The sequence below is a fragment of the Clostridium sp. genome, from assembly GCF_051650885.1.
GTDB lineage: Bacteria > Bacillota > Clostridia > Clostridiales > Clostridiaceae > Clostridium.
In genome coordinates, this window is the sequence record NZ_JBOFRG010000359.1 from 1 (window position 1) to 57671 (window position 57671).

Below are 57671 nucleotides of genomic sequence, written 5' to 3' on the forward strand. Positions count from 1 at the left end.
GTAATTGCACTTGGAGGAATAACTGAAAAGAATAAAGAAGAGGTTATAAAAGCAGGTGCAGATGGAATTGCTAGAATGAGCTTTTATAAATAAAATAATATATCTTATGTAAAAGAAACCTATATGATTGCATAAAAGCTATCATATAGGTTTTTTAATTAAGCTTGAGGGTTTAAAGGTACATAAACTCTCTTAGCTAATTCATCATCAATCATATACATTCCTGTTGGATTACCTTCAAGTCTTCTAACTTTTTTAAGTAAAGTTTGGAAGTTGTTTTCTTCTTCTACTTGTTCATCAATAAACCATTTTAAAAGACTTATAGTAGCATGCTCTCTTTCAGCAGTAGCAATGTCTGTTAAATTATAAATTTTACTTGTAACTAATTGCTCATGTTTGAATCCTTCTTCAAAGACTTCAATAATACTATTATAATCCTTTCTAGGCATGTCAATTTGTTCTAAAGTAACAGTACCACCTTTTTGGAAAATATAATCATAGAATTTCATAGCGTGATCTAACTCTTCCTTTGCTTGAACTCTAAAAAAGTTAGCAACCCCAGGTAAATCTGAAGCTTCTGCGAAAGCAGACATAGCTAAATAAGTGTATGAAGAGTAAAATTCAAAATTAACTTGCTCGTTTAAAGCATCTAATAAAGTTTGACTTAACATTTAATATTCCTCCTTTGTAAGTAAATTCTAATTAGATTGTAATACTTATATAAGAAAAGTTCAAATTTATTAGGTTCAAAAAGGGAGAGAGATTAATAAAATATTAAAAGAATGTTATAAAATAAATGAAAGAAGAAGAAAATATAAATGATATAATTTATATTTAATATAAATTAATAGGGAGGTAAGGTATGGGATACATATCAATAATATTAATAGGAGTTGCTTTAGCTATGGATGCTTTTGCAGTATCTTTATCAAGAGGAATTGGTTTTAAAAAGTTTGATGGCAATGCAACTTTAAAGATGGGAATAACCTTTGGATTATTTCAAGCCATAATGATAGTGATAGGATGGTTTGTGGGAGGATATTTTTCAGAGTACATAGAAAAATATAATAAAGTGATTGTATTTATTGTATTTGTAGGACTTGGAGTGAAGCTTTTAATAGATACGATAAAAGGTGGAGATGAAGAAGAAGAAAAGAAAACTTTAAATTTAAAAGCATTAATAGCGTTAGGATTTGCAACAAGTTTAGATGCATTAGCTGTTGGAGTTACTTTTGTTACATATAAGGGAGAATTTTTTACTCCACCAATATTAATAGGAGTTGTTACATTTATAATAACTGTTTTAGGTGCAGTTTTAGGTTATGGAGTAGGGAAAAAAGTTGATAGTAAGGTTGGAGAAATTATAGGAGCTATAATTCTTATAGGCTTAGGGCTTAGAGTATTATTTTAAGGATTTAAATTTGGCATTGCAAAGCAGTGCCTTTTTTTTATCGAAAAAAGAGATTCAGCATATGTATATAGTATAAGGATAATTAAAGGAGGGCTAAATATGAAAATTGCAATAAGAGCAGGGCATACCTTTAGTGTGCCAGGAGCTAGAGCATTATTAGATGAAACAACAGAAAATAGAAAGGTGAAGGATGCAGTATTAAAATATTTAAAGAAAACAAATCATACTGTTTTAGATGTAACACCAAATGATAGTTATAATACTGTAGGAAAAGAAATATCTTATGGAATAGATAAGGCAAATAATTTTGGTGCAGATGTATTCTTAAGTATTCATTTTAACAAAGCCTATGATAGTTATGATGGTGTTATAGGAACAGAGGTTTTAGTGTATGAATTAGATAAGGCGAATAAAGAAGCAAAAGCAGTTTTAAATAATATTGTAAGCTTAGGATTTAAGAATCGTGGACTAAAGGAAAGAAAAGACTTAAGTGATCTTAGACGAACAAACATGCCTTCTATGATAGTTGAGGTTTGTTTTGTGGAGGCAACGAAAGATGTGGAACTATATAAAAAGGTTGGCTATGATAAGGTTGGGTTAGCAATAGCAGAAGCATTAGTTGGAATAATAGAAGATAAGCCAGAAGAACCAGTAAAGCCTGAACCAGAAAAACCAAAACCAGAAAAGCCACAAGGTAACTGGATTATAGATTTACAAAAAGAGTTAAATAAAAGTTATGGTGCAAATTTAGCAGTAGATGGAATAGGAGGACCGAAAACATTAGCTGCTTGCCCTATATTAAAAAAAGGAAGTAGAGGCGAAATTGTAAAAATCCTTCAAAAAAGATTATATGATTTGGATTGTCCTTGTGGGGCAACTGGAGCAGATGGAGTTTTTGGAAATGGAACTGAAATTGGAGTATTGAAATTCCAAAATGAAAAAAAATTAGTTTCAGATGGAATTGTAGGAGAGAAAACTTGGGCTAAACTGATGGAAATAGAGGAAGTTGTTAAACCACAGGGGAATTGGATTACAGATTTACAAAAAGAATTAAATAGAAGCTATGGTGCAAATTTAGTAGTAGATGGAATAGGTGGTCCAAAAACATTAGCTGCTTGTCCACTGTTAAGGGAAAATAATAAAGGTGAAATAGTTAAGATATTACAAAAAAGACTTATTGCATTAGGATTTCCATGTGGCTCATATGGAGCAGATGGAGCTTTTGGAAATAGAACAAAAAATGCAGTGATAAATTATCAAAAAACTAAGAAAATTTCAGCAGATGGTATTGTTGGAAATAATACTTGGAGTAAATTATTAGGAATTTAAAAAAAAGCAGTTAGATTAAGAAGATTAGTCTAACTGCTTTTTAATGTATATTAAATTAATCAACACTCTTTCCAAGAGACGCTTCTAAAATTAAATACCAATCTTCATGTGAAAGATTAATATCTAAAGCTTTAATTGCAGCTTTAACACGAGAAATTTTTGAGCTTCCAACTATAGGCATTATTTTAGCAGGATGCTTTAAAAGCCATGCATAAGCTATTTGATCAATAGATTCAGCCTTATATTTTTCCTTTAATTCATTTAAGCAAGCGCGTACACGTAAGGCTTGTTCACAGTCATCTTTAAAGATTCGCCCGCCTGCTAAAGGAGACCATGCCATTACAGAAATTCTTTTTTCTAAAGCTTTGTCTAATGAACCATCAGTAAGTGGTGATGGTTTAAGTGTAGAAATTTCTATTTGATTAGTTACTAGATGTCCATCATAGTATGAAGAAAGCATATCAATTTGAGATGGAGTAAAGTTAGATACACCAAACTCTAAAACTTTACCTGAATTTTTTATTTCAGTAAAAGCTTCAGCCACTTCTTTTGGGTCCATTAAAAAGTCAGGTCTATGAATTAACATAGTATCTATATAGTCTATATTTAATCTTTTAAGTGAATTATCAACAGATTCTATAATATGATTTTTTGTTGAATTATAATGTGGGGTTTGTACATCTTTGAACAAGGTTTCTATAGGTGGCTTTATTCCACATTTAGTTACAATTTGAATTTTATTTCTAAAAGATTTATCTAACTTCATAGCCTCTCCTTGAAGAGCTTCTGCTAGATAAATATCTGCATTGTCAAAGGTTGTAATACCTAAATCTACACATTCTTTCATAAAGTCTAAAGTTTCTTTAGCACTTTGGTTCCAATGAGATAGTCTCCAAAAGCCTTGAATTATTCTAGAGTAAGACAGGTTATCAGTTAATTTGATTTTTTCCATAAAAACACCTCTTTCCTAAAAATTACCTAAAATCATTGTATCATTTATCTGTAGATGTTTTCAAATGAATTTAAAAATATAGTTTTATCTCTTATTTTAATATAAAATAAGAATATCTTTAAAGTTAAATAGTGAGGAGAATATGAATAAAGAAATAGTTCTACTAAAAAAAGCAGAAACAAAAGATGTTATGAAGATGTGGTATGATGAAGTGGTAAAGAGTCATAACTTTATAGAAAAAAGATATTGGAATGAGGTATATGAAGTTGTAGTAAAAGAGCATATTGATTTTGCAGAAACTTATGTATACAAAATAGAGGAAGAAATAGTAGGCTTTATAAGCATTAAGGAAAGAGAGTTTATAGGAGCTTTATTTATAAAAGAAAATTTTAAAAGAAGGGGAATAGGTACAGAATTATTAGAGTTTATAAAATGTAAAAGTGAAAAATTATTACTTAGAGTTTATGAAAAAAACAATAGAGCAATTTCTTTTTATGAGAAAAATGATTTTCTAAAAATTAATGTTAGAGAAAAAATGGAACTAAAAGAAAAAGAATGGATTATGCTCTGGAGAAGGAGATAAAATGAAAGAGAAATACTTATATATATTTAACTATCCAAAGTTTGAAATGGAGCTTTGTATGATGGAAGCTAGAAGAATATTTAAAGAGGAGCCGGTGAATAAAACACTTTTATCTGAAATAAAATTCAATCCATCAAATAGCCCATTTATAAAAAATAGAATAGATGTAATATATGAAGAAGACACCTTAGAGAAAATACTTCAAAATATAGAGGATGAAAAATTATCTTTTGATGATTTTAAGGTTGAGTATTTAAAGCTTGAAGAAGGAAATATTCCTTATGAAGAAAGGCTTAAAAGTGTTCGTGAGGTTGGGTTTAGAATAATTGGAGAACCGGATATTCATTCACCTAAAATATCAATTGGTGTTACAAAGTATAATGAGAAATGGTTTTTAGGTGTAAATAAGAGAAATGATTATAAATGGCATATACATGATAATAAACCATGTACCTATTCAAATTCTCTTAGTATAAGAGTAGCAAAAGCTTTAGTTAACATAGCAAATGAAAATAAAGAAAATTTAAAGATAATTGATCCATGCTGTGGAGTTGGAACAACACTTATAGAAGGATTATCAATTGGGCTTGATATTTGTGGTTGCGAAATAAATCCTCAAATTGCCTCTAATGCAAAAAGAAATTTAGAGTTTTTTGGTTTAGAAAAAAGAGTTACAAAAGGAAGCATGCATGATATAAAAGAAAAATACGATGTATCAATAATAGATATTCCATATGGACTATTTACTAAAACTACAGAAAAGGAACAAAGAGATATTATAGAAACGGCTAGAAGAATAAGCGATTCTATGATAATAGTAACCTTTGAAGATATGGACGAGATGATAGAAAAAGCAGGCTTTGAAATTATAGATAGATGTAAGGTTTGTAAGGGGAAGTTTATAAGATACATTAGTATTTGTAAGTAAAACTAAAAGGCACGCTAGATAGGGTAATCTAGTGTGCCTTTTACTTTTTAATTTGTACTCATTCCAGTAAATGCTCTTTTTAATGGTTTCAGTAAGAAGAGACATCCAAAAAGTGTACATAAAGTTGATCCAATATCAGTTTCAAAACCTAAGATAAGACGAACCCATAGCATATGACCCCACATATGAGACTGTATTATAAAAGGAAGATCTATAAGAGTTCCGCAAATGAAGGTTAAAAAAGCACCAACAAAAGCAAAAACATATTCAGATTGTGTTTTTTTATAAAGCCAATTATATATAAGAATATATTGAGGGAATAAGACAAAGTACATTACAACCCACAAACCAAATCCATATAAAAATATTACAAGAAAACACCAAACAACTATAGTGATATATGCAACTTTTCTTTCTACGTAAACACCGTAAAGCAATATTAAAAAATTAGTAATACTAACATAAATTAAAGAAGATCCAATATAATAGGATACAAAAATAATGGCTGAAAGTACTGCAATTCTAGTAATCTGTTTAGCAGTCAATTTTATGAACCCATATTAGCTGTATAAACAAAATCTACAGAATCCCCATTTGCTAAATTAATTTTATCAGAAGCAGGAGCTGCCCCAACTTTAAAGTTTAATTTTTGAGATGGTGAGTCATATCCGTACATCCACCAAGGTCCTTTATCCATACTAGGACTGTTTAATCCCATCATTCCTGTAATAAAAGGTCCCCATTTAGTTTGTTCAAAGTTAACTTTAAGTTCTTTTTGATTTTCTTTAAGGAAATCAGCAAGTGTTTTAGCATCTGTATGGAATTCTTTATCTTTAACTAAGTAATGATGATTTAAAGAATCCTCAACAGTAATATGTATAGTTTTTTCTCCTTTTTCACCTTTGATTAAATTATGTCCGGCAAAAATAATTCCGATAACAACAATAATTGCAATTATTGCTATTATTATTTTAGGTAAAATTGATTTTTTCATTTGTAAAACTCCTTTTTAATAAGATTTTGATATAAATACTTTTTCTTCAACGTTATTTTGTCTATTAACTTCTAAAGAAAAAACAAATAATAAATTAGTTATTAGATTAGAAAAATCTATTAATATAGGAGGAACATTAATATTAGCATTTTTTAGAACATAAAGTTGTCTGCAAATTTGTTTAGAAATTCCCCTTGCAACATGATATTCACAAGCAACTGGGTGTCCTGTTGGATAAACAAAGCTAGATATTCTATCTTTATTTAACTCTTTAAATTTTTTCATTAAAGCTAAGCCATAGTCAATATCTTCTGAAGTAATGGCTAATTTTCCACGAATTGAACCATTTAAATGAAGGACTTTATCCATCAACCAAAAAGTTTCATCATATAGTGGGGTTTCTAATGAAAGGATTCTTCCAAGGATTGATGAAAGATAATCAGTCATTACTTCATGGTCAACAGAACCAAAATTCTCATTTAAAAATGGATATGATATTAAATCTATATTTTTCATAAAACCTCCTAAATTTTCTAATTGATATAAATTATCTTTAAATAACTACTTTTATAATTATAAGGAAATATATGAAAAAGTAAAATAAAAAAATATTAACATTATAATAATAAGAGGTTAAGTTATAATATTAGTATAGATAATTTAAGGAGGTACGAAGAGATGAAAAATTTTCATTACTCAATAAAAACAGATATTCATTTTGGAAAAGGAGCAATTGAGCACTTACCAGAAGAAATAAAAAAATATGGTGAAAAGGTATTACTTGTTTATGGTGGTGGAAGTATAAGAAGAAATGGTTTATATGATAGAGTTTTAGATTTGTTAAATGCAAACAATATAAAATGTATAGAAATTTCTGGTGTTGAACCAAATCCAAGAATAGAAACGGTAAGACGTGGAATTAGATTTGTAAAAGCAGATAAGATAGATGTTATATTACCAGTTGGTGGAGGAAGTACAATAGATTGTGCAAAAGCTATAGCAGCAGGAGCGCTTTATGATGGAGATCCATGGGATTTATTATTAGATTCATCAAAGGTAAAGGATTCAATTCCAATAGTATCAGTGTTAACACTTGCAGCAACAGGTTCAGAAATGGATCCAAGTGCAGTTATAAGTAACTTAGAAACAAAAGAAAAATTAAGTTTTGGACATCCAAGCTTAAGACCAAAGGCATCTATTTTAGATCCGGAGTATACATATTCTGTGCCTAAAAATCAAACAGCAGCAGGGACAGCAGATATTATGAGCCATATATTTGAAGTATATTTCAGTAATGATAAGGGAGCATACCTTCAAGATAGAATGTGTGAGGCACTTTTAAAGACTTGTATTAAGTATGGAGAAATTGCATATAATGATGGTGAAAATTATGAAGCGAGAGCAAATTTAATGTGGGCATCAAGTCTTGGAATTAATGGATTGTTATCTTGTGGAAAATCTATAAGATGGTCAGTTCATCCTATGGAACATGAGTTAAGTGCATATTATGATATAACTCATGGAGTTGGACTTGCAATATTAACACCACATTGGATGGAGCATGTTTTAGATGAAGATTCTTTAGAGAAGTTTGTAGAGTTTGGAACTAATGTTTGGGAAATTGATAGAAATTTAGAAAAAAGAGAAATAGCAAAGCTTGCTATTGAAAAAACAAAAGAATTCTTTTTCAAAACATTAGAAATAAAAAATACATTAACTAGCTTAGGAATAAATGAAGAGCATTTTGAAGAAATGGCAGAACATTGTACAAGAACAGGGAATTTAATGGGATATAGAGAGTTAACTAAAGAAGATATAGTTAAAGTTTACAAAAAATCACTGTAATTTTTTTGAGATAAAAAGAATAAATTAGAAAAGCTACCTTAATTTAGAGTAGTTTTTCTAATATTAAAGAGAAAAAGTAACGGAAATAGAAAAGTAAACGTTGCACAATTTAGAAATAAAATAAGTATGAGAATTAATAAATTACTTAAAAAAAAGTACTATAAAATGTGCTATTACTGCATATAAATGTCTAAAATATTAAAAATGAAAATAAAAAGAGTCTAAAATATGAATTAAATATGTTTAAAAATAATGTAAAAATAGATAAAATATTAATAATAAGTACAAAAAATAAACAAAAGATATACTGGTGTAAAAAAAAGGTGGGGAATTGTTTGACAAAAAATTTTAAAAGCATATTATGGTATATGTAAGGTGCGTCAAACGAGATGCACAAAGCCAAATTATTTAATTTGTATCTACGGGCTATAGATAGTAATCAAATAATTAGGTGGAAGTGAAAAATTTTATTGATGAGTTAAAGCTTATACATAAGCTAGATAGACTAAGAAGAGTCTTAGCTATTAATTTATTAGGTATTATTTTTAAAAAGATTTGATTTGAATCTTTAATGTTCTTATTGAATAAATAGGGACAAGTAACATTATTCAGTGTTAATACAAGCTATGTTATAGACCTAGTTTGTATTAATACAAGATGTTATGTAAAACAATTTGATAAGATTTAGTTTAATAAGAAGACAAGCTTCTTAGTGAATTAATTTTATATATACAATAAATAAAGAGACATATGGTAATTTAAAATGGAGTTTTAAAGTTTTTGTAGGCTTAGGAAAAAATATTTTAAATGGTCATATTGTCTAAAATTTGAGGAGATGTTAATAATGAGTGAGAAAGATTTAAACTTAAAAGCCTTATTTTTAGGACCAAAATCAGAAAATAAAGATGTTTATACTAAACACCTTAACAGATTATTTGATGATCATAGTGAGTGGAGAAAAAACTACCACCCAGAAGATCAACCAATAATTAAAAGAGAAGATTTAAACGCTGCTGATTTCGCAATGACTGCTGAAAAAGTAGAGGACGTTTTAACTCAATTATCAATAAAATTAAGATCACAATCATTACCTTGGCATTCACCAAGATTCTTAGGGCACATGAACTCAGAAACTTTAATGCCAGCAATATTAGGATATTTTGCAGCTATGTTATATAACGGAAATAACGTTGCTTACGAATCATCACCAGGAACTTCAGAAATGGAAGAAGAAGTAGGAGCTGATTTTGCAAAATTAATGAGCTACGAAAAAGGATGGGGACATATTTGTGCTGACGGATCAATAGCTAACTTAGAAGCTATTTGGTATGCTAGAAACATAAAATCATTACCACTTGCAATGAAAGAAGTTGCTCCTGAATTAGTTGAAGGAAAAACTGAGTGGGAATTATTAAACATGTCAACAGAAGAAATCTTAGACTTAGCTGATAAAGCTAAAGACTTTGATAACATAAAAACAAACTCAGCTAGAGGAGACGGGCAAAAAATTGCTAAATTAGGTAAATGGTTTGTACCAAGAACTAAGCACTACTCATGGTTAAAAGCTGCTGATATAATCGGACTTGGAACTGAAGCTGTACAAGAAATAGATGTTAATGAAAAATTCAGAATGAAAATTGATGAATTAGAAACTGCAATCAGAGAAAACGCTGCTAACGGAATTCCTACTTTAGGAGTTGTTGGAGTTGTTGGATCAACTGAAGAAGGTGCAGTTGATGATATACACAAAATTATAGCTTTAAGAAACAAATTAGCTAAAGAAGGAATCTACTTCTATGTACACATAGATGCTGCATACGGTGGATATGCTAGATCAATCTTCTTAGATGAAAACTATGATTTCATACCTGAAAATGAATTAAAAGCTAAATACATGGAGCATGGAGTATTCTTAAATGAACAAACTCAATGGCCATCAAATGATACTTATGAAGCATTCAAAGCTATAAGTGAAGCTGAAACTGTAACTATTGACCCTCATAAAATGGGATATATTCCTTATTCAGCAGGTGGAATAGTTATAAAAGATACAAGAATGAGAGAAGTTATTTCTTACTTCGCAACTTACGTATTTGAAAAAGGAATGGATATTCCTGCATTACTTGGAGCATTCATGCTTGAAGGTTCAAAAGCTGGAGCAACTGCTGCATCAGTATGGACTGCACACAGAGTTATGCCATTAAACATCACTGGATACGGAAAATTAATGGGAGCTGGTATCGAAGGTGCTTGGAACTTACACAAACACTTCGAAAACAAAGAGTTCATGGTTAACGGTAAGAAGATAATACTTCATACATTAGTTCAACCAGACTTCAACATGTTAGACTTCTCATTCAATGAAGAAGGAAACACTGATTTAGCTAAAATGAACGCTTTAAACCATGACTTCTATGAAGAAGCTTCATATGTAAATGGTGGATTATACGATAATGATTTCATAACTTCACACACTGATTTCGCAGTTGAAGAGTATGGAAACAGCCCATTCCCATATGTTGAAAGATTAGGATTCTCAAGACCTGAGTGGGATAGAGTAGAAAAAGTTACTGTATTAAGAGCTTGTGTTCTTTCACCATTCATAAATGATTTAGGTACTTTTGAAGAATATATGGAAAAAGTAGATACAGCTATACAAAAGAAATTAGAAAGAATTTACAACAGAATGAAATAATTCTTTTAAAGATAAAAGAAAAGTCATTAGCATTTGCTAGTGACTTTTTTTGCGTATAAAAATGGGAAATTAAGGCTTGTATAAATTTTCTTTTTATTAGAATACTAAAAAGGAATAGAAATATTTAAATAAATATAATGAAAGGAAGTAATTTTATGGGAGCTGAAAAGAAACTAACATTAGTTCAATTAGTTGGTATTACAATGGCTTTTTTTGGAACAGTTAGAAGTGTTCCTACATTAGCAGCAACTGGTTGGACACAAATATCATACCTTATTGCAGCCGTTGTTTTATTTGCAATTCCAATTGCACTTATAGCAGCAGAACTTGCAACAGCATATCCAAAAGAGGGAGGTCCACAAGTTTGGGTAAAGGAAGCTTTTGGGGATAGATTTGGATTTGTAACCTCATGGCTTTTATGGGTTCAAATGTTTTTTGGAATGGTTATGATAGCTTCAACTATAGGAGTTATGATTGGATATGGATTAGGAAATGTGAAGCTTGCTCAAAATAATGTATTTATATTTATTTGCATTATTGTAGGATACTGGCTTGTTACATTACTTAATTTAAGAACTGATATGGTTAAAGTTGTTGGAAATTGGGGTGCAGTTATAGGAGTATATATTCCATTTGCATTACTAATTATTTTAGGCCTTATTTATGTTGCGAAATTTGGAATAAATCCAAAAGGATATTTAGCAGGTGGAGTTTCTGTAAGTAAGATATTTCCGAACTTTAGTAACAGTGGAACATTAACATTATTCTCAGCAATTGTGTTTATATTTGCAGGAATTGAAATTTCATCAGTTCATGCAAATAATATTGATAATCCAAAGAAAAATTATCCTGTGGCTATAATTTTTACATTAATAGTTATTATTATATTAAATTTAATTACAGGTTTAACTATGGCAAATGTAGTGCCAAATGGGACTATGGAGTTTTCAAATATATTACAACCATTTTCACTATATTTTGAAGCTTTAGGAATTCCAATGATTTTCACAAATATTATTGGATGGATGATTGCAGTTGGAATACTTGCACAATTATCAGCATGGGTTTTAGGACCATCAAAAGCCATGATAAAAGTTGCAGAAGAAGGATTATTACCACCAGTATTTCAAAAAAGAAATGATAAAGGTGTACCAGTTACATTTGTAATAATTCAAGCAATTGTAATTTCATTATTAGCATTTGTATATGTAGTAGTTCCAAATGTAAATACAGCATTTGTAATGATTACAATTACAACTACAATAATATATTGTTTAGCTTATATTTTAATGATTCTTGCAATTATTAAATTAAGATATTCTAAGCCAGAACTTGAAAGACCATTTAGGTTAGGTGGAATGGGAACTATGTGGTTTGTAGCAATACTTGCATTAATAGGAGTAATTTTAACAATTATTGCAAGTTTAATACCACTTTCAGGTATAAGTCCAGTTGCATATGTTTCGTTCCAAGTAATAGCATCGGTTGCAATGTTTATAATTCCATTAATTATCTATGCAGTTAAGAAACCTAGTTGGAAAAAACCAGGTGGACCAAATACTGAAAAAATGGAAGAATATATACCAAAATAAGATAGGAAAAGGAGCTAGAATTAGATGAAAGATTTAAAGAAAGATGACTTAGATTTAAAAGCAATGTTTTTAGGTCCTAAATCAGAAAATAAAGATATGTTTTCTAAATATCTTCGTATGATGTTTGAAGATCATAGTGAATGGAGAAGAAATTATCATCCAGAAGATAAAGAAATAATAAATGGAAGAGAGCAAAGAACAGAAGAATTTATTGAATCAGTAGATAAGATGGAAGATGTTTTAAAAGAACTTTCACGTAGATTAAGATCTCAATCTTTACCATGGCATTCACCAAGATTTTTAGGTCATATGAATTCAGAGACTTTAATGCCAGCTATCTTAGGGTATTTTGGAGCAATGCTTTATAACGGAAATAATGTAGCTTATGAATCATCACCTGGAACTTCACAAATGGAAGAAGAAGTAGGAGAAGATTTTGCAAAACTTATGGGTTATAAAGACGGTATTGGTTGGGGACATATTTGTGCTGATGGATCAATTGCAAATTTAGAAGCTATATGGTATGCAAGAAACCTTAAATCTTTACCACTTGCAATGAAGGAAGTAGCACCAGAACTTGTTGAAGGAAAAGATGAATGGGGACTTTTAAATATTTCAGTTAGTGAAATATTAGATTTAGTAGAAAAAGTACCAGATAAATTAGACGAACTTAAGGAACATTCAGCAAGAGAAGGAACAGAAAAAATAGAAAAGTTAGGAAAATGGATTATTCCACAAACCAAACATTATTCATGGCTTAAAGCAGCAGATATTATAGGGATTGGATTAGAAAGTGCTGTAGCAGTAGAAGTAACAGAAAAATTTAGAATGGATATAAATAAACTAGAAATAAAAATTAGAGAGCTTACAGAACAAAAAATCCCGATAATTGGTGTGGTTGGAGTAGTAGGTTCAACTGAAGAAGGGGCAGTTGATGATATCCACAAAATAATAGAACTTAGAGATAAGTTTGCTAAAGAAGGAATACATTTTTATGTTCATGTTGATGCAGCATATGGTGGATATGCAAGGTCAATATTCTTAGATGAAGAATATAACTTTATACCTAAAGAAAAAATAAAAGAAACATATTTAGCTCATGAAGTTTTATTAGATGAAAATACAAAGTGGCCTGAAGATGATACTTATGAAGCATTTAAAGCAATAAGTGAAGCAGATAGTGTTACTATAGACCCACATAAAATGGGATATATTCCATATTCAGCAGGTGGAATAGTAATAAAGGATAAAAGAATGAGAGACTCAATCTCATACTTTGCAACTTATGTATTTGAAAAAGGAATGGATATTCCGGCATTACTTGGAGCATTTATGCTTGAAGGGTCAAAAGCTGGTGCAACGGCAGCAGGAGTTTGGGCTGCACATAGAACTTTACCACTTAATATTACAGGATATGGAAAGCTTATGGGTGCATCAATTGAAGGTGCAATGAATCTATATGATTATTTAAGTGATAAAAAGTTTAATATAAATGGAAAAGAGGTTGTATTACATACATTAATAAAGCCAGATTTTAATATGGTAGACTTTGCATTTAATGAAGTAGGAAATACTGATTTAGAAAAAATGAATAAATTAAACCATGATTTTTATGAAGAAGCATCATATGTTAAAGGTGGATTATATAGTAATGATTTTATAACTTCACATACAGATTTTGCTATACCTGACTATGGAAACAGTCCACTTGGATTTGTTAAAGGAGTAGGATTTACAGAAGAAGAGTGGGATAAGGTTCAAAAAGTTACAGTTCTTAGAGCTTGCGTATTATCACCATTTATGAATGATAAAAAAGTTTTTGATGAATATATGATAAAAGTATCAGAGGCTATACAAGAGAAGCTTGAAAAAATCTACAACTATACAAAATAGAGAGATTAAAATAAGCATGGTAGAAAAATTATCTACCATGCTTATTTATATAAGTTTTCAAAAATTATTTAATTATAACTTTGAAGAATCCTTTTTTACCTTTTTGAACCATTGCAAATCCTTCTTCGAAGTGATTTTTTTCAATAGTTTGAGCGATATCAGTAACTTTATCATTGTTTAATGATAATCCGTTTTGAGTTACTAATCTTCTAGCTTCAGATTTTGAAGGAATAATCTTTTCAGCTACTAAAATTTCAATTAAGTTAGTTCCTAATTGTTCTTCAGTAATTTCTATAGTAGGAACATGCTCTAATGAAGCCCCACCTTTGAATAAAGCTTCAGCAGCTTTTAAAGCTTTTTCTGCTTCTTCTTCACCGTGAACTAATTTAGTTACTTCAAATGCTAATCTTTCTTTAGCTTTATTTATTTCAGCACCTTCAACAGCACATAATGCTTTTATTTCATCAACTTCAACGAATGTTAAAAGCTTTAAGCATTTTTCAACATCAGCATCAGCGATGTTTCTCCAGTATTGGAAGAACTCAAATGGAGATACTCTTTCAGGGTCAAGCCATAAAGCTCCACCAACAGTTTTACCCATTTTTTCTCCTTCACTATTTGTTAAAAGGCTACAAGTCATAGCGTAAACACTGTTAGATTTTTTTCTTCTAACTAAGTCAACACCAGCTATCATGTTAGACCATTGGTCATCTCCACCTAATTCCATTTTACAATCGTATTTTTCGTTAAGAACTAAGAAATCGTAAGCTTGCATTAACATGTAGTTAAATTCTAAGAATGAAAGCCCTCTGTCAGCTTCAAATCTTCTTTTGAAACATTCAGCAGCAAGCATTTTATTTACTGAGAATTGGCTACCAACTTCTCTTAAGAAATCAATGTAGTTTAATCCTCTAAGCCAATCAGCGTTATTAACTAAAATTGCTTTATCATCTGAGAAATCTATAAATCTTGACATTTGATTCTTTATTGAATCAACGTTGTGTTGAATTTGCTCATCAGTAAGCATTTTTCTCATATCAGTTTTTCCACTTGGATCTCCGATTGTAACAGTTCCACCACCGATTAATACTATTGGTCTGTGACCTGCTTTTTGCATGTGAGACATAAACATAAGAGCTATGAAATGACCTACGTGTAAACTATCTGCAGTTGGATCAAATCCGATGTAAAATGTTATTTTCTCTTTTCCTAATAATTCATGTGTTTCATCTTCGTGTGTGAATTGCTTTATGTATCCACGTTCTTTTAAAGTATCTAATACGTTTTTCATAAATTTCCCTCCATTATTTTAGTTTCTATATAATATTTTTTTGGTTTGCTTATAAAATAGTCAATTTAGTTGACCTGTAATAAATAAAGAAATATAATAGTTATGTGTTGCAATATTTCTTTAAATAGAATTACATTTTATCTATATTAAGTTGAGTGCCTAATTTTATATACACAATATTTAAGGACTAATTTGGTATATTATATTTGAAGAAATACTATAAAAAACCAATATGAGTGAGAATGTTAACGATATAATTTCCGAGGTTATTCGTTAATTACTAGTTTTTTTAGTCTTCAAAAATAAAAGTTTTTGTAGGCTTTTTTTGTTGCACTCAACTTAGTATAGAAAAGTTAAATGAGTAGTACAAAAGTTAATCAAAGGTAGAGTTTTACTAAAAAAGGGTATAAAAAAAACCCATCCTATATAAAAGGACGAGAACATTCACGTGGTACCACCTTAATTCGTTATAAAAATATAACCTTAATAGCTTTAACGAGCTTATCCGATAACATCTACTGACTAAAAGCGTTCGATGCATGACTCCAAGACGTATTCAAAGTAAATGACTATGTGCCTCTCATCAACCGGCAACTTTCTGTAAAGCTTAGGTACTTCTACTCTTTCTTATCACTGTCTTTAATTATTATCTTTTGTATGTGCAGTTTTGTGTACTGCATGAACTTATTATATATCCCTAAAAAATAATAGTCAACAAGAAAAAACAAATAAAAGTGAAAAAAATATGAATGTAATAAAAGTGAAAAAAGCCCAAAAACTTGTAAAACAAGGTCTGAGAAGGAAAAGCTATAATAGATAAAAAAATAAATTAATTAGGTTTAAAGAATAAAAAAATCATAAAAATAGATAATAAATAATGAAATTATTAAAAAAATAGTGAGAAAATTAAAAGGAGAATAAAGAAAATATGGAAATACTAAAAATTGTATTTAGAGAAGTGTGTTCTTAGATTGTTAATAATTTTGTTGTAAGCTAAAAAAGAAAATAAATAGAGAAAGAGGGAAAATAATGAAAATATTAAGATTACTCTTGATTTTTATACCGATAAGTATAATAGCACATTTTATGGGGATTAATCCTGTAATAGTATTTTTCTTATCAGCACTTGCAATAGTTCCGTTAGCAGGACTTATGGGTGAGGCAACAGAGGGGATTGCACATTTTACAGGACCAAAACTTGGAGGATTTTTAAATGCAACATTTGGAAATGCAACTGAACTTATAATATCCTTTTTTGCACTTAAAAGTGGCTTATTTGAAGTGGTGAAATCATCTATAGCAGGTTCTGTTATAGGAAACATTCTTCTTGTACTTGGAGCAAGTATGCTTGCAGGAGGATTGAAACATAAAAATCAAAAATTTAATAAGAAGGTAATTGAAGTTAGTTCAAGTATGCTATTGTTTGCAGTAATTGGATTAACAATACCAGCAATATTTACACATACTGTAGATCAGAATCTTCTTAATACTAGATATGAAGGGTTAAGTATATTTGTTGCAGTTGTTATGTTTGTAATTTACATATTAAGTTTAGTTTTTTCATTTTTTACACATAAAGATATTTATGCAGTAGAAGCGACTGAATGTGATGAAAAGGAAGAAAATTGTGAAAAGGGCTGGAGTATGAAAAAATCAATATTGGTTTTAGCAGTAGCAACAGTCTTTATAGCAATTGAATCAGAATTATTAGTTTCAGGTGTAGAGCCTTTAACAAAATCATTAGGATTAAGTGAGTTCTTTGTGGGTATAATAATTATTCCTATAATAGGAAATGCTGCAGAACATAGCACAGCTATAGTTATGGCTATGAAAAATAAAATGGATGTTGCAGTAGAAATTGCACTTGGATCAAGTCTTCAAATAATTCTATTTGTTGCACCAGTATTAATATTCTTAAGTCTTCTATTTACGCCAATGAGTATAATATTTAGTCCATTTGAATTAGTGGCACTTATTGTTGCAGTATTAATTGGTAACAGAGTAGCAAGTGATGGAGAATCAAATTGGCTTGAAGGAGTACAGCTTTTAGCAGTATATTTAATTATAGCAGCAGCATTTTTCATTGTTTAGCTAAAGAAAAGAGTCCTTATGCAAAATTTTTGTGTAAGGACTTATTATTTTGGTATACTAAGGAAATAAAGAAGATAAGGACGTGATTTTTTGGAAAAGTTATATTATGAAGATAATTATATAAAAGAATTTATAGCAGAAGTAGAAGATGTAAAAGAAAAAGATGGAAAGTATCATATTTCCTTAGATAAAACAGCATTTTTTCCAGGTGGCGGTGGACAGCCAAAAGATAAGGGAACTATTGAAGGAATTGAAGTAGTAGACCTTTATGAAGAAAATGATGTAGTTTATCATGTAGTAGAAAAGAATATTCTAAAAAAGCATAGATTAAAATGTGAAATTGATTGGGAGCATAGGTTTGATTATATGCAACAACATTTAGCACAACATCTTTTATCAGGATGTTTTTATAAGTTGTTTAATAAAAATACAGCAGGAATTCATTTAGGAGAAGAAATTAATACTATAGATATAGTAGGAAAAGTTACAGAAGAAGAGATAAGAGAAGCAGAAGAATTTGCGAATCTAAATATATTTAAAAATTTAAAGGTAGAATTTATTTTTCCTGATAAAAGAGAATTAAAAAAGATGAGTCTTAGACGTGACTTACCAAAAACTAATGAAAAAATTAGAATAGTTAGAATTGATGACTTAGATATAAATGCATGTTGTGGGATTCATCCCTCAAGTACAATAGAGCTTATGTGTATAAAGTTAAAGAGAGCAGAAGGTCATAAAGGAAATACAAGGATAGAATACTTAGCAGGAAAAAGAGCAATAGAGGATTCACTAAAAAGAGATGTGTTTTCTAAAAAAGTATGTGGATATTTAAGTTGTAGTGAAAATGAAGTTCTAAAAGGAATAGAAAACTTAAAGGAAGAGATAAAATCTTTAAATAAAGAAAATAAGACTCTTTTAGATGAAAATAGTAAGATGAAGGTTAAAGAAATAGTTCAAAACTGTGATGAAGTTAATGGAATTAAAGTATTTAAAAAGGTTTATGATAAAGAAGATGTTAAAAAGATAAGTAAAATGATAGAAAAAATAAGTGAGTTAGAAAATACAATTTCATTAGTAGGAATAACAAATGAGGAAAAAGTAAATGTTATATTCTCCGCATCAAAAGATGTAGATGTTCATATGGGGAATCTTTTAAAAGATGCAATTACATTGTTAGATGGCCGTGGTGGAGGAAGCAAGACTCTAGCACAAGGTGGAGGAAAAAATAATAATAATGTAGAAAATATGTTGGAGTATGCAATAAGTAAAATTAAAAAATAAAAATTTTAAAAGCTTGGGTAAAATTTACTCAAGCTTTTAGTTTTGTATATAGATAAATTAGCAAAGTAAAGTCATTGTGCATAAGATGAAAAAGGAAAACTTATATGGAGAGTAAATATGAATTTAGAAGAGTTTATTTGTGATATATGTAAAAATGATTATATAAAAATGTTTACTTCAGATAATATAGTAGGAATAGGACTTGGAAATAAAGTGATGAATGGTGTAGAAACAGATCTTAGTTGTATGCATGTTTATGTTAAGGAAAAGTTACCAGAATCAGCAGTAGCACAAAGTATTATGATTCCTAAAACACACTGTGGAGTTTTTACAGATGTAATAGAATGTGGTGATATAAAGCCACTCACTTTTGACCAAACGGTAAGACCATTACAGGGAGGTTATGCAATAGGTCGTGAGTTTTGGGGGGGAATAGGTACTTATGGAGGCCCTATGGAAAAAGGAAATGCTACAAATTTAAAGAAATATGCATTAAGTAATAATCATGTGCTAGGTGGAGTAAATACTAATTTTAAATTTAATGTAGCATATCAAACAGCCTATGCATTTGACCCAAATCCTGCAAATAGAATAGGTGAGGTTGTAAAATATATACCAATACAACCTGAAACATTTCCAATGTCAGGAACACCTTCAAATAAGGTTGATTGTGGGCTAGCAGTTGGGTATGATAAGAGCATTTTTGCAAATATAATTAAAAATGTAGGTGAGATAAAAGATTTAGGAATTCCTAAATTGGGAATGAAGGTTGTGAAAAGTGGAAGAACTACAGAAACTACAAGAGGAGTGATATCAACCCTTGGAGGGACTATTAGATTAAACCTTCCAGGAAGTAGTTTTTTTGTTGACCAAATTATATGCACAATTTCATCAGCAGCAGGAGATTCGGGAAGTCTACTATTTGAAGATGGAACAAATAAGTTGTTAGGATTATTATTTGCAGGTGGTGGAAGCATTGTTATGTTTAATGACATTAGAAATGTATTAAGCCTTTTAGGAATAAGACCACCAATTAAAAATTGGAGGGTGAATTAGTTTATGGCAGTGAGAGTAATTAAAAGTGCAGATATAGATTATGCAGATATTGGAGATTTAATTATCTATACAATTGAAGTGATTAATGATGGAGCTGTTGATGTTACAGATGTAAAAGTAGTAGATAATATTCCAACTGAGGTTATGTTTATTGAAAATCTAGTATTTGTAGATGAGGTTCAGAAAACAGGTGCAAACCCAGGGACAGGTATATTAGTTGGAACTATTCCTAAAGGTGTATCATCAAAGGTGAAATTTCAAGTGGCAGTAAAAGATTTTTTTCCTTATAAAAATATAGATAATAAATGCACAGTTTCATATAAAGAGGCTGGAGTTTTACAAACAGTAGAGAGCAATATATTAACAACTACCCTTACAAAAGCTTATATAAATATAAGCAAACAAGGAGATACAGAGGTTCCTCTAAATGGTGCAATAACCTATGTAATAACAGTTAAAAATGTAGGAAACACAATAGGTACAAATCTTACAGTTAGGGATATTTTAGATAGTGGACTTAATTTAGCAGAAGGAACTGTAAAAATAAATGGTATAGTAAATGAATTAATAACACTTCCAGAAAATATTTTAGTTGGAAATATAAATAGTGGAGAAACAAAAAGTATTGAATTTAAAGCGAATGTAGGAACGTTACCTGTAAATACAGTAATTGAAAATGTTAGTGATTGCTTTTACACATATACAACGAATCCAAATGATGTAGATGGGTCATATGGAACATTTTACTCAAATTTTATAAATACAAAAGTATTAAACCTAGGAATACAAATAAATAAAGTAATGGATAGAACATCAATATATATAGGTGAAATTGGAAAGTGTATTTTAGAAGTGAAAAACATAGGACAAACTGTTATCAATAATATAAATCTAGTAGACCCACTAAATAATGCTATAAACTTTGTAGCAGGTAGCTTGAATATAGATGGTTCTCAAAATGCTAGTAATATTGAAGCAGGAGTAAATATAGGAAATCTTGCAAAGGGAGAGGTTAGAACAGTTGATTTTAATTTTAATGCTATAGGACAAGTAGGGAATTTAACTGTATCTAATATAGCAACTGCAACATATCTTTATAATACTAATAAAAGTGGAACAACCTTTAGTAATAAAGTAGACTTACTTATCAAAGAAGTTTTATATAATGTAGATGTAAATAAGATAGTAACGCCAAGTATAGTAAATTCAAAAGATAAGGTTATATATACAATAACTGTAAAGAATAATGATGCAAAAGAAATAAATAATCTTATAGTAGTAGATACAATTTCAAATTTAATAACAGTTACAAATGTTTTAATTGATAGTGTACCAAGTACAAATACAATTACTAATTTAGGAATAAGCGTAGGAAAAGTATTGGCAAATGAAGTAAAGGTTATACAGATAGAAGGAAATACAAGTGCTATAGAAAATACAACTATAGTAAACAACATAGGAGAAATACATTTTGAAGATACAGGGCTTACAGAAAGAACAGTGGTTACAAGTATAGCAGATTTAACTATTACAGGAGTAAGTATTCCAGTTAATTTAACAGTTACAGAAAGTAGTGATAAAAATACGGTTAAAAATGGTGAAGAGGTAACTTATACAACTACAATAAAGAATAATGGACCTACAGATGTGAAAAATCTTATACATCAGATTACATTAGGACAAAATCAAACTTTTGTTCCAGGAAGCTTAAAGATAAATGGAGTAACAGTACCAAATGGTGATTTGAATAATATAAATTTAGGAGATTTAAAAAATGGAGAAGGGATAAATATTGAATATAAAACAACTGTAATTGCAAATCCAGATAGTATTATATCTCAAAATAATTATAATTTAACGTATAATTATGGAGTTGAAAATAATAGCGGTAGTCAAAAAGGAAATGGAGCTTCAATAACAATAAAAGGAACGACTATGCCAGTTCATGAGGTAAATATAGTAAAAGAGTCAGATAAGGAATTTGTAGGAATTGGAGATGTTATAACGTATACGGTGGTTATAACTAATACGGGCGAGGTTGATCTTAGAAATATGATTTTTATAGATACAGTAGCAAGAAATACAACTATAGTAGATGGCAGTTTAAAAAAAGATGGAGTAGGTCTTGTTGGAAACGTTGAAGCAGGTATAAATATAGGGAATTTAGTAATAGGAAGTGCTACAACATTAGAGTTTAAAGTTCAAATATTAAAATGAAAAGTAATAAGAAAGAGAGGCTTAAGTGTAAGACCTCTCTTTAAAGCATTGGAATCATTTTACGATTTTTAAAGTATACAGGTGTAAGATTGAGTTCTTTACATAAAGCTAAAGCTATATCAAAGTTTGTAGAAATAGCATCAGAGGTATGTGCATCCGAACCAAGAGTTACAAAATTTCCGCCACATTCTTTATATAAAGAATATATTTCAACTGTAGCCCTATATACTTCAGGAATATTTAATCTTCTAGTATTTATTTCTAAAGCTTTATTTTTAGAAATAAGAATATTGAAAAGTTTTTTTAGATAATCACCATGTTCTTGAATAGTAAAATTATTATTATCGAAGTTACAATATCTGCAAGGATAATCAATATGACCTAAAGAATCAAAATTATCAAATTCAGAAATATAATTAATTGCAGATTTAAAGTAATTTTCGAAATAATCTTTTTTAGATAAACCTTTTTGTGAATAGGTATAATAAATATCTTCATCATTAACTGCATGGACAGAACCGATTATAAAATCAAATGGATATGCTTTTGAAATTCTATTATTTTCTTCAAGAATACTATCGCCAAGTCCAATCTCAATGCCTAAAAGAAGATTAGAACTTCTATATTTTTTATAAAGGTTAAAAAATTTATCTAAATCAACGCGAAATTCATCTTTGTTTGGATAATTTAAATCAAGGTGGTCTGTTAAAATAACACCAATATTTAATTTTTCTTGCATTTTAATAATATCAGAAATAGTCATTTCACTATCAGATGAAAGGGTAGTATGCATATGTGTATCAAAAATCATAGATCTTCTCCTTAAATAAAAATTGCTTTTTTACATTATAGCATAGTATTATATGAATAGATTAGGAAAAAATAACTATAATATATAGGAGGAATAGTTTATGAAAGAACTATTTAAAATTAAAGATTTAAGTTTTTTAGAGGAAGATTTTCTAGATAATATTGAAGAATATGAGGATATAATTTCATTAATTAGAGAGTTTAGCAGTGAATTAGATTATGAAAAAATTCAAACAGCAGATGACAATGAATGTTGTAATAAAAGCAGAGATAATTACATAGTACAAATACATGGTTATATTGATGAAAATGATGAATTTATTACAAAAGAGGAAGCAGATAAATATAGAAATGTTTTAACAAATAATAAGCTAGACCTTTTCGTAATAAGAGTATTCAAATGTTGTGATTGCGGAAGTTGGTTAATAGATATATTAGAGTAGGATAGATAAAATCTATCCTTTTTTTATAAGAGTCTAATTATGAAGAAAAAATTAAAATTATTGATTTTTAATGAAAAAAATGTATATTATAGTTATAAAGGGTGTGTTGTAAAATGAAGAAAAATACAGATTCTGATAAAAATATAAAAGAAAAAATAAAGGGGTTATTAAGTAAAGTTAATAAAGAAAATATATCGATTATATGGGGAAATCACAAAAAGAAAGTGGTTTGTTGCCTTATAGTTGGTTTCCTTTTTATAGGTTATTTCATTGGAACACCTACAAATAACAGAGAAGAAGTTGTTGAAAAATTAAAAAGTGGCTTAGAAACAGGAAATGTAAATAAATTAACTAATATCATAAAAGTAAATGGTGAAAAGGTTAGTAAGAAAGAACTAGAACCACTTAATCAGTATTTTTTAGAAAGAAGTGCTGATGTGAGTGATTTTGTTAATTTAGTTTCTAATGGTAAATCAAAAGTAATGGATGTAAAAAAAGAAAAAGTGTTTTTAGGTGAAAATTACTACATTGATTTAAAGACTTTTGATATAAAGATAACGTCGAATTTGAAGAATACAAATATAACATTAAATGATAGAAATATAGAAGAAGGAAAAGTTATTTCAGGAATACTTCCAGGGGAATATGATTTAGTAGCAAAAGTTGATACTAATTATGGTGTAATAAAGGAAACAGGAGAAATATCTATTTTAGATAATACTAATTTAAATTTAGAATTAAAAGGTGATAATATTACAGTAAAGTCTGAATATAAGGATGCTACTGTTTTAGTAAATGGAGTTTCATCAGGAAAAACAGTAGAAGAATTTAAAGAAATAGGACCTATGCCTATGGATGGAAGTGTGGCTATAAGCATAGAAAAAGAATTTCCGTGGGGGAAAATTGAAGGACCTAAAGTAACTGTTAAAAATAATGTTCAAGTAAAAGTAGCCTTAGATATGGAAAATGATGAATTATGGAGTAATGTTGAGACAGGGGTAGATAGTTTTTATAAAAGTGTATTTTTAGCATTAACAAATGAAAATAAGGAAGAAATAAAAGAAGCAACACCAGAGGCTAAAACAAAAATATATAATGTTTTAGAAAAAAATTATCTATTTTTAAAAAATAAGTATGAGTTAAAAGAGATAAAGATAGATAAAGAAAAAAGTGAATTTAAATATAAAGATGGAGTATATAGTGGAAGTGTAGTTTGTGACGTAAACTATACAATTAGTAAAGATATCTTTGGAATATTAGGAATTCAAACTTCAGAAGAAAATAAAAAGTTTTTCACGAAAGTTATATACAAAAAAGGAAAATGGATAGTAAGTGATATAGAGAATTTTTCTCTATAGTTACAGATATCAAGGGGGATATATGAATAAAAAGAAACTTTGTACAATGATATTAATAGCAGTGATGGCAGTACCTTTAGCAGGAGATATAGTAGCATATGCAACTACAAAATCGCAAAATCAAATAAATCAAAATAAAGATAAGATAGATGACTTAGAAGAAGAAAAAAAGAAATTAGAGAATAAAAAGAAAGATGAAATGGGAAGACTTTCAGAAATAATGAAGGAAGTCCAGGTTAAGACAGAAAGTTTAGATAAGCATCAAAAAATAGTTGATGGATATACAGAAAAAATAAATAAAATAGATAATGAAATAAGTACTTTGGAAAATAAAATCAAAGAAACTGAAAATGAAATAATAAATACAGAAAATGAAATAAAGAAAAATGAAGAAGAAAAAAAGATTAGAGAAGAAATATTAGGTGGAAGATTAAGCAGTTACTATAAAATGGATATGAATGCTCAGTTTTTACATATGATTTTTTCAAGTGAATCAATTGGGGACTTAATATCAACAATATTTAACATAAATAAAGTTATAAAAACAGACCAAGAGCTTATAACAGAAATAAAAGCTTTAACAGAAGAGCTAGATAAAGAAAAAAAGACTTTAGAAGAAAGTAAAACTAGAATTGAAGGCGATAAAAAAGTAGTTGAAGTTAGCAAGAGAGAGCAAGAAAAACTAAAAGCAGAAGCTGAAGTAGAGAGAAATAAATGGAAAGCAGAAGTAGAAGGTTTAGAAGCTATAGAAAATGAAAAAAGAAATATTATAAATAATATGGAAAATAGAGAAGAAAGAATCGAAAAAGAAATTGGAGATTTAATTGACTTTAATAAAGAATTACAAAAAGAAATAGATGGTGTGTTTGACCAAATTGGAAATCAAGGAGGAACAGCACCGTCAGCAAGTGGATTTGTAAGACCAAGCAGTTTTGGAATATCAAGTCAATATGGACCAAGAGTTCATCCCGTGACGGGAGATAAAAATGGATTCCATACAGGGACAGACTTTGCAGCACCATATGGAGCAACAACAGTTGCAGCAAATAGTGGAACTGTTGTATTTTCAGGAGTAATGAGTGGATATGGAAATACTGTAGTAATCGATCATGGAGGCGGAGTTCAAACATTATATGCTCATGCAAGTCAAAATCTTGTATCTAGTGGGCAAAAAGTAAGTAGAGGACAAGCAGTTGCAAAAGTAGGTAGTACAGGTCAAAGTACAGGACCACATTTACATTTTGAAGTAAGAGTAAATGGAAGACATACAAATCCTATGAATTATATAAGTTAACAATTATAACATATGGCTAGATTATACTTGAAATTTAATCTAGTTGTATGTTACTTTTATTTTTAGAGAATATATAATGAATATATTTAAAAAAACTTACATATATGGTAAAATAAAGTTTAACATAATAAAGGAGCAATATTATGATAAGATTAGATAAAAAAACTTACTTAAAAGATTCAGAAGAGTATGAAGCTTATACTGAAAATGAAGCTAAGCTAACAGATAAAGAAAAAGAAATGTTAGGTATAAAAACATGTGCATGTAAATGTAAAAAAGGGAAATAGAAAATAGGAGGTATGGGATTTGGCTAAACCAAGCATATTTAGTAAAAATTACGAAAAGAAAATGAAACGAAGAAGACTAAGAATTACATTAATAATTGTTGTATTAATAGCTGTTTCATTAGGTTTGTTTTATCAATTCAAACTAAAAGATATGGATTTTAACCAAATTATAAACAGTCTTCAAGCGTGGGTGAATAATGAAAATGCTCCTAGCGAAGAAAAGAAAGATGAAGTTACAAAACCACCAGTAAAAGATGAAACACCAGAAGTTGTGTCAAAAGCTATAGTGAAAGAATATAAACTTTTAGACAATGAGACTATTAAGGTAAAAGTACTTGATGAAAATGGAAATGTAACTTTTAGTAGTATAGAAGAAAAAGGATATTATAGTAGTATATCTAGCGATAAAAAAGAAATGGTTGTTTTAGATAAGAATCAAAATATGTTTCTATTAAATGTAACTGGAGATACTAAAAATATAACTAAACAAGAATATGTTTCAAGTAAAGGAACAAAATATCCTAAGGATGCTATGCTTGCAAAAGAAAAAGGACGCGGAGTAGATTACCTATGGGAAGCCACACCAAAGTTTATAGATGAAAATACCATAGCATATATTAGTAACTTACCTTACTTTGGTGCATCTGCTAAAAATAAATATATATGGATTTATGATATAGTGAATAACACTTATAAACCTATATATAAAAGTGCATCACCTGAAACAGAATTAATAGGAGATTCAGGGGTAGGTGGGAAACTGAAAGTTAAAATTGGAAATGACGAATATAATTTAGATAATAAGGGAAACCTTTCTAAAGAGTAAAATTAGGAAGTATGTAACAATAAAGGTTTGATAATAGGCATTAAACTATGTTATAATAGCCTAGTTAAATAAATGAATAAGAACTATTTTAGGAGGAATAAAAAATGGAAGCTAAAATGGAAAAAATAGAAGCTAACGTTGTAAAATTTGAAGTGAGAGTAGAGGCAGAAAAGTTTACTGCTGCTTTAAATAAAGCATTCAACAAAAATAAAAATAAATTTAATATCCCAGGATTCAGAAAAGGTAAAGTATCTATGGCGATGATCAAGAAGTTTTATGGATTAGAAGTTCTTTTTGATGATGCTGTAAATACAGTAATAAATGAAACATATCCAAAAGTATTAGATGAAAACAACATAAGACCTGTAGACTTCCCATCAATTGATGTTTTAGAAGTTGGAGAAGGTAAAGAATTAGTTTATACAGCAACAGTAACTGTATATCCTGAGATTGAATTAGGAGAATACAAAGGGTTAGATGTTAAAAAGCCTGTATATGAAGTAGCAGAAGAAGAAATTGACAATCAAATAAAAGCTATGCAAGAAAAAAATGCAAGAGTTTCAGTTAAAGAAGAAGGAACTGTTGAAAATGGAGACACAGCTGTTATAGATTTCAAAGGATTTATAGGAGATACTGCTTTTGATGGTGGAGAAGGACACGACTATCCATTAGAAATTGGTTCAGGATCATTCATAGGAAACTTTGAAGAGCAATTAGTTGGAATGAAAGCTGGAGAAAGCAAAGACGTAGTAGTAACTTTCCCTGAAAATTATGGAAAAGAAGACTTAAACGGAAAAGAAGCTAAATTCGAAGTAACTGTAAAAGAAATAAAAGTTAAAGAATTACCAGCATTAGATGACGAATTAGCAGGAGAAATATCAGAATTTGATACATTAGAAGCATTAAAGAATGATATGAGAGAAAAATTAGTTAAAGCTAATGAAGAAAAAGCTAAAAGAGAATTTGAAGATGCATTAGTAAGTGCTGTAATAGAAAATTCTAAAATGGAAATACCAGATGCAATGATAGAAAAAGAAATCGATGCTATGGTAAAAGATTTAGAAAATAGATTACAATATCAAGGATTAAGCCTTGAGCAATACATGGAGTTCACTGGAAATGATGTAGCTAAAATGAGAGCATACATGAAAGAGAACGCTGAGAAAAAAGTTAAAGGTGAGTTAGTAATTGAAGCAATTGCTAAAGCAGAAGACATGAAAATTACTGATGAAGATGTAAATGCTAAAGCATTAGAATTAGCAAAAATGTACACTTCAGAAGATAAAGCAGAAGAAATGTCAAAAATGTTAGCTGCAACTCAAAGACAAATGATTGAAAAAGAAATGATAGTTGTAAAAGTAATAGAATTATTAGAAAACAACTGTAAATAATATGTAACGATAGTGATTGCCAGAGAAGAGATTTTTCTGGCAATTATTTAAAATAAAATTAATAATAAACTATAGATTAATAAAAAGAAATTATGTTAATACTAATAAATGTTACATTTTAAGGAGGGGAAAAGTATGAGTTTAGTACCAATGGTTGTAGAACAAACAAATAGAGGCGAAAGAAGTTATGATATCTTTTCAAGATTATTAAAAGATAGAATAATAATGATAAATGGAGAAATAAATGATGTGACTTCAAATTTAGTTGTAGCACAGCTTTTATTCTTAGAAAGTGAAGATCCAGACAAGGATATATACATTTATATAAACAGTCCAGGAGGATCTATTACATCAGGAATGGCTATATATGACACTATGAATTATATTAAGCCAGATGTATGCACTATATGTATAGGAATGGCTGCTTCAATGGGAGCATTCTTATTAACATCAGGGCAAAAAGGAAAGAGATTTGCTCTTCCAAATGCAGAAATTATGATTCACCAACCTTTAGGAGGATTCCAAGGGCAAGCAACAGATATAGATATACATGCTAGAAGAATCATTAGAATAAAAGAAAAATTAAATAAAATTTTAAGTGAAAATACAGGGCAACCTTTAGAAAAAATAAATGTTGATGTTGAAAGAGATTATTTCTTAGAAGCTGATGAAGCAATGGAATATGGATTAATTGATAAAGTAATTCAGAAAAACGAAATTTAAGAATAGTCTACTTTAGTGAGGTGAGTTTATGGCGAAGTATGAAGATAAAAAGCAACTAAAGTGTTCTTTCTGTGGTAAAAGTCAAGATCAAGTAAAAAGACTTATTGCAGGGCCGGGAGTATATATATGTGATGAATGTATTGAATTATGTTCTGAAATCATAGAAGAAGAAATAGTAGAGAAAAAAGAAGACGTTGTTTTAGATAAATTACCAAAACCGGCAGAAATAAAAAACCATTTAGATGATTATGTAGTAGGTCAAGATAATGCTAAAAAATCTTTATCTGTAGCAGTATATAATCACTATAAAAGAATAAATGCTAAAGGTAAAACTACAGGTGATGTAGAATTACAAAAGAGTAACGTTTTATTATTAGGGCCTACAGGTTCAGGTAAAACATTATTAGCTCAAACATTAGCAAAAGTTCTTAATGTACCATTTGCTATGGCAGATGCAACAACATTAACTGAAGCAGGATATGTTGGAGAAGATGTTGAAAATATTCTTTTAAAGCTTATACAAAATGCTGATTATGATATTGAAAAAGCTGAAAAAGGAATAATATATATAGATGAGATTGATAAGATAACAAGAAAATCAGAAAATCCATCAATAACAAGAGATGTTTCAGGAGAAGGAGTTCAACAAGCATTACTTAAAATTCTTGAAGGAACAGTAGCTTCAGTTCCACCACAAGGTGGAAGAAAACATCCACATCAAGAGTTATTACAAATAAATACTACAAATATCTTATTTATTTGTGGTGGAGCTTTTGATGGAATTGATAAAATTATTGAAAAAAGAACTGAAAAGAGTGGAATAGGATTTGGAGCAAATATCCAATCTAAAGTAGAAAAAGACTTAGGTGTTTTATTAAAAGATATAATGCCTGGTGATTTATTAAAATTTGGATTAATTCCAGAGTTTGTTGGTAGATTACCTATAATAGTAACTTTAGAAAACTTAGATGAAAATGCATTAGTTAAAATTTTATCTGAGCCTAAGAATGCACTTGTAAAACAGTATAAAAAGTTATTTGAATTAGATAACGTTAATTTAGTTTTCAATGATGAAGCATTAGAAGCAATTGCTAAAGAAGCAATTAAGAGAAAAACTGGAGCAAGAGGACTTAGAGCTATAATAGAAGAAGTTATGATGGACATAATGTTTACAGTACCATCTGATGAAGCTGTTAAAGAAGTTATAATTAAGAAAGAATGTATAACATCTAAGGAAGATCCAGAATTAATAAGAGATGAAGATAAAAAAAATCTTTTAGAAGAAGCTAAAATAGAAGAATAATAAATTGTTATTTGATAAAAACCCATCCTTGAAATCAAGGATGGGTTTTAAATTTAGGATTTCAAATAAGAAAATAGAGATTAAAAGGGGAATTATTGAAAAATAATAGACTTATGTTATACTAAATAAGTATAATATAAAAGTTTGGAGGAAGAGTAAGATGGAGAAAAATATTGTACTTCCTTTAATTCCTCTTAGAGGGTTAACAATCTTTCCTAATATGATTATTCACTTTGAAGTAGGTAGAGAGAAGTCAAAAGGTGCTTTAGAATTAGCAATGAAAAATAATGGAGAAATATTTTTAGCACCACAAAAGGATGCAGAGGTTGAAGAACCTAAAAAAAGTGAAGTAAGTAAAGTAGGAACTATAGCTAATATAAAACAAATAGTGAAGTTACCAAATGGAACTTCAAAAGTTTTAGTAGAAGGTATAGAAAAAGGTAAGATAGTAAAGTTTAAAAATAAGAAAGAATACTTAGAAGTAGAGATAGAGAGAATTAAAGACGCAGAAGTAAAAGAAGAAGATAAGAAACTATTAGAAGCAGGTTTAAGAAGTATAAAAAAATCTTTTATTTCATATATGAAACTTATAGGAGATACTTCTCCTGAGCTTGTAAAAGGAATTGAACTAGAAGAAGATTTAAGTAGATTAATAGATGTAGTGTCAGGAATAGCTATAGCAAAAGAAGCAGAAAGAGTAAGTATGCTTGAAGAAACTGATACAAAGAAAAAAATGAAAAAGCTATTGGTTATATTAGAAGAAGAGATAAATATACTGAAGGTTCAAAGAAAGATAACTAGTGCTGTAAAAGCGAAAATTGATGCGAGTCAAAAAGAATACTTTTTAAGAGAGCAAATTAAAGCAATTCAAGAAGAACTTGGTGATGAAGAAGAATCAGAAGTTGAAAAGTTTGAAGAAGCTATAGAAAATAGAGAATTGCCAAAAGAAGTAGAAGAAAAGCTTTTATATGAAATCAATAGATTAAAATCAGCAGGTTCAAGTAGTTCAGAAGCAAATGTAATAAGAACTTATATTGAATGGATATTAGATATTCCATGGGAAAAGAATACTGATGAAGTTGTAGATTTAAAAAAAGCAGAAGAAATTATAAATAGAGACCACTTTGGTTTAGATGATGTAAAAGAAAGAATAATAGAATTTTTAGCTGTAAAGAAAATAAGTGGTGATATGAAAGGTCCAATTCTTTGTTTAGTAGGACCACCTGGAGTTGGTAAAACATCAATAGTAAAATCTATTGCAGAATCAATGAATAGAAAATATTCAAGGATTGCTTTAGGTGGAATGAGAGATGAATCAGAAATCAGGGGACATAGAAAAACTTATGTAGGGGCTATGCCAGGAAGAATAGTAAATGCACTTAAAACAGCAGATAGTATGAATCCAGTTTTATTATTAGATGAAATAGATAAAATAAGTTCTAGCTATAAGGGAGAACCATCAGATGCATTGTTAGAAGTTCTAGATTCAGAACAAAATAATACATTTAGAGATAATTATATGGAACTTCCAATTGATTTATCTAAAACTTTATTTATAGCAACAGCTAATAGTTTAGATACTATCCCAAGACCTCTTTTAGATAGAATGGAAATCTTAGAAGTATCAGGTTACACTTACGAAGAAAAATTCAATATTGCTAAAAAGTATTTATTACCTAAGCAATTAAAGGAACATAACTTAGGAAGTAAGAGTATTAAAGTTTCTGATGGAGCTTTAAAAATGATTATAGAGGGCTATACTAGAGAGTCTGGAGTTAGAGGATTAAATAGAAGTTTAGGTTCTTTAGTTAGAAAAGCATTAACAGAAATGATAAAAAAAGATAAAAAATCTATGACTGTAAATGAAAAGAAAGTTATTGAATTGCTTGGTAAAAAGATTTATTCAATTGATGAAATGGATATAGAAGATAAAATAGGTGTAGTTACAGGAATGGCGTGGACAGCTTATGGTGGAGATACATTACCTGTTGAAGCAGTAGTGATGGATGGGACAGGTAAGCTAGAGCTAACAGGAAAGCTTGGAGAAGTTATGCAGGAGTCTGCAAAAGCAGCATTTACTTTTGTTCGTGCAAACGCAGAGAAGTATGGAATAGAAAAAGATTTTTATAAGAAAAAAGATATTCATATCCATGCACCAGAGGGGGCAGTGCCAAAAGATGGACCATCAGCAGGTGTTACCATGGTTACGGCAATGGTATCAGCACTTACAGGAAAACAAGTAAAGCATAATATTGCTATGACTGGAGAAGTAACTTTAACAGGAAGAGTTCTTCCTATAGGTGGGCTTAAAGAAAAAGCTTTAGCAGCTTCAAGATTTGGAATAGATACTATTATAATTCCTAAAGAAAATGAGAAAGATATAGAAAAGATACCAGAGAGTATTAAAGAAACATTAAAAATAATAACTGCAAGCCATGTTAGTACGGTAGTTGAAAATGCAGTAATTGGAGTGAAAAAATAATGAGAATAAAGCAGTCTGAATTTATAATATCAGCAGTTAGAAAACCACAATATCCAATTGATGAAAGAGTGGAAATTGCATTTGTAGGAAGATCAAATGTTGGAAAAAGTTCTATAATAAATGCACTTACAAATAGAAAAAAGTTAGCTAAAGTAAGTCAAACACCAGGGAAAACAAAATTAATCAACTTCTTCTTAATAAATAATGATTTTTATTTAGTGGATTTACCTGGATATGGATACGCAAAAGTATCAAAGGTAGAAAAGGAAAGCTGGGGTAAAACAATAGAAGATTACTTAGCTGGAAGAGAAGAACTAAAGAGAGTTGTTCTTTTAGTTGATTCAAGACATAAGCCAACTGGTGATGACATAATGATGTATGAATGGATAAAGCATTATGGATATGATGTTGTAGTTGTTGCAACTAAAAGTGATAAGCTTTCAAACAATGATTTAAGAAAAAGCGAAAAGTTAATAAGACAGACTCTAAAATTAGAAAAAGAAGAAAAGTTACACTTCTTCTCATCTCTAAATAAAAAAGGAAAAGATGAGCTTATAGATAACTTATTCTTAGAGTTTGCTACAGATTTAGATTAAAAAAGAAATTTTGATAAAAACAAGCACAGTAAAAATTACTGTGCTTATTTTGAATCACTCAAAGAAAAAAATGGATTAAATGGAAAAAAATGATATAATGTGATGGGGGGGGAATTTATATAAATTATATTGTAAAGGTTGATTAATTAAAAGTATTTAAAATAAAAGAGATATTGTTATAAAGGGTAAGAGAGACATTGGATATGGAGCAGTATCTATTTAAAAATGGGAGGGGATTATGAGTAAAAAGTATTTAATAGGAGTATTTTTAGGGATTGCTATTACTATATTCTTAGCAATAGGAAGTTTAAGCAATGCATATAATAACTTTATGTCATTAAATCCTATGTATAGAGGTGAAGTTACATCAATAGGAATAAATAGTGATTTAATAAATGGTGAAAAATGTGTAGAGTTATTTTCTAAAGATAAAAATGTTTCTGTATCGATAGAGCATATTGGGGTAGATGTGAGCTATGGACAGGCTATATATTTTAATGAGTTAAGAGGGAAAATAAAAATTAGTGAGGGAAGATTTTTAGAAAAAAAAGATTTTCAAAATGGGAATAATAAATATATTGTAATTGGAAAGGATATGAAAAAACATATTATTGATGAAAAATATATAAATGTGAATGGACAAAAATTTGAAGTGATTGGCGTGTTAGGAAAAGAGAATAAATCTAGTGTTTATGATAATACATTTTATATAAATCTGAATGGATATATGGATACTTTAGATAATGAAGAAGTTGAAATGTATGTAAATAGTAGTAGTGTAGATGTGATAAATGCAATGAAAAATGAATTTAAAGATATAAGTGTTTATGAAAATGTTGAGAGCAAAAATTTATTTTTTAAAGTTATGGGAGATTCTAAAGCCGGGATGGCTTCATTTGGTTTTATGTGTATGTTGTTTTTCTTGAATATAATAAACATAACATCATATTACGCAAAGTATAAGCTAAAGGAAATTGGAGTTAGAAGAAGCTATGGTGGGAATAGCTGGAGTATATTTAAGTGTATTTTTGAAGAATACATAAGCTTGGCTACGGTAGGCTTTTTGGCTGCATTGATTGTTTATTTTGTGTTAAGTAAAATAAGTGCATTAAGTCCTTTTATGGGAGAAAGTATAGGAATTGTTAGTATTATGTTTGCATATTTGATTATAGTGTTTTTAGGTGGAATAGTTTCTATTATATCCTTTACAAAAACTCGTAAATATAAAATATGTGAACTTTTAAAAGGGAGATAAAGGGATGAGAAATACTGCTTGGATTATTATTGATAGATTTAAAAAACATCCACTATTTAGTATAATTGCTATAATTCAATTTACTATTATATTTTTTCTTATATATGTAGGAGTTGGAAGCTTTTTAGAATATGGAAAGACCACTACGGGTTTAAAAAAAGCTTTAGGAAGTTCAGAACTTTATAAGATAAGTAGTGTAGAAGATTGGATGAATAATACATCTACTAAAGAGGATATAAAAGATTATAATGAGTTTTATCATTATTTAAAAGATAATTTTAATATGCTTGGGTTTTCTAATAATAATATGTTAGTTAAAAATATAAAGTTAGATAACAGTGTAGAAGTTGAAAATGGTGCAAATATAGAAAATATGCTAACTAGATTAATGGTTAATGAAAAGTATATGAAAGAGTTTGAGATAGAAGTAGGTGAGGGAAGAACTTTTAATACTGATGAATATGAAAAAAATTATGATAAAGAAAAGGTTCCCATAATTTTGGGCAGTGACTTTAAGAAAATAACTGAGATTGGTGCAGAGTTTGAAGTATATATAGATGAGAAATGGAGAAATGCTGAAGTTATAGGTTTTTTGAAAAAGGGACAGGAGTTTGTAGAGACACCTATAGGGAATTATTCAATGATAAGCTATGATAATGTAGCAATCGTACCAGAATTTTTAATTGAAGATAATACGTTTGATCGTCTAGGAAATATATACCTTTATAAACTTATTTCAGAATCGTATATAACAGATTTAAGTGCAGAAGATAAAATAAAAATAAAAGAAAAAGCTAGAGAACTTGATTTATTTCAAGTGCAGTTTACTAATATAACAGAGGCTGTGGAGAGCTTTAAAGAATTATTTATTGAATTACAATTTTTCAATATAGCAATATTGTTATTAACATTTTTAATTGGAGTGGGAAGCTTAGTGTTAAGTATTATTAATTCAATTAATGATAGAAAAAAAGAGTTTGGGATATACTTTGCATTAGGTGCAACTAAAGGCAGGATTATAAATATTGTAATAATAGAAGTTTTATATATAACTATTTTAGCAGGGATAATGAGTGTACCTTTAATAATTAGTAGGAGTGTTATTTCTGGGTTTAGCATTACAGGGTTTATTATGATGTGGATTATAATAGCCATTGTAAATATAGCTATTATAATAATTCCAATAAAGAAAATAAAAGAAACACCTATGAGCAGTTTAATTAGGGAGGAATAGTTAATGGATATAAAGATTAAAAATGTATATAAAACATATGGTAAAAAAAATAATTTAGTGAAAGCATTAAATGGAGTAGATTTAGAGATAAAAAAAGGTGAGATGGTAGCAATTATAGGAAAATCAGGCTCTGGAAAATCTACACTTTTGAATATTATAGGACTTATTGACAATATGGATAGTGGAGAATATATTTTAAATGAAGAAAATGTAAGTGGAATTTCTGAGAAAGCATTAGCAAGTATGAGAAATAAAAGTTTTGGATTTATTTTTCAACATTTTGGGCTTATTAATGATATATCAGTATTTAAAAATATAAAGATACCACTAGAATATGCGAAAGTTCCTAAGAAAGAGATAAAGGAAAGAGTATTAGAAAGTCTTAGAGAGGTTAAATTAGAAGAAAAGGTTAAAGAAAAACCTAAAAATTTATCAGGGGGACAGTGCCAAAGAGTAGCTATTGCAAGGGCACTTATAAACAAGCCTGATGTTATAATTGCAGATGAGCCAACGGGAGCTTTAGATAAGGCTACTGGAAAAGAAATAATGGAAATATTTAAAAGAGTTAATAAAGAAGGAAAAACTATAATTATAGTAACTCATGACTTAGAAGTAGCTAATTGCTGCAGTAGAATAATAGAAATAGAAGATGGGATGATAATTAAATAGGTATTAAAGCTAAAGGTGATGTCTTACGTTCAAAGATATCACCTTTAATTATTTTTTTTATTTTTATAGATTAATTTTAGTGTCAAAAATTAGGGTAGGTCATAGTATATAGTATAAACAAAGAAAAAAACAAAAAAATAAGGAGGTATTTGTTTATGGAAATTAATGATATCTTAAATGGATTTAATGGATCTGACTGTGATGATAAAGGATGTAATAATAACAACAATCATCACCATAACAACAATTGTAATAACAACTGTGGAAACAGCACTTGGTTAATATTATTACTTTTATTAGCTGGTGGAAATGGATTTGGTGGTGGATGTGGCCAACAAATGAATCATGGATGTGGATGCAATAGCTGCTGCTGTTGTGAAAAACCAAAATTCAAAAAAGTAAAACAAACAGTTTATTACCCAGAACACAATATAATGCCAAGAGACCCTGGATACAATAACAACATTATTTGGTTAATTCTTTTATTAGGATTATGTGGAAATAATGGATTTGGTTGTGGATCAGGAAATAGCTGTAAATGCTAATTTAAAATTAAGGAGGAAATTGATATGTCAAAAAAATGCGGATGTGGATGTAATAATACAGTAGTAATGCCTTGTAACCCATGTGCTGGTGGGCACAATGGATTTGGATCAGGATATGGATCTAATAATATTATATGGTTAATTCTTTTATTAGGATTATGTGGAAATAACGGATTTGGATTCGGAGGCGGATGTGATGATAATTGTGGAGATAACAATAGCTGGTTATTAATACTATTATTATTAGGATGCGGAGGATCAGGCGGATTCGGTGGATTCGGTGGAAACGGCTGCTGCTAAATCGTAAAATAATTAATTTATCTAAACAAATTAATCAATTGAATAAAAATTGATAGTTGTTGGAGGGCTGTATTTATATAGCCCTCCAAAAAAATATAAATATTTATTTAGGTTAGATACATATAATATAAAAAAAGAAGTAGTTAGGAGATAAAGATGGGGAGTAGAAAAAAACATAGAAATAGAGAAAATGAAGTTTATGGGAATGGGGGAATGGAAAATAATAATCCTTTAGGATTAGATTTTAATACCTTAAGTTCACTATTGGGGAATATTGATCAAAATCAATTGATGAGTATGGTACAGATGCTTGGACAAAATGGCATAAACATGGATAATATGGGTAATGCATTTAATAATATGGGGAATAATAGTGGATTTAACAACGGGAATAATAATAATTCAAATAATATGAATTATGGAAATGATAAGAATTATAATAGTAATTCAAATTATGGGAATAATGAAAATCTTAATAATGAGAAAAAAAGTGGTGAATTAGACACAAGTACCTTGATAAATAAATTAATGGGGAATAGTAATGAGAAAAGTTATGAAGCGATAGAGCAGGAAAAGAAGTTGAAGGAAGAAAAAGAAAGTATGGAAAATGATCCTAATATAGAAATGTTATTAGCTATTAGAAAAATAGTAAATAAAGATAGGGTGCGATTTATAGATAGAGTTATACAACTATATCTTAAAGGGGAATTTGGAGAATTTTAAAAAAGATGAATATAAAAGAGAAAAGGGGTAATACTAGTAGTGTAAAAGAGATATATCTTTTATACTATATTATTAAATTAATATAGTTAACCCCCCCATCCCCCTTTTAGGTCGCGAAAGCGGCCTTTTTATTTGATATAATGATAAAGCAATCGTTGAAATTTAATTTTTCAACGATTGCTTTTAAAATTTAATAGCTATTTATTATGAGAAAAAAATCTCATTTCAGAAATTCTAAGGTCATTATAGTAGCTTTTGTTTAATTTCACTTCTACATCAAATGGTGTAATAGTTCCATCTTTTTTATGCTTTTTAGAAAAAGATAAAATATATGTTGATTCTAAAATGTTTCCTTTATCATCTAAGGTAGAATCAAAGAAAAAACCACATTTAAAAGAATAAGTGTAAAATGACTTATCTAGCTTCCAAAGGTTTGATAAATCGCTAGAAGAGATAGTGTCTGTAAAAATATCAGGGTGGCTATCTATTATTGCATCTAAATTGATATAGTCAATAAGTGAAATTACATTATCAATACCTGGAAATTTAATATCTGTAGAATTTATATCTAATAATTCATTGTTAACAAGCATATTAGATTTTATATTTTCCTTTTTCTTTATGTAATTTAGAGAAACTAATTGAGGCGTTTTTACCATATTTGAATCAATTAATCCACAAATATTGTTTGAATGGGTTAAAATTAATTCAAAATTTTTATTATAAGAAAAAATAAAGTTTGTAAGTACGCCATCTTTAACACCTTGAATTAATAATTCAGGTTTATTATCTCTAGAAAGATTTATAAATCTAAGCTTAAAGATAGAGCCTTCCTCACTAGAACATAATTTATTGTCACTTGTTAAGGAACTAAGAAGGGTTGTAGAAGAGGTTGAAGTTATTTTAACATCATAAAAAGTATCGTTTTGTATAACTTCAACAGTTTCTTTTATACCATCACCAGTTAAATCTATTAGACTTTTCTTTAAAGTATTGCTACTTGAAATATTATTAAAAGAAGAAAAACATAAAAGTGATTTATTTGGGAAAGGTATAAAAAAGAAAAGAGTAAAAAGTATAAATAATACTAATAATATTAGAGAAGATTTAAAATATTTTAAATTTAAATTTTTCATAAAAAGTCCTCCTGTATAAGTTAAATTAAAAGTTATTGGAAAGGGAGATGAATAGTAGTGAAGAAAAAGAATATTTTATGGCTAATAAGTATTCTAATAATACTTATTATTTCTTTATGTGGGTGTAATTATAACTCAAATAAAGAAAAAGGTTTTAAAATTTATTATAATAAAAATACAGTAAAAGAAATTTCGGTTATAGAAAATTTGGTGAGAAAATATGAAAAGGAATCAAACAGAAAAATAGAAATAATTGGATTAGATTCCGAAGAAGATATAAAAAGCTATATTGGAGAAAATAAAGAACAAAGTATAGTTTTACTAGATGGGTATTCATTTTTAGAATTTATAAATGAAAATTATTTACGTGATATTGGGTATCTTTATAAAGAAAAAGAAATAAGAGAAAAGTTTTCAGTAATGACTAATAGCTATGGAAGGGAAAAGGGGGTGTATAATGGAATCAGTATTATGCCCTTTTCATTAGAACTTATAATAAATAAAAAAGTATTAGATGATAAAGGAGTAGAGTTTGAAAGAAACAATATTTCAGATGCAATAATAAAATTAAATAAGAATGGAATAAAAATATATTCGTATATAAAAAGTGAATATACAAAAGAATTATTAATAACATCATTAATAGCTAATGATACTATAATTTATGATATAAATGAAACTCATGCAACAAGCTCGTTGAAAAATAAAATATATTCAATAAAAAATGGTCAAGAAATTTTTGAAAAATTAAATTATTTTTATAAAGAGGGAAGTTTCAAAGAGGAAAATTTTATTGATGGGAATGAAAAGTTAATAGAATTATTTAATGAGGGAAAGATTGGAGCAATGCTAACAACGACCTTAGTGGCAGATAAATTTAATCCTAATATAGAAACAGTAATTGTAGATAAATTGCCTATATCTAATATTAGTGTTAATGCACCTATTGGGATGGATATGATAATAACTAGTGCTATAGGGAAGAAAAATAGAGATGAAACTGATAGATTTCTTAGATTTTTGCTACAACCAAATGGAATAGAAGAATTGGGAAAGGAGAATATTGTAACAGGAAATAAAAAAGGAGATAGTATGCTAAGTGGAGTGCAAGCTAAAATGGCAAAAGTGATACATAATGATAGTGAGATAAATAAATTCTTTTTTAATATAATATCAAATGAAGGGGTAGAAAATATAACAGAAGAAGCTAAAAATGTTATGAATGGAAAATATGATGGAATGGAATGGGAGAGAGTGATAAAAAAAACAACGCAATAAATGCGTTGTTTTATTTGCAATCTTTACATATTCCGTAAAAGTAAAGTTGATTTGAAAGAACTTCATAATCTGAAACTTTATTTGCATCGTTATTAATATCTTTAAAAATATCGTTAGCTAAATCATCAACTCTACCACATTTTATACATTGAATGTGAGGGTGAGTTTCACATTTACCGTCATATCTGAAATTTCCTTCACCAACATTAATTTCTTTAACTAATCCAACTTCCACTAGAGTTTTTAAAGCCTTATACACTGTTGCTAAACTCATAGTAGGATATTCAGGTTGAATTGCTTTGTAGATTACCTCAGCAGATGGATGCTCGCATGTGCTCATTAAATACTTATATACGGCAAGTCTCTGTGGAGTAAGCTTTAATTTTTTTTCCTTAAATATAGATGATATATTCTCCATAATTCTGTACTCCTTATCTAGTATGACATAATTATATAACCTAACCTAAAAAAAATCAACAATTATTTATTAATAAAGATTATTAGTAAAAATAAACAAAAAAATAAAAGTTGAAAAAAGAATATATGTATGTTAAAATAAAGACAAAGTTGTTAAAAAAATAACAAATTCCATGTTTATTTATTTTTAATTTATTTATTTTTTAGAACAGGAAACTGTTCTATTTTTTTTATAAATGTTAAAAAATAATGAAAAAACTAAATAATGGATAATGAAAGTTGAAAATGGAATTTTAAGGTGATAAAATTAAAACAATGATATAGATAAATTAGGAGGAAAAGAATATGGCTAAGTACAAAGTTGGAGATAAATTAATTATTATAAATGATCCTACAAAGGAAAAAGAAAGATTGAAAGAGCTTACAAAATTAGAAGTAGAAGATGATTTTGCACAAATCTCTTGGGGGATAAAAATTGTAAGTGTTGAATATGCTAAACCAAATGTAACATTAACTTACAGAAACATAAAGGGTGAATTAAATAAAGTTTTTGCTGAATGTAAGGATATAGAAAACTTTGATCAAGAAAGAGTTTTAGAAAAAGCATTACTAAAAGCATTCCAAAATGAAATAATAGATCTTTCAGTTGGTAAAAATACTGGATTTTTCAAATAATTTACAAAAATGTATGCCGTGTGTTATAATTTAACATACGGTATTAATTTTAATTGGGGTATTTAGGGGGAGCTAGGATGAATGTTTTCTTTGCAAAACAAGCGATATATAATTCAGATAAAGAAATAGTTGCATACGAATTATTGCATAGAAATTCATATAAAAATGAATTTGATAAGAGTATTGAGGAAAATGAAGCTACATATAAAATAATAAATACAATATCTAATTTGGGAATCAAGGAAATTGTTAAGAATAAGAGGGCATTTATTAACTTTCCGGAGAAAGCTATATTAAGTGAGATGTTTAAAGACTTACCAAAAGAAAATATAGTTCTTGAGATATTAGAAAATGTAGTGCCTACAAGTGAGATTATTAAAAAAATTTGTGAATTAAAAGATTTAGGGTATGTAATTGCACTAGATGATGTAAGTAAAAGTATGAATTATAAAAAGTTTTTAAGTTATATAGACATATATAAAATAGATTTTACATTAACAACCAAAGAGGAACGTTTAGAAATTTTAAACTATATAAGAAGTGTAGACTATAATGCAAAATTTTTAGCAGAAAAAATCGAAAATAGAGAAGAATATGAAGAGGCCTTAAAAGAAAAATATGAGTATTATCAAGGGTTTTATTTTAGTAAACCAATAATTGTAGATAAAGAAATAAAAGAATATATTATGAAATAAAAAGAAAAAACTTTATTTTTTGAAAAAAATGTTATATAATGGTACAAAATAACTGTTTTCGTTTACAAGGTGGGGAGAATTATGAAAAAATGTCCTTTTTGGTCACATGATGAGATGGATAAAGAATGCTTTAATGAGTGCATTATGAATAAAGGGTTTAATAATGATGAAGAATGTATTTTTTTAGAGTATTTAGATGATGCTAACTTAGAAAAAACAATGGATATAGATATAATGGATGAAGTAGCATTAGACATGGAATAAAAAAATTTAATATAAGAATTAAAAGTGAGGCAAAAGATGCTTCACTTTTTTTCTGTTAGTATGTAAAATTGAAAGATGGACATAATTCAAAGAAGTAGGAAGGTGATAATTTGAATTTAGATATAAATCAAAACAAAGCAGTATATGCTAAAGAAAAAAATGTACTAGTAGTAGCAGCACCAGGTTCAGGAAAAACAACAGTTATAATAAATAGAATAAATTATTTAGTTAATGAGTTGAATATAGAAAATAAAAATATAATAGTAATAACTTTTACTAAAGCAGCAGCTTTAAATATGAAGGAAAGATATAAAAATAAATTTAATAGGATGAATTCACCATTTTTTGGAACATTTCATGGATTGTTTTATAAAATCCTTTCAAGAGAAGGAATAAAAATTGATATAATAGATGATTTTAAAGGAAATAGAATAATTCAAGGTGTTTTAAAAAAATATGTAGATGAAGTAAATGATGATAAAGTTAAAGAAGTTAGAAATAATATATCGTTATTTAAAACAAGTAGATGTAGACTCTCAGATTTTACACCAACTATAACAAAAAAGATATTTGAAGAATCCTATAAAGTCTATGAAGAATTTAAGGATGAAAATAGATTGTTAGATTTTGATGACTTAGCAATAAAAGCATTAGAACTTTTAGAAAACAATGAGTATTTAAGAGAAGGCTATAAGGGATTATTTAAACATATTCTTGTTGATGAATTTCAAGATTGTGATAACTTACAAGTAGAATTTTTAAGTTTAATGAATGAAAGAAGTAATCTTTTTTGTGTGGGAGATGAGGATCAGTGTATCTATTCCTTTAGAGGTTCTAAGCCAGAATATATGGTAACTTTTAATAAGATATTTGACAAAGGAAAAAAATACTTTTTAGAGATAAATTATAGAAGTTCTAAAAATATAATAGATGGTTCAAAAAAAGTAATTAATGAAAATAAACAAAGAAATAAAAAAGAAATAAAAAGCTTTAAAGAAACCAATGGACAGATAGAATGTGCAATGCCTTTAGATGAAAAAGAACAAAGTGAAATGGTAATAAAAAAGATAAAGGAAAATGTATGGAATAAAGATTACAGATTTGATGAAAATATAATTCTTTATAGAACAAATGCTGAAAGCATGAGCTTTATAGATGCCCTTACTAGAAGCAGAATTCCATTTAATATTTTAGATAGAGAATATAATTTTTATGACCATTTTATATGTAAAGATATTATTGCATATCTAAAGTTTGCATTGAATCCTTATAGCAAGGCTGAATTTTTAAGAATTATAAATAGACCTTTTAGATATGTAAGTAAAGCAAATGTAGAATATATAAAAGGATATAAAGGAGAACTTAGTCCTTTTGATGCACTGATTAATAAGGATGATATACATAGCTTTCAAAAGAATAAGCTTGATGACTTAAAAAAAGATATAAATTATTTATCTAAAATATCATTAGGAAGTGCTTTGCAATTTATAATAAGTGATTTAAATTATATAGATTACTTAAGTGAATACAGTGAAAAGTTTAGTCAAAATATGTCTGACTTAGAAGAGATACTTGAGGAGTTTAAAATTTTAGCAAGTGACTTTAATAATATCTTAGATTTCTTTAATCATATTGATGAAGTAAAAGAAGAAATTAAAAGCTCTAAAAATAAAGATGATGAAGACAGAGTAATTTTAAGTACCATACATAGAGTAAAGGGAATGGAATTTAAAAATGTCTTTCTAGTAAATTGTGTTGAAGAGATTATGCCACATGCTTCCGCAAAAGAAGAAGGTATAGAGGAAGAAAGAAGAATATTTTACGTTGGAATGACAAGGGCTATTGATAATTTATATATTTTTGCACCTAGAATGAAAGGTGGAAGAGCAAGAGAAGAATCGAGATTCTTAAAAGAAACAGGATTCAAGCTAAAGGAGTTAGAAAATAAGGGATATGTAGTAGGAGCAAAAGTAATTCATAAAGGAAGAGGGGAAAGAGGGATTATTAGAGAGCTTAATGGAGATAGAATAAAGATACTTCTAATGGATAGTGGTGAAAAAACCTTTAAGCTAAGTATCTTGTTAGAAAAAAATCTTTTGTGTCTAGAATAAAAAGGAATAACTTCGATTTTTCTATAATAAAGGTAAGTTGAAGGGTTTTTAAATATAATATATAATTTAAAGAGACTTATGTTCAATTGAATATAAGTCTTGTTTGAATAAAAGGAGATAGAAATAATGATAGATTTTTTTAAAGAAGCAAATGAGTTTAAAGAAGAATTAATAGAAATAAGAAGAGATTTTCATATGCATCCAGAGCTTGGATTTGAAGTTTATAGAACTATAGGAAAAATAAAAGAATTTTTAGAAAAAGAAAATATAGAATATAAAGAAGTTGGCAAAAGTGGTCTTTGCGGAATTATAAAAGGTGAACTTTCTGACAATGGAAAAGTGATAGGGGTTAGAGCCGATATGGATGCCCTTCCAATACAAGATAGAAAGGTATGTGAATACTCATCTAAAGAAAAAGGAAAGATGCATGCTTGTGGACATGATGCACATGCAACAATACTTTTAGGAGTAGCAAGAGTATTAAATAAAAACAAAGATAAGTTTGGTGGAATAGTTAAGCTTATATTTGAGCCTGCTGAAGAAACAACAGGAGGAGCACCACATATGATTGAAGATGGTGTTTTAGAAAATCCAAGAGTAGATAAAGTTATTGGTCTTCATGTTGAAGAAAAATTAGAAGTTGGGAAGATAATGATAAAAAATGGTATGGTAAATGCAGCTTCTAATCCATATAAGATAACTGTAAAAGGACATGGGGGACATGGAGCAAGACCAAATACAACTGTAGACCCAATAGTTATAGGAGCAAATATAGTAGGAACTCTTCAAACTATTGTAAGCAGAGAAGTTTCACCACTTAATCCATGTGTTATAACTGTTGGAAGCTTTCATGCAGGAACAGCACAAAATATTATTCCAGAAGAAGCACAAATTGAAGGAATAATAAGAACAACAACTCCAGAAGACAGAGAGTACGTAACTAAGAGAGTTGTAGAAGTTTCTAAAGGAATAGCTGTAACAGGAAGAGGAGAAGCAGAAGTATTAATAGAAGAAAGTTATCCTTGTTTAATAAATGAAGATTCATGTGTAGAATTAATAAGAAATACAGCTAGTGAACTTTTAGGAAAAGAAAATGTATTAGAACAACCTAATCCAAGTATGGGAGTTGAAAGCTTTGCATACTTTGCAATGGAAAGAGATTCAGCATTTTATTTCCTAGGAACAGGTAGTGAAAAAAGAGATAGTTTTAGACCAGCACATAGTGGAATGTTTGATATTGATGAAGAAGCATTACCTATTGGAGTTAGTATACAAAGTGCAGCAGCATTTAATTATTTGACAAGAGCGTAAATCTTTATTAATCTAATAAGATAAGCAAAGTTTACTAATGAAGTAAAAATAGGAGTGATTTAAAGAGTGAGAATTGAAATTGGTGCTAATGAAGCAGGTCAAAGATTAGATAAATTCTTAAGAAAATTATTAAAGGATGTACCATTAAGTGCAATATTTAAAGCCCTTAGAAAAGGTGATATTAGAGTAAATGGTAAAAAACAAAAAGAAAAATATCCATTAGAACTTGGGGATATAGTAGAAGTAAGATATATTCAAAGTAAAAAAGCAACAGAAGTAAAAGAAAACTTCATAAAAGTAGATGCAAAGAGAATGAAAATATCTTATGAAGATGAAAATATGTTAGTAGTAGAAAAATGGCCAGGAGTATTAGTTCATCCTGATAGCAATAAAAAAATACCAACACTTACTGATTATGTACTTTCATATTTGAATGAAAAAGGTGCATATTTACCAGAGAAAGAAATAACATTTACACCAGCACCATGTAACAGATTAGATAGAAATACATCTGGAATGGTTGTGTTTGGGAAAAGCTTTGAAGGTTTAAAAGAATTAAACGAAATAATAAGAGAAGGTAAAGTAAAAAAATACTATAACACTATAGTAAAAGGGAAAATAAAAGATGGGCTTTACAAAGGGTATATTCATAAAAATGAAGATGCTAATATATCAAGAATATTTGATAAAAAAGTACCAGATTCAAAAGAAATATCTATGGAAGTTAAGACTATCCAAACAAATGGAGCATTCTCCTTCTTAGAGATAGATTTAATAACAGGAAGAAGCCATCAAATAAGAGCACATCTTGCACATTTAGGGTGTCCTATAATTGGTGATGAAAAGTACGGAGATAGAAAGACGAACTCATTCTTCAGAAGTAAATTTGGATTAGAATTCCAATTCTTATATGCCTATAAATTAAACTTCAAAAAGATTGATGGAAAAATGGAATACTTAACAGATAAAACAATAGTAGAAACATTACCACCTATCTTTAAAAAGATTAAGAAGGATGTATTTAAATTTAGACTTTAATTTAGGAGTATAGAAATGAAGGAACAATCATCTGTTACCAAAGGGTTTATGATACTGTCTATTGCAGGAATTGTATCAAAGATATTATCAGCTTTTTATGTACCTTTGCTAACTAATATTATTGGAGTTGCAGGACTTGGTATATATCAAAAAGGGTATGATGTATTCATGTTTGTATATGCTGTTACTACGATGGGATGTCAACCGGCAGTTGCAAAAGTAGTTTCAGAGCTTAGAGCAATGGGATATGAGAAAGATAGTGAGAAGGTACTTAAAATATCAAGAAAAACATTTGGGCTATTTGGAGCAATTGGAGGAGTACTAGTATTTGTACTTGCGTATCCAATAGCTAAATATAGTAACAATGAAGCAGCAGTGTTTTCAATTATGTTTTTAGCACCAAGTGTATTTTTAACATCAGTTTTAGCTGCATATAGAGGATACTTCCAAGGAAGAGAACTTATGCATGGAATTGCAATATCACAAGTGGTAGAGCAAATTTTAAATGTTATTATAAGTCTTCTATTTGCATATCTATTTATGCATTTTTCAAGTGATGGATTAAAGCTAGCTCTTGGAGCAGCAGGAGGAACTATAGGAACTTCTGTAGGAGCGTTAATTGCTGTAATTTATCTTATGAATATGTATAGTAAGAAAAAGCAAAAACATACAATTCAGAACAAAGATGAAAAAAGAATAACAGTTCATATGATAAAAAGAAAGGTATTTCAATATGCCCTTCCAATAACATTAATTGCAGGAATTCAAAACTTTGGTGGAATGGTTGATATGTTTAATGTTAACAATAGATTAGTTGATGGTGCACATTATACAGTTATGCAAGCAAATACATTATATGGAGTTTTTGGACAGTATAGAACACTTTTAGGAATTCCACTAATAATAATAACTGCACTAACAACAATAATATTACCAAGTGTAGCTAAAAATTATGCTGTGAAAAATAGAAAAGGAATAATAAGACAGGTAAACTTTGGATTTAGATTGACCTTTATGATAACTATACCAGCAGCGGTAGGGATGAGTATACTAAGCAGTGAAATCTATATGATTTTATTTAGACACAATGCAGGTGGCTCATATCTTATGGCAGCAGGGTCATTTATACTTATATTTATGGCACTTGCACAAGTTCAGTCATCAATACTTCAAGGGATGAGCAAATTTAGACCTTTAATAATTGCTTTTACAATTGGAGTAATATGCAAAGTACTTGGAAATTATATATTTGTAGGAATTAAGGAAATAAATATAATGGGAGTGTTAATAGGGAATTTCTTCTATTTTGCAGTACCTAGCTTTATATGTTATAGAATATTAAGAAAAACAGTAAAATATAGAATTCCAGTAATAAGACCATGTATTAAACCTTTAATAGCATCTATTGGTATGGGAGTAGTATTATTTTTTGCTAAGATGCCATTAGCTAAAATAATAAAGGCTATGCAAGGTGACATATTATCATGGGTAGTTACTATAATATATACATTAATATTAGTTTTAATAGGAGCAGCTGTATATGGTGGAATAATGATTCTTATAGGTGGAATTAGAAGAGCGGATATAGAATCAATGTCACCAAGGTTATATAGAATGGTTCCAAGAAAAATAAGAAATATGATAAGATAAAAAAGGAAGTGTATTATGCACTTCCTTTTTTAATCTGAACCAAATTTAGATAATAAGAGAAAAACTATGAAAACACATAAAACTAAAAACAATGTTTTAATAGTTGTTAAAGGTAAAAGAAAATATCTTATAAAAAGGTTGAAAATTAAATAAGTTAAAATTGCCAGTAAAGTAAAAATAATAACATCGACAGGTGATATTGATACTTTAAGGCATTTATTTATTTCAAACATATTTAAAGTTAAGCAAAGAATAGAGCTAATAAATAATGTAATACTAAACCCATAAATATTAATTTCAGGAATAGATGTAAATACGAACAATGATATAAGCTCCATAGAGGCTACAATAAGTGAATTTCTAACAATAGCATTTTGTTTTCCAAGTCCATTTAATATTCCAAACATAGTTGTAGAACAAAAGAATAATGGAGCTGAAAGAGATGCCATTTTTATATAATTACCTAAATCATCTCTACCATAAAAAATTTCACCTAGGCTATTAGGAACTAAGGTACATATAACTGTGGTAGCTAGTCCTAATAAAAAGGTTAGTTTTAAAACTTTTTTTATCCTATAAACAGCATCGTAATGCCGTCCTTGACTTAAGGTCTGAGAAAGGTCTGGAATGAGTAGTGAGTTTAATGTACCAACAACGATTAAAGGAATTCCTATAAGGGTCATTGCCATTCCAGTGTACCGTCCAATCATTGATAAGGCTTCACTGTAATTAAAGCCAGCTGAAAGAAGCCGTTGTGGAACTATCCATGTAGAAATAGTAGAAAAAATTCCATTTAAAAATCCATTTATACATAAAGGAAAAGTTATTATAAGTACATTAAATAAAAGTTGAAGCCTTCCTTCAGTTTGGACATTTTGTCTATGTGGTAAATCGTGAGTACATTTTTTATAATAGAAAAATAAAAATAATAAACTTTGTAATTCACCAATAGCTAAAGAGATATAAGCAAGAGTAACTAATAAAGTTAAATTATCTGTTTTGAAAGTATATAAAAGTAAAAATATAGTTATAAGTCTCATTGCTTTTTCAAAAATATCTATTAATGCAGGAATCTTTATCCTTGATGTGCCTAGAAAATATCCCTTTAAAATATTAGAAAGAGATATAAAAATCATAGCAGGACAAGCAACACGAATAGCATTAATAGTTCTAATATCATGTATTCCGAATTTAGCTATTATAGGGGCAAAAAAGAATACAAAAAGTCCTATGGAAATAGCCCAAACAATATTAAAAACAGAAACAGTTTTTATAGTCTTACTTAAATTCTCATGCTCATTTGAATTATGATAAACAGCAGACACCTTAGATATAGCAGCAACAATTCCAGATGTCATAAGACAAATGAAAAGGTGATAAACCGGCATTACAAGATTATAAAGTCCCATTCCTTCAGCTCCTAAAACTTTAGAAAGGTAAATTGAAAAAATAAATCCTAAAATACCAGTAGCTATATTAGATGTTGTGAGCAAAAGAGAATTTCTAAAAAAATTATCTTTTTTCAAATTAATCACTCCTTTTGAAACTACTTTAAATAATATTCAAAAAAATAAGAATTATACTGTAAAATAAAAAGTTTAGTTAATTAATTAGAATTAAGTAAAATTAGGAATATTTAATATAGTTTCATAAATATAAATTAAAGAGAAAGTTTAAGGAGAGAAGCGATGAAGAAGTTTATAAAATATTCTATAGCAAGTGTTCTTATTGTAGTCTTAGCTTTAGGAATTTATGTTTATACAAGTGGCTATGGTATTCAAGTAAAAGAAAAGGATGTAAAAAGTGATATATTTTTAAAAGGATTTGAAAATGCAATTCAAATAGAAGGTGATGGAGAAGGAAATTATTTTGTATGCTACACTAATGAAATTGTAAAAATAAATAATGATAATCAAACAGAGAAAATATATACAAACACAAATTTAGAGATAGAGGATGCTATCTACTATGACAAAAGCTTATTGGTTATATCTAAAGGGGATTTATTAAAGATAAATATAGAAAATGGTGGGATAGAGAGAATTCTTAAAGATATACCTTATGGTGGAGATAGAATAAAAAGAAAGTTAATTGTAAAAGATGAAAAAATACTATTATCAATAGGGACATTTACTAACACAGGTATTGCTGAAAAGGGAGATTCATTTACAAAGGAATTATGGGATAAAACACCTATAGATATAGAGTTAACAGGTGAAAATTATGGAGAAGGGAAAACAGGACCTTTTAAGAAGTATGGAGAGCAAAGTAAAAAGGACGAAAAGTTAAAGGGAGAAAACCTAGGAAATGGTGCAATTTATGAAGTGAAATTAGATGGCACAGAACCAGTGATATATTCAAGTGGAATAAAGAATATATTAGGATGGGATATAAATAGCAAGGGAGAAATAGTAGGAGCTATTGAAGGCCTAGAAGCAGAAGGGACAAGAGGGGTATTAAGAGATACAGACCATATATACAAAATAAGCGAAGGAACATGGTATGGTTGGCCTGATTATAGTGGGGGAGATAAGATAAGTTCTCCTAAATTTTCTAAAGACGGAGAAAAGATAAATAAAGTTATAAAAAATCCTTTAGAAGAAGTAGTGAAAGGACCATATTATGAGCATAAAAATCTAAAAGGAATAAAAGCCTTTGCAGTAGACAAAGGTGGAGTTTTATTAGAAGAAGATACAGTTATATTTTTTGATGATATAGATAAAAAGGTATATACATTAGATGGTAAAAAAATAGTAAAAGAATTTTTAAAGTTAGATTCAAAGAGCAGTATAACAGATATATTGATGCAGGAAACGGAATGTCTTTTATTAGATGGAGAATCAGGATTCATATATAGATTAACAAGAGAAAAAGGAAACTTTATATTGAATGTGCCTAAAAGCATAATGATAATAGTTGCAGGAATAGGGCTAGTAGTTTTATTTATATTTGTAAAGAAAATGATGAATAAGAATAATAAGTAGAGAAATAAGAGCAGTTTAAATAAAAAATAAACTGTTCTTATTCTTTATTATTCCAAATAATGGTAAAATTGAAAAGAGGTGATATTATGAGAAAAACAATTTTATTAAATTTAAGTAATTTAAAATTAAAAGGAGATGTATTAGATTTTTCAATAGATGAATTTTCTTTATTAGATTTTAAAGGTGAAGAGGTAGATGCTAAAAGTGAAGTGGCTTTAACTGCTGAAGATAATTATGATACAGGGATTTTATTTTTTAATTTAAATAAAATGCTAGGAAGAGGAAAAAAAGAAGAAGTAATTGAAAAAATAACGAATTATATAAAACGAGATGGAGAAATATATATATGGGATTTAAATAAAAGTTTTGGGGAAACTGTTGATGTAGAATTAAAGGTTTTATGTCCTAATGAAAGGTTTAAAAATATAAAAATAAAAACCAATAATATATTTTCTTGTTTAAATGTAGAAGAAATAGAAAAAATTCTTGAAAAAAATTGTATAATAGAAGAAACTAAAGTTTGGGAGGATATTTTTTATATAAAAGCTAGAAAAATTAACTAAAGAGAGGAATTTTTAAATGAAAATATTATTTACAGCAATTAACTCAAAATTTGTACACAGTAACTTGGCAGTTAGATATTTAAAGGCCTTTACAGAAGATATGGATTATGAGGGAAAAATACGAGAGTTTTCTATAAATGATAGAGAAGAAAAAATATTAGAAGAGATTATTAAGGAAAGACCAAATGTTGTAGCTTTTTCAACATATATTTGGAATGTTGAAATGGTTTCAAGAATTGCAGATTTAATAAAAAGAGTAGATTCTAATATAGATGTTTTATTTGGAGGTCCAGAAGTATCTTATGATAGCATAGTCTTTTTAAAAGAGCATGTAGGAGATTATGTAATAGTTGGTGAAGGTGAAAAAATCTTAAGAGAGTTTATAGAATATAAGTTAGGTAAAACTGATATAAAGGATATAAGAGGACTTGTATATAAAGAAAATGGGGAAGTTAAATTTAATGGTAGCAGACCATTAATGTCATTAGAAGAGGTTGTATTCCCATATAAAGTGGATGAAAACTTAGACAATAAAATAGTCTATTATGAAGCTTCAAGAGGATGCCCGTTTAACTGTAAATATTGTCTTTCATCAACAGTACATGGAGTAAGATTTCAAAATATAGATAGAGTATTAAAAGAGCTTCAATATTTTATTGATAAAAAGGTGAAATTAGTTAAATTTGTAGATAGAACATTTAACTGTAACCATAAATTTGCAATGGATATATGGAAGTTTTTAATAGAAGCCGATACAGAAACACAATTCCATTTTGAAATCTCAGCAGATATATTAAAGAAAGAAGAAATAGAACTTTTAAGAAATGCTCCAGAAAATAGATTCCAGTTTGAAGTAGGTGTTCAAACTACAAATGATGAAGTTCTTCACAACATAAATAGATTTGTTAATTTTAGTGATATAAAAGAGAAGGTTGTTGAATTACTATCATTAAGAAATATAAAACAACACTTAGATTTAATAGCAGGGCTTCCAGGAGAAAATTTTGAGTCCTTTAAAAGGTCATTTAATGATGTACATTCAATAAGACCAGAAGAAATTCAATTAGGATTCTTAAAGCTTTTAAAAGGTTCAGCAATGAGAGAAGAAAGTGAAAAATGGGGAATGAAATTTTCTAAGTATCCACCATATGAAATTTTAAGTACAAAGGATATTGATTACTTTAGTCTTTTAGAACTTAAAAAAGTAGAGCATATGGTTGATAAATATTATAATAGTGGGAAATTTAATTATATATTAGAATATTTCTATCCAAAATATGATAATCCATTTGATTTCTTCTATGCATTAGGTAGATTCTATGATGAAAAAGGTTATTTTGACAGAAGTATAGGAAATAATGAATACTATAAATTATTCTTAGACTTTGAAAAAGAAGTTTTAAAGTCTGAATCAAAGTTAAATGAAATAATAAGATATGAATATCTTATGCATAACAAAAAACGTGGAATGCCAGAATTTTTAAGAGGTGACATAAGTAAAGAAGAGGAAAGAGAATTAAAAGAAAAATTAAGAGATGAATATTCATTTAGAGAATATACAATAGAAAAGTTCACAATAGATGTAGAAAAATATCTAAAAAATGGAGAAATAATAAACAAAGACACGTATATGTTAATAGATAATAATAATAAGTTTATAATTTTATAATATAGTTATATAATTACATTATAAAAATGGCTAAAAAATCCTATTTTAATAAAAATGTTTAAAAATTAATAATTTTATTGAAATTATTCGTAAAAAGTGTATAATATAATTAAAAAGTAATTAATACTATATAAAGCATTAATTTATATATATTTTTTATTTACTTATAAAGGTGGTGATATTTTGGCATTAGAGGCAATTAGAGAAGTTAAAAAAGTTGAAAACACAGCAGAAGAAATGATTAAAGATGCAAATGTTAAGGCTAAAGAAATAATTGGAAACGCAGAGAAGGAAGCTTTAGAAAAATATAACGAAGTTATAGAAGAAGCTAAAAATGAATGTGAAAAAATTATAAATGAAGCTATTACAAAAGGAAATAAAGAGGCGGAGCCTATTTTAGTTAAAGGTGAAGCTTTAGCTAAAGAAATTTTAAATGTATCTAATGATAAAAAAGAGGATGCAGTAAAATTAGTGATTGAGAGGATAGTGAAGACAAATGGCAATAGTTAAGATGAATAAATTCACCTTACTAACCTTTGAGTCTGAAAAAGATGCTCTATTAGAAAAATTACAAGATTTTTCAGAAGTAGAATTTATAGATTTACAAAATGAAGACTACTTAGAGAAAAATGAAGAGTTAAAACAGCTTTCTAAGGATACTGTTGATGAAGAGTTTAGTAATTGTGAAGAAGAATTATCTAAGGTGAAATTTGCTCTTGACTTCTTAGGAGGATATGTACCTCAAAAATCAGGTTTTAAGAAAATGAAAGAAGGAAAAAAAGCCTTAAGCCGTGATGAACTTAAAAGTAAAGTTTTAGACAGTAATTGGAATGAACTTTATGAAAAGGCTAAGGAAAAAGAAAATCTTTTATTAGAATTAGATAATGAAAAGACAAAGTTAGAAACAGAAATAGGTCTTTTAAAGCCTTGGGAAAGTTTTGATGCTCCATTTGGAGAATTAAATAAACTTAAAACAAAAAGCTTTATAGGAAGTGTATCTAAAAATTATGAAGAAGCTTTAATAAGCGAATTATCAAATTCTTATCTTGAAATAGTAAGTAAAAACAATCAAGACATTTTCTTTTTAGCACTAGTTGATAAAAAAGAAGAAGAAAAGATTGAAGAAGTCTTAAGAGGATTTGGATTTAGTGGATTTAAAACAGATAGGAATGAAGTACCTATGAATGTAATCCACACAAATTTAGATAGAATAGAAAAAATAAAATCAGAAAAGTTTTTTATAAAAGAAGAACTTTCAGCTCTTGATGAAGGAGTTCAAAAATTAGAGCTTGCTTATGAATATTATCACAATATTTATACAAGAAAACTTGCTAAGAATAACTTCTTAAAAACAAACAATACAGTAGTTATTCAAGGGTGGATACCAGTTGAGAAAAATAAAAATCTTTCTAAAATAACAAAAGAAATTTTAGAAGATAATTATTATTTAACATATGAAGATGTAAAAGAAGAAGAAATTGAAGATGTGCCAATAAAACTTAAGAATAATTCTTTAAACAAATCATTTGAAAACATTACAGAAATGTATAGTTTACCAAGATACAATGATATTGACCCAACACCACTTTTAGCACCATTTTTCTTATTATTCTTTGGAATGATGGTTGCAGATATTGGGTATGGATTATTAGTACTTATAGGTTCAATAATAGCTCTTAAAGTATTTAAATTAGAAGAGGGGCAAAGACAATTTGCTAAATTCTTTTTCTGGTTAAGCTTCCCAACAATAGCGTTTGGAGCAATATATGGAGCATTCTTTGGAGATTTAATACCATTACCAGCTTTAATAAATACAAAAACTGATGTTACAACAATATTAGTTATGTCAGTAGTATTTGGGGTAATTCAAATATTCTTTGGATTAGGAATAAAAGCATATGTTTTAGTTAGAGCAGGAAAGCCACTTGATGCATTCTATGATGTAGGATCATGGGTAATTACACTTGTATCAATTGCAGTCTTTGGATTTGGAAAAATGACAGGACATGAAACTGTAGGAACTATCGGAATGTGGTGCATGATTGCAGGTATGATATTAATCGTTCTTACACAAGGAAGACACATGAAATCAAAAGGTGGAAAACTAGGAGAAGGTTTATACCAATTATATGGAATAACAGGGTATATAGGAGACTTAGTTTCTTACACAAGACTTATGGCCCTAGGATTAGCTGGTGGATCAATTGCAGGAGCATTAAACCTTATAATAGGAATGTTCCCAGGGGTAGCGCTAATCATATTTGGACCAATCGTATTTATTTTAGGACATGTATTTAACTTAGGGTTATCTTTATTAGGGGCTTATGTTCATACATGTAGACTTGAATACGTAGAATATTTCTCAAAGTTCTATGATGGTGGCGGAAGAGCTTTCAAACCATTTAAGACTTTAGATAAGTTTATAGATATTAAAAAAGAAATTTAGTTTTTTATTAATTAGGAGGAATTTAAAAATGGAAAATACATTTACAACATGGATTAGTTTTTTTGCGACAAACGGGGGAGTAATATTTGCTGCACTAGGAGTTGCTTTAGCAGTAGGATTATCAGGAATAGGTTCAGCTAAAGGAGTTGGACTAGTAGGGGAAGCCGCTTCAGGGCTTATGACAGAAGAACCAGAAAAGTTTGGTAAGGCGTTAGTTCTTCAATTATTACCAGGTACTCAAGGTTTATACGGATTCGTTATTGGATTATTAGTTTACTTAAAAATCGGAGCTGGAATGGACTTCAAAACTGGATTATTCTTATTCTTCGCTTGTTTACCAATAGCAATAGCTGGTTTATTCTCAGGAATAGCTCAAGGTAAAGTTGCAGCAGCTGGTATTCAAATATTAGCTAAAAAGCCAGAGCAAACTACAAAAGGAATCATATTTGCAGCGATGGTTGAGACTTATGCATTATTAGGATTCGTTGTATCAATCTTATTAGTATTCAGCGTTAAATAGTTAGGGATGTGAAGATATGTCAAATGTTAATAATCTAACTTCTAAAATCCTTAAGGATGCAGAAGAAAGAAAAAGCAGCATATTAGCTGAAGCAGAAGAAAAAAAAGTTAAAGTTATAACTAAAAAAACTGAAGAAGCAAATAGGCTAAAAACTTCAATGATAGAAAAAACAAATTTAGAAGCTGTATCTAGAAAAGAAAGAATCTTGTCTAGTGCAGAACTAAAGGTTAGAAATGAAAAGTTGCTTTCAAAAGGTAAGGTTATTGACGAAGTATTTACTATGAGCGTAGATAGCTTATGCCAAATGAAAGAAAATGATTTTAGAAATTTTGTTAAGGCTTCTATAAAGAACTTACAAATAGAAGGCGATGAAAATATAATTTTAAATGAAACTGGAATGAAGGTTATTGATAAAGCATTCATCGATGGATTAAATAAAGAATTTAATTTAAATCTTACATTAAGTTCTGAAAAAGGTTCATTTAAAGGTGGATTCATATTAGAGAAAAATGGAATA

At 28.5% G+C, this 57671-nt stretch carries 53 protein-coding genes and 1 other annotated feature (1 of these 54 running past the window's edge); of the genes, 43 read left to right on the forward strand and 10 right to left on the reverse strand.

Annotated features, from left to right (window positions below; all coding sequences use genetic code 11):
- Positions 1-158: 158 nt before the first annotated feature.
- Positions 159-671, reverse strand: a complete 513-nt coding sequence (locus tag ACRC28_RS18070; protein WP_438544841.1) for a ferritin — start codon at positions 669-671, stop codon at positions 159-161.
- Positions 672-862: 191 nt separating this feature from the next.
- On the opposite strand from ACRC28_RS18070, the gene ACRC28_RS18075 reads away from it, so the two are divergent.
- Positions 863-1411 (forward strand): manganese efflux pump MntP, encoded by a 549-nt coding sequence (locus ACRC28_RS18075; protein WP_438544842.1) that lies wholly within the window; start codon positions 863-865, stop codon positions 1409-1411.
- Between the two features lie 99 nt (positions 1412-1510).
- On the forward strand, positions 1511-2740 hold the full coding sequence (locus ACRC28_RS18080) for a peptidoglycan-binding protein (RefSeq protein ID WP_438544843.1): 1230 nt from the start codon (positions 1511-1513) through the stop codon (positions 2738-2740).
- Positions 2741-2795: 55 nt separating this feature from the next.
- Here ACRC28_RS18080 and ACRC28_RS18085 read toward each other — a convergent pair whose 3' ends face one another.
- Complete coding sequence (locus ACRC28_RS18085; RefSeq protein ID WP_438544844.1) at positions 2796-3692, reverse strand: aldo/keto reductase; 897 nt, start codon at positions 3690-3692, stop codon at positions 2796-2798.
- A 142-nt stretch (positions 3693-3834) separates the two neighbouring features.
- Between ACRC28_RS18085 and ACRC28_RS18090 the strand changes: the two genes are divergently transcribed.
- Together ACRC28_RS18090 and ACRC28_RS18095 are read left to right on the forward strand one after the other, a co-directional pair.
- The gene (locus ACRC28_RS18090) at positions 3835-4275 is read left to right on the forward strand and encodes a GNAT family N-acetyltransferase (RefSeq protein WP_438544845.1); all 441 of its coding nucleotides are present in this window, start codon (positions 3835-3837) and stop codon (positions 4273-4275) included.
- 1 nt (position 4276) lies between these two features.
- Positions 4277-5203 carry a TRM11 family SAM-dependent methyltransferase gene (locus ACRC28_RS18095; protein WP_438544846.1) on the forward strand — a complete coding sequence of 309 codons (927 nt, stop codon included), beginning with the start codon at positions 4277-4279 and terminating at the stop codon, positions 5201-5203.
- A 47-nt stretch (positions 5204-5250) separates the two neighbouring features.
- On the opposite strand, the gene ACRC28_RS18100 is transcribed toward ACRC28_RS18095, so the two are convergent.
- The 3 genes from ACRC28_RS18100 to ACRC28_RS18110 are packed head-to-tail and all read right to left on the reverse strand — an operon-like array spanning position 5251 to position 6713.
- Entirely contained in the window at positions 5251-5748 is a 498-nt protein-coding gene (locus tag ACRC28_RS18100) for a hypothetical protein (protein WP_438544847.1), read from the reverse strand.
- A 2-nt stretch (positions 5749-5750) separates the two neighbouring features.
- Positions 5751-6197, reverse strand: coding sequence for a hypothetical protein (locus ACRC28_RS18105; protein WP_438544848.1), 447 nt, complete (start codon positions 6195-6197; stop codon positions 5751-5753).
- 15 nt (positions 6198-6212) lie between these two features.
- Positions 6213-6713: a hypothetical protein gene (locus ACRC28_RS18110; RefSeq protein ID WP_438544849.1), complete on the reverse strand. Its 501-nt coding sequence runs from the start codon at positions 6711-6713 to the stop codon at positions 6213-6215.
- Between the two features lie 162 nt (positions 6714-6875).
- Here ACRC28_RS18110 and ACRC28_RS18115 point away from each other — a divergent pair, with 162 nt between their 5' ends.
- From ACRC28_RS18115 to tdc (ACRC28_RS18130), 4 genes are all read left to right on the forward strand, one after another.
- Complete coding sequence (locus ACRC28_RS18115) at positions 6876-8042, forward strand: iron-containing alcohol dehydrogenase (RefSeq protein WP_438544850.1); 1167 nt, start codon at positions 6876-6878, stop codon at positions 8040-8042.
- Positions 8043-8886: 844 nt separating this feature from the next.
- On the forward strand, positions 8887-10737 hold the full coding sequence (gene tdc, locus ACRC28_RS18120; RefSeq protein WP_438544851.1) for a tyrosine decarboxylase: 1851 nt from the start codon (positions 8887-8889) through the stop codon (positions 10735-10737).
- A gap of 137 nt (positions 10738-10874) precedes the next feature.
- Positions 10875-12329 (forward strand): tyrosine-tyramine antiporter, encoded by a 1455-nt coding sequence (gene tyrP, locus ACRC28_RS18125; RefSeq protein ID WP_438544852.1) that lies wholly within the window; start codon positions 10875-10877, stop codon positions 12327-12329.
- Between the two features lie 24 nt (positions 12330-12353).
- Positions 12354-14222, forward strand: coding sequence for a tyrosine decarboxylase (gene tdc, locus ACRC28_RS18130; protein ID WP_438544853.1), 1869 nt, complete (start codon positions 12354-12356; stop codon positions 14220-14222).
- Between the two features lie 64 nt (positions 14223-14286).
- Here the strand turns inward: tdc (ACRC28_RS18130) and tyrS are convergent, their stop codons facing one another.
- A complete protein-coding gene (gene tyrS, locus ACRC28_RS18135; RefSeq protein ID WP_438544854.1) occupies positions 14287-15513 on the reverse strand; it encodes a tyrosine--tRNA ligase in 1227 nt (408 codons plus the stop codon).
- Positions 15514-15940: 427 nt separating this feature from the next.
- Positions 15941-16156: a binding site (T-box leader), on the reverse strand.
- A 386-nt stretch (positions 16157-16542) separates the two neighbouring features.
- Between tyrS and cax the strand changes: the two genes are divergently transcribed.
- From cax to ACRC28_RS18155, 4 genes are all read left to right on the forward strand, one after another.
- Positions 16543-17604, forward strand: a complete 1062-nt coding sequence (gene cax / locus ACRC28_RS18140; RefSeq protein WP_438544855.1) for a calcium/proton exchanger — start codon at positions 16543-16545, stop codon at positions 17602-17604.
- 90 nt (positions 17605-17694) lie between these two features.
- The gene (locus ACRC28_RS18145) at positions 17695-18885 is read left to right on the forward strand and encodes an alanyl-tRNA editing protein (protein WP_438544856.1); all 1191 of its coding nucleotides are present in this window, start codon (positions 17695-17697) and stop codon (positions 18883-18885) included.
- Between the two features lie 117 nt (positions 18886-19002).
- A complete protein-coding gene (locus ACRC28_RS18150) occupies positions 19003-19941 on the forward strand; it encodes a hypothetical protein (RefSeq protein ID WP_438544857.1) in 939 nt (312 codons plus the stop codon).
- A 3-nt stretch (positions 19942-19944) separates the two neighbouring features.
- Positions 19945-22158 (forward strand): DUF7507 domain-containing protein, encoded by a 2214-nt coding sequence (locus tag ACRC28_RS18155; protein ID WP_438544858.1) that lies wholly within the window; start codon positions 19945-19947, stop codon positions 22156-22158.
- A gap of 40 nt (positions 22159-22198) precedes the next feature.
- On the opposite strand, the gene ACRC28_RS18160 is transcribed toward ACRC28_RS18155, so the two are convergent.
- Complete coding sequence (locus ACRC28_RS18160; protein WP_438544859.1) at positions 22199-22969, reverse strand: histidinol-phosphatase HisJ family protein; 771 nt, start codon at positions 22967-22969, stop codon at positions 22199-22201.
- Between the two features lie 100 nt (positions 22970-23069).
- On the opposite strand from ACRC28_RS18160, the gene ACRC28_RS18165 reads away from it, so the two are divergent.
- The 16 genes from ACRC28_RS18165 to ACRC28_RS18240 all read left to right on the forward strand — a co-directional run bounded on the left by ACRC28_RS18165 (position 23070) and on the right by ACRC28_RS18240 (position 38397).
- Positions 23070-23411 (forward strand): hypothetical protein, encoded by a 342-nt coding sequence (locus tag ACRC28_RS18165; protein ID WP_438544860.1) that lies wholly within the window; start codon positions 23070-23072, stop codon positions 23409-23411.
- Positions 23412-23524: 113 nt separating this feature from the next.
- Positions 23525-24769, forward strand: a complete 1245-nt coding sequence (locus ACRC28_RS18170; protein WP_438544861.1) for a TcaA 3rd/4th domain-containing protein — start codon at positions 23525-23527, stop codon at positions 24767-24769.
- Between the two features lie 22 nt (positions 24770-24791).
- A complete protein-coding gene (locus ACRC28_RS18175) occupies positions 24792-26063 on the forward strand; it encodes a murein hydrolase activator EnvC family protein (RefSeq protein WP_438544862.1) in 1272 nt (423 codons plus the stop codon).
- Between the two features lie 143 nt (positions 26064-26206).
- A complete protein-coding gene (locus ACRC28_RS18180; protein ID WP_438544863.1) occupies positions 26207-26350 on the forward strand; it encodes a hypothetical protein in 144 nt (47 codons plus the stop codon).
- Between the two features lie 19 nt (positions 26351-26369).
- Complete coding sequence (locus tag ACRC28_RS18185; RefSeq protein WP_438544864.1) at positions 26370-27176, forward strand: hypothetical protein; 807 nt, start codon at positions 26370-26372, stop codon at positions 27174-27176.
- A 104-nt stretch (positions 27177-27280) separates the two neighbouring features.
- The gene (gene tig, locus ACRC28_RS18190) at positions 27281-28567 is read left to right on the forward strand and encodes a trigger factor (protein ID WP_438544865.1); all 1287 of its coding nucleotides are present in this window, start codon (positions 27281-27283) and stop codon (positions 28565-28567) included.
- A gap of 135 nt (positions 28568-28702) precedes the next feature.
- Positions 28703-29290, forward strand: a complete 588-nt coding sequence (clpP, locus tag ACRC28_RS18195; protein WP_438544866.1) for an ATP-dependent Clp endopeptidase proteolytic subunit ClpP — start codon at positions 28703-28705, stop codon at positions 29288-29290.
- A gap of 28 nt (positions 29291-29318) precedes the next feature.
- Positions 29319-30593 carry an ATP-dependent Clp protease ATP-binding subunit ClpX gene (gene clpX / locus ACRC28_RS18200; RefSeq protein WP_438544867.1) on the forward strand — a complete coding sequence of 425 codons (1275 nt, stop codon included), beginning with the start codon at positions 29319-29321 and terminating at the stop codon, positions 30591-30593.
- A gap of 160 nt (positions 30594-30753) precedes the next feature.
- Positions 30754-33075 carry an endopeptidase La gene (gene lon / locus ACRC28_RS18205; protein WP_438544868.1) on the forward strand — a complete coding sequence of 774 codons (2322 nt, stop codon included), beginning with the start codon at positions 30754-30756 and terminating at the stop codon, positions 33073-33075.
- On the forward strand, positions 33075-33671 hold the full coding sequence (gene yihA, locus ACRC28_RS18210) for a ribosome biogenesis GTP-binding protein YihA/YsxC (RefSeq protein ID WP_438544869.1): 597 nt from the start codon (positions 33075-33077) through the stop codon (positions 33669-33671). The genes lon and yihA overlap by 1 nt, the downstream gene beginning before the upstream one ends.
- Before the next feature lie 238 nt (positions 33672-33909).
- Positions 33910-34926 (forward strand): ABC transporter permease, encoded by a 1017-nt coding sequence (locus tag ACRC28_RS18215; RefSeq protein WP_438544870.1) that lies wholly within the window; start codon positions 33910-33912, stop codon positions 34924-34926.
- A gap of 4 nt (positions 34927-34930) precedes the next feature.
- Positions 34931-36160 (forward strand): FtsX-like permease family protein, encoded by a 1230-nt coding sequence (locus ACRC28_RS18220; protein ID WP_438544871.1) that lies wholly within the window; start codon positions 34931-34933, stop codon positions 36158-36160.
- A gap of 3 nt (positions 36161-36163) precedes the next feature.
- Entirely contained in the window at positions 36164-36829 is a 666-nt protein-coding gene (locus ACRC28_RS18225) for an ABC transporter ATP-binding protein (RefSeq protein WP_438544872.1), read from the forward strand.
- 155 nt (positions 36830-36984) lie between these two features.
- The gene (locus ACRC28_RS18230; protein ID WP_438544873.1) at positions 36985-37374 is read left to right on the forward strand and encodes a hypothetical protein; all 390 of its coding nucleotides are present in this window, start codon (positions 36985-36987) and stop codon (positions 37372-37374) included.
- A gap of 24 nt (positions 37375-37398) precedes the next feature.
- The gene (locus tag ACRC28_RS18235) at positions 37399-37674 is read left to right on the forward strand and encodes a chorion class high-cysteine HCB protein 13 (RefSeq protein ID WP_438544874.1); all 276 of its coding nucleotides are present in this window, start codon (positions 37399-37401) and stop codon (positions 37672-37674) included.
- Between the two features lie 156 nt (positions 37675-37830).
- Positions 37831-38397, forward strand: coding sequence for a hypothetical protein (locus ACRC28_RS18240; RefSeq protein ID WP_438544875.1), 567 nt, complete (start codon positions 37831-37833; stop codon positions 38395-38397).
- A 197-nt stretch (positions 38398-38594) separates the two neighbouring features.
- On the opposite strand, the gene ACRC28_RS18245 is transcribed toward ACRC28_RS18240, so the two are convergent.
- On the reverse strand, positions 38595-39533 hold the full coding sequence (locus tag ACRC28_RS18245; RefSeq protein WP_438544876.1) for a hypothetical protein: 939 nt from the start codon (positions 39531-39533) through the stop codon (positions 38595-38597).
- 57 nt (positions 39534-39590) lie between these two features.
- Here ACRC28_RS18245 and ACRC28_RS18250 point away from each other — a divergent pair, with 57 nt between their 5' ends.
- Positions 39591-40811: a hypothetical protein gene (locus ACRC28_RS18250; protein ID WP_438544877.1), complete on the forward strand. Its 1221-nt coding sequence runs from the start codon at positions 39591-39593 to the stop codon at positions 40809-40811.
- 10 nt (positions 40812-40821) lie between these two features.
- On the opposite strand, the gene ACRC28_RS18255 is transcribed toward ACRC28_RS18250, so the two are convergent.
- Complete coding sequence (locus ACRC28_RS18255; protein ID WP_438544878.1) at positions 40822-41229, reverse strand: Fur family transcriptional regulator; 408 nt, start codon at positions 41227-41229, stop codon at positions 40822-40824.
- A gap of 344 nt (positions 41230-41573) precedes the next feature.
- On the opposite strand from ACRC28_RS18255, the gene ACRC28_RS18260 reads away from it, so the two are divergent.
- From ACRC28_RS18260 to ACRC28_RS18290, 7 genes are all read left to right on the forward strand, one after another.
- A complete protein-coding gene (locus ACRC28_RS18260) occupies positions 41574-41903 on the forward strand; it encodes a hypothetical protein (protein WP_438544879.1) in 330 nt (109 codons plus the stop codon).
- 77 nt (positions 41904-41980) lie between these two features.
- On the forward strand, positions 41981-42598 hold the full coding sequence (locus ACRC28_RS18265; protein WP_438544880.1) for an EAL and HDOD domain-containing protein: 618 nt from the start codon (positions 41981-41983) through the stop codon (positions 42596-42598).
- 81 nt (positions 42599-42679) lie between these two features.
- A complete protein-coding gene (locus ACRC28_RS18270) occupies positions 42680-42862 on the forward strand; it encodes a hypothetical protein (protein ID WP_438544881.1) in 183 nt (60 codons plus the stop codon).
- A gap of 110 nt (positions 42863-42972) precedes the next feature.
- A complete protein-coding gene (locus ACRC28_RS18275; RefSeq protein ID WP_438544882.1) occupies positions 42973-44973 on the forward strand; it encodes an ATP-dependent helicase in 2001 nt (666 codons plus the stop codon).
- Between the two features lie 126 nt (positions 44974-45099).
- Entirely contained in the window at positions 45100-46284 is a 1185-nt protein-coding gene (locus ACRC28_RS18280) for a M20 metallopeptidase family protein (RefSeq protein ID WP_438544883.1), read from the forward strand.
- Positions 46285-46350: 66 nt separating this feature from the next.
- Positions 46351-47322 (forward strand): RluA family pseudouridine synthase, encoded by a 972-nt coding sequence (locus ACRC28_RS18285; protein ID WP_438544884.1) that lies wholly within the window; start codon positions 46351-46353, stop codon positions 47320-47322.
- Between the two features lie 15 nt (positions 47323-47337).
- Entirely contained in the window at positions 47338-48972 is a 1635-nt protein-coding gene (locus ACRC28_RS18290) for a putative polysaccharide biosynthesis protein (RefSeq protein WP_438544885.1), read from the forward strand.
- A gap of 29 nt (positions 48973-49001) precedes the next feature.
- On the opposite strand, the gene spoVB is transcribed toward ACRC28_RS18290, so the two are convergent.
- A complete protein-coding gene (gene spoVB / locus ACRC28_RS18295) occupies positions 49002-50498 on the reverse strand; it encodes a stage V sporulation protein B (protein WP_438544886.1) in 1497 nt (498 codons plus the stop codon).
- Between the two features lie 162 nt (positions 50499-50660).
- Between spoVB and ACRC28_RS18300 the strand changes: the two genes are divergently transcribed.
- The 7 genes from ACRC28_RS18300 to ACRC28_RS18330 form a co-directional block, all read left to right on the forward strand.
- Positions 50661-51956 carry a hypothetical protein gene (locus tag ACRC28_RS18300; protein ID WP_438544887.1) on the forward strand — a complete coding sequence of 432 codons (1296 nt, stop codon included), beginning with the start codon at positions 50661-50663 and terminating at the stop codon, positions 51954-51956.
- 86 nt (positions 51957-52042) lie between these two features.
- Positions 52043-52519, forward strand: a complete 477-nt coding sequence (locus ACRC28_RS18305) for a hypothetical protein (RefSeq protein ID WP_438544888.1) — start codon at positions 52043-52045, stop codon at positions 52517-52519.
- 16 nt (positions 52520-52535) lie between these two features.
- Positions 52536-54188, forward strand: a complete 1653-nt coding sequence (locus ACRC28_RS18310; RefSeq protein WP_438544889.1) for a DUF4080 domain-containing protein — start codon at positions 52536-52538, stop codon at positions 54186-54188.
- A gap of 183 nt (positions 54189-54371) precedes the next feature.
- Positions 54372-54698 carry an ATPase gene (locus ACRC28_RS18315; protein WP_438544890.1) on the forward strand — a complete coding sequence of 109 codons (327 nt, stop codon included), beginning with the start codon at positions 54372-54374 and terminating at the stop codon, positions 54696-54698.
- Complete coding sequence (locus ACRC28_RS18320; protein ID WP_438544891.1) at positions 54685-56634, forward strand: V-type ATP synthase subunit I; 1950 nt, start codon at positions 54685-54687, stop codon at positions 56632-56634. The genes ACRC28_RS18315 and ACRC28_RS18320 overlap by 14 nt, the downstream gene beginning before the upstream one ends.
- Positions 56635-56662: 28 nt before the next feature.
- Entirely contained in the window at positions 56663-57154 is a 492-nt protein-coding gene (locus tag ACRC28_RS18325; protein WP_438544892.1) for a V-type ATP synthase subunit K, read from the forward strand.
- Between the two features lie 16 nt (positions 57155-57170).
- Positions 57171-57671 carry the 5' portion of a V-type ATP synthase subunit E gene (locus tag ACRC28_RS18330; protein WP_438544893.1) on the forward strand. It continues 84 nt past the right edge of the window, so only the first 501 of its 585 coding nucleotides appear in the window; it begins with the start codon at positions 57171-57173; its stop codon lies off the right edge, out of view.

Coding starts and splice junctions, on each gene's coding strand:
- ACRC28_RS18115 (WP_438544850.1), top strand. CDS start 6,876: ATGAAAAATTTTCATTACTCAATAAAAACAGATATTCATTTTGGAAAA.
- ACRC28_RS18265 (WP_438544880.1), top strand. CDS start 41,981: ATGAATGTTTTCTTTGCAAAACAAGCGATATATAATTCAGATAAAGAA.
- tyrP (WP_438544852.1), top strand. CDS start 10,875: ATGAAAGGAAGTAATTTTATGGGAGCTGAAAAGAAACTAACATTAGTT.
- ACRC28_RS18220 (WP_438544871.1), top strand. CDS start 34,931: ATGAGAAATACTGCTTGGATTATTATTGATAGATTTAAAAAACATCCA.
- ACRC28_RS18110 (WP_438544849.1), bottom strand. CDS start 6,713: ATGAAAAATATAGATTTAATATCATATCCATTTTTAAATGAGAATTTT.
- ACRC28_RS18075 (WP_438544842.1), top strand. CDS start 863: ATGGGATACATATCAATAATATTAATAGGAGTTGCTTTAGCTATGGAT.
- ACRC28_RS18105 (WP_438544848.1), bottom strand. CDS start 6,197: ATGAAAAAATCAATTTTACCTAAAATAATAATAGCAATAATTGCAATT.
- ACRC28_RS18170 (WP_438544861.1), top strand. CDS start 23,525: ATGAAGAAAAATACAGATTCTGATAAAAATATAAAAGAAAAAATAAAG.
- tdc (WP_438544851.1), top strand. CDS start 8,887: ATGAGTGAGAAAGATTTAAACTTAAAAGCCTTATTTTTAGGACCAAAA.
- lon (WP_438544868.1), top strand. CDS start 30,754: ATGGAGAAAAATATTGTACTTCCTTTAATTCCTCTTAGAGGGTTAACA.
- ACRC28_RS18280 (WP_438544883.1), top strand. CDS start 45,100: ATGATAGATTTTTTTAAAGAAGCAAATGAGTTTAAAGAAGAATTAATA.
- ACRC28_RS18320 (WP_438544891.1), top strand. CDS start 54,685: ATGGCAATAGTTAAGATGAATAAATTCACCTTACTAACCTTTGAGTCT.
- ACRC28_RS18165 (WP_438544860.1), top strand. CDS start 23,070: ATGAAAGAACTATTTAAAATTAAAGATTTAAGTTTTTTAGAGGAAGAT.
- yihA (WP_438544869.1), top strand. CDS start 33,075: ATGAGAATAAAGCAGTCTGAATTTATAATATCAGCAGTTAGAAAACCA.
- tyrS (WP_438544854.1), bottom strand. CDS start 15,513: ATGAAAAACGTATTAGATACTTTAAAAGAACGTGGATACATAAAGCAA.
- ACRC28_RS18235 (WP_438544874.1), top strand. CDS start 37,399: ATGTCAAAAAAATGCGGATGTGGATGTAATAATACAGTAGTAATGCCT.
- ACRC28_RS18305 (WP_438544888.1), top strand. CDS start 52,043: ATGAGAAAAACAATTTTATTAAATTTAAGTAATTTAAAATTAAAAGGA.
- ACRC28_RS18070 (WP_438544841.1), bottom strand. CDS start 671: ATGTTAAGTCAAACTTTATTAGATGCTTTAAACGAGCAAGTTAATTTT.
- ACRC28_RS18300 (WP_438544887.1), top strand. CDS start 50,661: ATGAAGAAGTTTATAAAATATTCTATAGCAAGTGTTCTTATTGTAGTC.
- ACRC28_RS18225 (WP_438544872.1), top strand. CDS start 36,164: ATGGATATAAAGATTAAAAATGTATATAAAACATATGGTAAAAAAAAT.
- ACRC28_RS18260 (WP_438544879.1), top strand. CDS start 41,574: ATGGCTAAGTACAAAGTTGGAGATAAATTAATTATTATAAATGATCCT.
- ACRC28_RS18150 (WP_438544857.1), top strand. CDS start 19,003: ATGAATTTAGAAGAGTTTATTTGTGATATATGTAAAAATGATTATATA.
- ACRC28_RS18240 (WP_438544875.1), top strand. CDS start 37,831: ATGGGGAGTAGAAAAAAACATAGAAATAGAGAAAATGAAGTTTATGGG.
- tig (WP_438544865.1), top strand. CDS start 27,281: ATGGAAGCTAAAATGGAAAAAATAGAAGCTAACGTTGTAAAATTTGAA.
- ACRC28_RS18270 (WP_438544881.1), top strand. CDS start 42,680: ATGAAAAAATGTCCTTTTTGGTCACATGATGAGATGGATAAAGAATGC.
- ACRC28_RS18085 (WP_438544844.1), bottom strand. CDS start 3,692: ATGGAAAAAATCAAATTAACTGATAACCTGTCTTACTCTAGAATAATT.
- clpX (WP_438544867.1), top strand. CDS start 29,319: ATGGCGAAGTATGAAGATAAAAAGCAACTAAAGTGTTCTTTCTGTGGT.
- ACRC28_RS18290 (WP_438544885.1), top strand. CDS start 47,338: ATGAAGGAACAATCATCTGTTACCAAAGGGTTTATGATACTGTCTATT.
- ACRC28_RS18245 (WP_438544876.1), bottom strand. CDS start 39,533: ATGAAAAATTTAAATTTAAAATATTTTAAATCTTCTCTAATATTATTA.
- clpP (WP_438544866.1), top strand. CDS start 28,703: ATGAGTTTAGTACCAATGGTTGTAGAACAAACAAATAGAGGCGAAAGA.
- ACRC28_RS18325 (WP_438544892.1), top strand. CDS start 56,663: ATGGAAAATACATTTACAACATGGATTAGTTTTTTTGCGACAAACGGG.
- ACRC28_RS18155 (WP_438544858.1), top strand. CDS start 19,945: ATGGCAGTGAGAGTAATTAAAAGTGCAGATATAGATTATGCAGATATT.
- ACRC28_RS18175 (WP_438544862.1), top strand. CDS start 24,792: ATGAATAAAAAGAAACTTTGTACAATGATATTAATAGCAGTGATGGCA.
- ACRC28_RS18215 (WP_438544870.1), top strand. CDS start 33,910: ATGAGTAAAAAGTATTTAATAGGAGTATTTTTAGGGATTGCTATTACT.
- ACRC28_RS18090 (WP_438544845.1), top strand. CDS start 3,835: ATGAATAAAGAAATAGTTCTACTAAAAAAAGCAGAAACAAAAGATGTT.
- ACRC28_RS18080 (WP_438544843.1), top strand. CDS start 1,511: ATGAAAATTGCAATAAGAGCAGGGCATACCTTTAGTGTGCCAGGAGCT.
- ACRC28_RS18180 (WP_438544863.1), top strand. CDS start 26,207: ATGATAAGATTAGATAAAAAAACTTACTTAAAAGATTCAGAAGAGTAT.
- ACRC28_RS18310 (WP_438544889.1), top strand. CDS start 52,536: ATGAAAATATTATTTACAGCAATTAACTCAAAATTTGTACACAGTAAC.
- ACRC28_RS18160 (WP_438544859.1), bottom strand. CDS start 22,969: ATGATTTTTGATACACATATGCATACTACCCTTTCATCTGATAGTGAA.
- ACRC28_RS18255 (WP_438544878.1), bottom strand. CDS start 41,229: ATGGAGAATATATCATCTATATTTAAGGAAAAAAAATTAAAGCTTACT.
- ACRC28_RS18230 (WP_438544873.1), top strand. CDS start 36,985: ATGGAAATTAATGATATCTTAAATGGATTTAATGGATCTGACTGTGAT.
- ACRC28_RS18095 (WP_438544846.1), top strand. CDS start 4,277: ATGAAAGAGAAATACTTATATATATTTAACTATCCAAAGTTTGAAATG.
- cax (WP_438544855.1), top strand. CDS start 16,543: ATGAAAATATTAAGATTACTCTTGATTTTTATACCGATAAGTATAATA.
- tdc (WP_438544853.1), top strand. CDS start 12,354: ATGAAAGATTTAAAGAAAGATGACTTAGATTTAAAAGCAATGTTTTTA.